The following is a 57,671-nucleotide window of genomic DNA, read 5'->3' as shown; positions in this document are numbered from 1 at the left end:
GTTGCATCTGTACGATCACAAAACGAAGAAGTTCAAGAAGACAATAATGTATATAATACTGCCGGAATCGAAGATTCTTTAGAAAGTATTAAAATTAGAGGAACAGCGCCTATTGCAGGAAAAAGCCCAATATATGTAGTTGATGGGCAAATTGTCAACGATATAAATAATTTAAATCCGAAAGATATACTTTCTATAGAGGTATTAAAAGATCAAAAAGCAACGGCTCTTTATGGCAGCAGAGCTGTAAATGGAGTCATAATTGTTACAACAAAAGCTGCCTTAGAGGCCTTAACACAAGTAAAAGCCAGAAAAAATCTTTCTGAAACCGCTTTCTTTTTACCAAATTTAAGAACAGACTCTAACGGAAACGTAAGTTTCAATTTCACTTCTCCTGAAGCTTTGACTGCTTGGAAACTTCGTTTATTGGCACACAATAAAGAGGCAGTTTCTGGCTATATGGAAAAAACTGTTGTGACTCAAAAAGAATTAATGGTTTTGCCGAATTTCCCGCGATTCTTTAGAGAAAAAGATACGATAGTTATTTCGGCAAAAATCTCAAATATTACAGATAAAGCCAAAACAGGAATTGCCATTTTACAATTTTTTGATGCAACAACAATGCAGCCAATCGACAGTAAAATGCTAAATGCAAAAAACATTAGAAACTTTACTGTTGATGCTTTTGGAAATACGACAGCAACCTGGACAATTTCTATTCCAGAAGGATTGCAAGGCGTACAATATAAAATTTTGGCCAAGTCAGATAATTTCTCGGATGGAGAAGAAAACATTCTTCCGGTTTTGACCAACAATATGCTGGTTACAGAAAGCATCCCGATTTGGGTTCGCGAAAATTCGACTAAAGAATATACGTTTGAGAACTTAAAAAACAACAATTCGTCAACTTTAAAAAATCATCAATTCACGTTAGAATATACTTCTAATCCTTCTTGGATAGCAATTCAGTCTTTGCCTTATTTAATGGAATATGAACACGAGTGTGCTGAGCAAACTTTTGCTCGTTTCTATGCAAATGCTCTAGCTTCAGAGATCATTTCGAGCAATCCAAAAATCGCAACTGTTTTTGAAGAGTGGAGAAAAAACGGAAAAATAAATTCTAAATTAGAAGAAAACGAAGAACTAAAATCGATTATTCTTGCAGAAACGCCTTGGCTAAATGATGCTCAAAACGAAGACGAAAAGAAAAAAAATCTAGCTCTTTTGTTCGATTTAGAAAAAATGAAAATTTCGCAAGAAGCAACTTTCGACAAACTAAAACAGAAACAAAAACCTTCAGGTGCATTTTCGTGGTTTGATGGAAGTGATGAAAACGAATATATTACAAGACATATTCTAGCCGGTTTAGGACATTTGTCAAAATTAAGTAAAAGTAATACCGATAAAATTGATCAAATTTCGAAAACCGGAATTCCGTTTTTAGATTCTAAATTTTTAGAAAACTATAAAAAAAGAACCAAAAACTTAAAAACAACTGATAAACTAATCTGGATTAATCCTTATTCTGACTTGCATTATCTTTATACAAGAAGTTTTTATTTAGATAAATATCCGTTATCAGATACTTTGAAAAAAGCTACTAAATTATATTTAGAAACCGCTAAAAAAGATTGGTTATCCTATTCGCTTTATGAAAAAGGATTAGCAGCTTTGACTTTAAACCGCTTTGGAGAAAGTGATTCAGCAAAAAAAATCATCGAAAGTCTGAAAGAAACATCTTCTAACAATGAAGACTGGGGAATGTATTGGATTGCTAATAAATCTGGTTGGTATTGGTATCAGGCGCCAATTGAAACTCAGGCTTTATTGATTGAGGCTTTCGCCGAAGTAAATCACGATAACAAATCAGTAGATGCAATGAAAGTTTGGTTACTAAAAAACAAACAAACCAAAAACTGGCCAACAACAAAATCAACAACCGAAGCTGTTTATGCTCTACTAATGCAAGGAAATGATTGGTTAAGTGTAAAAGACAATACGGTTATCAAAATTGGAAATGAAAAAATCCTAACCAAAAAATTATCCGAAAACGAAAAAGAAGCTGAAACTGGTTACATCAAACTAAACTGGAAAGCTGATGAAATTAAAAAAGATATGGCTTCGATTAGTATTCAAAACAAATCAAAAGTTCCTGCATTTGGTGGAGTCTATTGGCAATATTTTGAAGATCTGGATAAAATTAAAACCAACTCTGGTACATCTTTATCTGTTTCGAAAGAATTGTATTTAAAGAAAAACACTTTAAAAGGAAATGAACTAGAAAGAATTACAACCAAAAATCCTTTAAAAACCGGTGATTTAGTTACGGTTCGATTGATCATTACATCAAAAGAAGACATGGAATTTGTTCATTTAAAAGACATGAGAGCTTCTTGTTTTGAACCTGTAAACGTTCTTTCTGAATATCAATACAAAGACCGAGTAGGATATTATATGAGTACCAAAGATGCTGCAACTCATTTCTTTTTTGATCGAATTGATAAAGGAACTTACGTTTTAGAATATGATATTAGAGTAAACAACAGTGGGGAATTTTCTAACGGAATTACCTCTATTGAAAGTATGTATGCTCCCGAATTTACAAGTCATTCTAAAGGAATTCGAGTAAAAGTTGAATAATATATTTTGACAATTGTCCGTCTGAGCGGAGTCGAAGACTTTTTTTTTACAACAAAAAACCCCGACAGATTTAAAATCTGTCGGGGTTACTTTTATAATAAAAATCAGATTATTTGATAATCGTCATTTCGTCAATAATGTTTTTAGCTCCAGCGTATTTGTCAATAATCCAAAGTACATAACGAATATCTACGTTGATTGTTCTTTGCAATTTAGGATCAAAAATAACATCTCCAGCCATAGCTTCGATGTTACCATCAAAAGCAATTCCAATTAATTCTCCTTTTCCGTTAATAACCGGTGAACCTGAGTTTCCTCCAGTAATATCGTTATCTGTCAAGAAGTTTACTGGCATGTATCCTGCTTTATCAGCATATTGTCCAAAATCTTTTTTCTTATTCAATTCTAATAAACGCTTTGGCAAATCAAATTCCTGATCTCCTGCTTTATATTTTTTAACCATACTTTCCATAGTAGTATAGTTATTGATTTTAGCATCGTTACGAGGATCAGCTGGCAAAGCACGAACTTTTCCGTAAGTCAATCTCAAAGTAGAGTTTGCATCCGGATATTGAATCGTGTTTAATTTTGATTCTCTTAAACCTTCAACCAATTTACGGTAAGCACTAGCAAAACCATCATCAGCTTTCATTTGATCATCTGATTTAGCACGGTATTTTGTCATTAAATCACTAGAAATAATATACAATGGATCGTGTACAATTGCTAATGGTTTTGGATTAGCCATAAATGCCAATACTTTTTCTTTAGTTGTAAAGTAACTTACTTCTGTTGCTTTTGCAACGTTTGCAGTAAAATCACCATTATTCTCTGATTTCATTTTTGCTACTTGTGGAGCTAAACCATAATCAGCAGCTTTTGCAGCATATAAATTCAATTGTGCAGTTAACACATCTTTTTCAAGCGGCGCATAAAATTCACCATAGATATTTTCAATTAATGCATTAATCTTAGGCAGCATTTCTGCTTTTTTAGCATCATTCTCGTTATAATAAGCAATCAATGCATTACCTAAACTTGCTGGTCCACTTGCATAAATAGACGTACGTAAAAGTTGTGTTAAGTAGTTATCGTGAGTCGCTTTTAAGTTCGTTTCTCTGTAATAATCATTAATCGTTGGAATTACATTTTCGTACTTTTCTTTATTAGCCGGTTTAGTTGCCCACTCATAGAACTTATCTTCTTGTTCTGTTTTAGTAGCTACTGTTCCTGCTTTTGTTAAAGCATCGATCATACCTTGACGGTTTTTCCAGTAGTTTGCTGTTGAAGCATATTTAGATGCATATTGCAAACGAACTGTTGCGTCTTTATCCATATACTTTTTCATTTGGTCCATTCCGGTTTTAGCACCTTCAACCCAAGCAGGATAAGCATATTTTATGTTTTGCTCAATTCCACCAGCTGGCATCCAACGGTTTGTTCTTCCAGGATATCCTAAAATCATAGCAAAATCATTTTCCTTAACACCTTTAATACTTACAGGTAAGTAATGTTTTGGTTGCAAAGGCACATTGTCTTTAGAATAAGTTGCAGGATTTCCGTCTTTATCTGCGTACACTCTAAACATAGAGAAATCTCCAGTTTGACGTGGCCACTCCCAGTTATCAGTATCTCCACCAAATTTACCAACACTTTCAGGAGGAGTTCCAACTAAACGTACATCAGTATAATCCTGGTAAACGAAATAGTAATATTCATTACCTTGAAAGAAAGGACGAACAGAAACAGTATACTTTCCACCTTCGTTATTTTCTTTCTCGATCAAAGCAATTTCTTGTTGAATCACTTTGTTTCTTTCTGTTTCAGTCATTTTATCATTTACTTTTGATAAAATTCTTTTTGAAACGTCATCCATACGAACAAAGAAACGAACGTATAATGATTTTGGTTTCATCTCGGCACTTCTTTGTTTTGCCCAAAAACCATCTTTTAAATAATTTTGTTCAGCAGTAGAAAGCTCAGCAATCGCATCATATCCACAGTGGTGATTTGTTAAAACCAATCCTTCTTTAGAAACGATTTCAGCAGTACAACCTCCGTTAAATTGTACAATCGCATCTTTTAAACTATGATGATTAATGCTATAAATCTCTTCGGCTGTTAATTGCAAGCCCATTTTTTCCATATCTCTATGGTTCAATCTTTCGATAAACATCAAAAACCACATTCCTTCATCAGCTCTTACAGGAAAAGCCATTAGGCACATGGTCAAGAATAAAACTATTTTTTTCATGTTATTTTGTTTAAGTACCGCGAATATAACTCATTTTCGCAAAAAAAATAAGCGATATCCTCAAAAACAAAACAATTCAAGTATAATACGAATCAATTTTGCGAAATTAACAATTTCACAAACAAGAAAGATCTGATCATTTCTCAAAGGAAACCCCCTTAAATTATCATAAAATTCAGACATATTTAAAAGAAAATCAATCCTAATATGTTTTAAATGTAAAAATTTACCTTCATTAAAAATTTAACATCATAAATTATTTCTTACAAAGTATAGATTTGTAAGTTTGCCCCATTAATTTATTAAACAATAAAAATGAAAAAATTATTACTAGGAGTTGCTCTATTTGTTGCAACTATATCGCACGCACAAAAGGGTTCTGTATTATTAGGCGGAAATGTTGGTTATTCTTCAGAGAAAATTGGAGAAGCTACATCTAAAAACTTTGAATTCTCTCCAAAAGTAGGTTACCAATTTACAGACAATTGGACTGCTGGTGTTGAAGGTTCTATTATGAATATTAAAGTCGCCGAATTAGAGAAAACTGAAAGATACAGAATAGGCGGTTTTGTTCGTTACACTGTTCCACTTTCTGAAACATTCTCATTTTTCACAGACTTGGGAACTGGTTATCAAACAAACTCAGCAAATAATGCAAAAGGAATGTATGTAAACATGACTCCGGCTTTATTCATCAATATGAAAAGAGGTTTTGGTTTAAACTTCTCAATTGGCGGTGTTAATTACGACAATATTGATGGCACAAACGATTTAAGACAAGAGCGCTTTGGATTCGATTTTGGAAAAACATTTAAGATTGGAGTTTCTAAAAATTTCCAATTGTAAAACTGCAACATAGAGAATAATTTTGATTATTTTCTATCTGTGATTTGGAGGTTAGTGAAAAACCCAACAAGTTATGCTTGTTGGGTTCTTTTATTTTAATGTATAATTCGATTTACTCGTTTAACATTTTCCATAATTTATCTTTTAAATCAGTCAAACCTTGTTGGGCAACTGACGAGATAAACATATAAGGAATGTCTTTGAAAGCAACATCTAACTCCACTTTTAATTCTGCTTTAAGTTCGTCATCCAGCATATCACATTTTGAGATAACCAAAAGACGTTCTTTGTCTAGCATTTCAGGATTGTATTTTGTCAATTCGTTTACCAAAATATCATACTCACCTTTAATATCCGGTGTATCAACAGGAACCAAAAACAACAAAGTTGAGTTACGTTCAATATGACGTAAGAAATAATGACCTAAACCTTTTCCTTCAGCAGCTCCTTCAATAATACCTGGAATATCAGCAATTACGAAAGATTGAAAATCTCTGTAAGCAACAATTCCTAAGTTAGGCTTTAAAGTTGTAAACGGATAATCGGCAATTTTTGGTTTTGCAGAAGTTAAAACTGATAATAAAGTTGATTTTCCAGCATTTGGAAAACCTACTAAACCAACATCAGCCAAAACTTTAAGTTCTAAAATAACATCCATTTCTACACCTGGCAAACCTGGTTGTGCGTATCTTGGAGTTTGGTTTGTTGAACTTCTAAAGTGCCAGTTTCCTAAACCACCTTTTCCTCCTCTTGAAAGAATTTGTTTTTCACCATCTTCGGTAATTTCGAATAAAGTTTCGCCGGTTTCTTTATCTTTAACTACGGTTCCTAAAGGTACTTCAATAAATTTATCATCTCCATCAGCACCAGTACTACGATCTCCTCCTCCGTCTCCACCGTGACCAGCTTTGATATGACGAGCAAATTTTAAGTGAAACAATGTCCACAGACCTTTATTTCCAACTAAATATACGTGTCCACCGCGACCACCATCACCTCCGTCCGGGCCTCCTTTTTCAATAAATTTCTCTCTATGTAAATGTGTAGATCCTTTTCCTCCCTTTCCGGAAGAAACATATATCTTAACATAATCTACAAAATTTCCTTCTGTCATTTTTTTTTATTTATGTGTAGCTCCCTGTTTCAGATTTCAAGTTTCAGGTTCATTGCGTTATAACAACCTGAAACTTAAAACGTGAAACTTGAAACAAATTCTCTCTACTCTTTAAGTGCTTTCACCAACACTTTATCAATCTTTACGCCATCCATATCGATGACTTCTAATACAAATTTTTGCCAGATTAGTTTTTCTCCTTCTTTTGGAATATGAGAAAGCTCGGTCATAATCATTCCGCTTACAGTATTAACTTCGTAATCATTTGTCAATTCGTCTAACTCAAAATAAGTTAAGAAATCGTGCAATGAATAATGCCCGTCAACTAGCCAAGAACCATCTTCTCTTTCTATTAATTGAAACTCATCTTTATAAAAATCTGATGCATCTCCAACTAAAGCTTCAAGAATATCATTTAAAGTTATTATACCCTGAAAAACACCATATTCATCAGAAACTAAAGCATAATGAATTCCTGTCTTTTTAAAATTTTCTAAAGCTTTGTAAGCTGTAGTTTGCTCCATTAAATAAGGAGCATCTATCATTATTGCTCCTAAATCGAAATGATCACTTTCGATATTTGCAAATATATTTTTTAAGGTTACGATTCCTACTATATCATCGTAATTGTCTCTATAAACTGGGTAAACGGTATGTAAATCCATTAAAACAAGTTCCTTTATTTTTGCTTTATCAGCATTAAAAGGCAACATATCTACTGATTTACGGTGCGTCATTAACGAATTTACTTTTCTGTCACCAATATGAAAAACACGTTCTACAATATCTTGCTCTATTTCCTGAACTTCTCCTCCTTCAGTACCTTCTTTGATAATCGCTTTAATTTCTTCTTCGGTCACTTTACCATCAGCAGTTGGCTTGATTTGTAAAACATTCAATAAAAAATCTGTCGAAGATGTTAGAAGCCAAATAAATGGCGCCGTAATAATCGAAATAATTTTCATTGGCATTGCAACCATTTTCGCTATCGATTCAGGGTAATTTAATCCGATTCGTTTTGGAAGTAATTCTCCTAAAACCAACGAGAAAAAAGTTAAAACCACAACAACAATTCCAACTGCAACTGAATGTGCATACGGTTTTAAAGCCGCAAACCCGCTTACGAAAGCTTCAACATCCATTGTTATTTTATCACCACTATAAATACCGGTTAAAATTCCGATTAAGGTAATTCCGATTTGTACAGTTGATAAAAACTTATTTGGTGAATTGGCTAGATCTAGCGCAATTCTGGCACTTTTATTTCCTTTTTTTGCTGCAGTTTCAAGTCTGTTTTTTCTAGCCGAAATCAATGCAATTTCTGACATCGAGAAAACTCCGTTTAATAGTATTAGAAAAAATATTATTAGTATTTCCAATTTGTGGTTTATTCGTTATAAAATAGTCCTGTTAATGTAATTTGTAACCTAAATGTTGTTGTAGCCCAGATGGAAGAGAAAAGCCCGAAGCTAAAAAAACTAATTTTTCTTGCCAGAAAACAGTCGACTCCCGAAACCTCGGGATAAGCTCGTTTTATGGTTAGAAAAATAGTTTTTTTAGTGAGGACTTGTAACGTACAGCTGCAAAAAGCTTCTACAAATTATCTATAACTGACGTTAATCGCTCTGTAATTTCTTCGATAGTTCCGATACCGTTTACGGCATAAAACTTATTTTGTTCTTTATAATATCCAATTAGCGGAGCTGTTTTTTCATTGTATTCCTGATATCTTACACGAATTTTTTCTTCATCCTGATCATCAGCTCTTCCGCTTGTTTTCCCTCTTTCCAGTAAACGTGCTACTAAAATTTCGTCATCAGCTTCTAATGCAATTGTAGCGGTAACACTTTCTCCAATTGTTGGTAAAAATTTGTCTAAAGCTCTTGCCTGATCTAAAGTTCTAGGATAACCGTCGAATAAAAAACCTTCAGTATCCGGATGTTTTTTTACTTCATCAATTAACATTGCTGTTGTAACTTCGCAAGGAACCAATTCTCCATTGTCCATAAAAACTCTTGCTTTTTTACCTAAATCTGTATCATTTTTTAAATTAAAACGAAAAATATCTCCTGTTGAAAGATGAGTTAATTTGTATTTTTCTTTTAAAAATTCCGCCTGAGTTCCTTTTCCTGCTCCCGGCTTTCCAAATAAAACAATGTTAATCATAATATGAGTGAGTGTTGTTACTTCCAGATTTTTATACCAGAAGTTTTAAATGAATATATAGTTGTGTTTTGTTTAATATTATTCTGCCAATTTGTAAACTTCGGCAAGATTTCGTCCTAAACCATCATAATCCAGTCCGTAACCTACAATAAACTTATTTGGAATTCTGATTCCGATATAATCTATTTTTATGTCTTTCTTGTATGCTTCCGGTTTAAAAAACAAAGTTGCAATTTTAAAATGCTTCACATTTCGTTCTTTAAACATATGTTTTAATTCTTCGATCGTATTTCCGGTATCGATAATATCTTCAATAATTATAACCGTTCTTCCTGACAAATCCTGGTTAATACCAATGATTTCTTTTACAGTATTTGTTGTTTCGGTTCCTTCATATGAAGCCATTTTAATAAATGAAACCTCGCAGGGCTTTTTATACTTTTTCAAAAAATCGGCAACGACCATAAATGCACCATTCAAAACACCAATAAAAATTGGCGTATCATCTCCAAAATCATCTTCTACTTGTGCCACTAATTTGGTTAAAGCAAAATCAATTTCTTTTGCTGAAATAAACGGAACAAATTGTTTATCGTGAAGTTGTATCATTATTTTTATGTTTAAAATAATGCGCAAAGATACAGAATTACAACCAAATTGTAAGTATCAAAAAACTAGTGTCTGTACATTTTTTTAAGATTTTTAAATATCACTTAATTTTTACAAATGATTTCTAAAAAATACTTTATATTTCACTAATTTATTGTTTACTAAACTTTTAACCTCAAACTGCTATGAAAACAAGCAAATCAATATTTTCAATATCTTTATTATTCCTAATAACTGCCTGCAATGGTCAGGTAAAAAAAGAAGAAAAAGAGGCTCTGGCCAAACAACCCGGAAATGTCGTAAAAACGGCCATTGGAAATATAACTTTACCTCCGCCCTACGCAACTGAATCAAAAACAAACAACAGTAAAGTTATCGGTTGGCCGGAAGGAAAAACACCAAAAGCACCCGAAGGTTTTACAGTTACAAAATTTGCTGATGGTTTCGAAAATCCGCGTTGGACGTATATTGCGCCGAATAATGACATTTTTGTTGTAGAAAGTGGTACCAGAACCAGCAAAAACCAAATTGTAGTATTGCGCGATAAAGACAAAGACGGGAAATTTGAAACTCGCGAAGTATTCATAAAAGGCCTAAACAGACCTTTTGGAATGCTTGTTCTTAATGACTCTTTTTATATTGCCAACACAGATGGTTTATATAAATATCCATACAAAAACAATCCTCTAAAATTAGATACTCAAGGCACTAAAATACTTGAACTTCCTGCCGGCGGATACAACAATCACTGGACAAGAAATATTATTTCGAATCCTAACGGAACTAAAATCTACGTTTCGGTTGGTTCCGGAAGTAATGTTGGTGAAAACGGAATGGATAAAGAAGTGCGTCGCGCTGCTATTCTAGAAATTAATCCTGACGGAACGGGTGAAAAAATTTATGCTGACGGAATCAGAAACCCAGTTGGTATGGATTGGAATCCTGTAAACAACGAGCTCTGGACGGCCGTTAACGAACGTGACGATTTGGGCGACGACTTAGTTCCTGACTATATTACAAGTGTAAAAAAAGGTGGTTTTTATGGATGGCCTTATTCTTATTTTGGAAACATTCTTGATCCGCGATTGAAAGGTGAACGCAAAGATCTGGCAGCAAAAGCTATTGTTCCCGACGTTCCTGTTGGTGCTCACACTGCTTCTTTAGGATTTACTTTTTATACTAAAAATGCTTTTCCTGCAAAGTATAAAAATGGCGCTTTCGTAGGTCAGCATGGTTCATGGAACCGAGCAAAAATTTCTGGATACAAAGTTGTTTTTGTTCCGTTCACAAACGGAAAACCTTCTGGAAAACCTGAGGATTTTTTAACCGGTTTTGTTGCTAATGAAGAAAAAGCCGAAGTTTATGGCCGTCCGGTCGCGGTTACTGTTATGCAAGATGGATCGCTTTTGGTAAATGATGATAGCGGAAATACGATTTGGAAGGTTACTGCAAATAAATAAACTTTTAAAACTCTAAGCTAGAAATTCCAAATTTAACGGATATTATTTTAACACATAGAAATATAGTCCCTTTGCACTTAAAGTAGGCGTTTCACTTTTTTAAACACACATAGCTATGTGAATTAATATTAAGTAAAACACCTTTTTACACATTTTAAAACTATGTCTCTATGTGTTTAAATTATACGTTCCAAAATTCAAACCTACTTTAATGATCTTAAAAAAATATTGCTTTCTTCTTTTTGCACTTTTTGTTTTTCAAAATATTCTGGCACAGGAAAAAGAGAGCAAAACTATTGACACTGTAAAAACACAAAAACTAGAAGAAGTTCTTATTAGTCCGCTTCATGTTAATAGTCAATTACAAAATACGCCGGCGTCGATTGGAATTTTATCTAAAAAAGACCTGACGCAGAATAATGCGACAGACATAAGCACCGTTATCAATACGATTCCGGGAGTTTTCATGCAGTCTTCAAATCTTACTACGTCCCGAATTTCGATTCGTGGTATTGGCGCAAGAATGCCTTACGGAACCAATAAAATCAGAGCATTTTACGGCAGTATTCCGATGACTTCTGGAAACAGTGAAACTGTAATTGACGACATTGATCTTGAAAACCTAAATCAGATTGAAGTTATCAAAGGTCCTCTTTCGAGTATTTATGGTGCAGGTTTGGGCGGCGCGATTTTAATTTCACCTCAACTTTCAAAAACAAAAGGAGAAAGTGCCGGGATAAGCACTATTTATGGTTCTTTTGGTTTATTAAAAAACAGTTTGAATTATAGTTTAACCGAAAAAAAATCGAGTTTAAACATTAGCTATCATAATTTAAAAACGGATGGATGGAGAGAAAACAGCACTTATAATAGAAAAGGAATAACACTTGCGGGAGAATTATTCAAAAAGAAAAATAGTAAGCTTACCTATTTTTCGAATTATACTTATTTAAAAGCTTTTATTCCGAGTTCGATCAGTAAAGAAGTTTATGATTCTAATCCTCAATTGGGTGCACCAACCTGGGTTGCTTCAAAAGGATTTAAAGAGTACAAATCGACTTTGGCCGGATTAGCTTATGATTTTAAAATCGATGACAATCTAAACAATTCAACCTCAATATTTATTAACTATAAAGACAGTAACGAACCAAGACCTTTTGATATTTTGCGTCAATATACTTTTGGTAGCGGAGCGAGAACTCAGTTTTCAGGAAAATTTAAAATTAGAAATACCGAAAATCAATTCATTGCCGGAATTGAATATTTTACGGATAATTACAGCGGAAATACTTTTGAGAATTTATATAAAACCAATAATGGTCAGGGAAGTTTACAAGGAAATCAATTAACAGCAACAGATCAGAAAAGACATTTTTATAATATCTTTTCTCAAATCAGAACTTTACTTTCTGAAAAAATTGAACTTCAGGCTGGCTTAAATTACAACGAAACTCATTTTGAGTTAACTAACTTTCTTCCGCAAAAAACGGCAACAGAAAAATATAGTTATGACGGAATCCTTTCGCCACAATTGTCTTTTCTATTTAAACCAAACAAAGAACAAACGTTTTATTTTTCTGCAAGCCGGGGTTTTTCATTGCCTGCGACAGAAGAAACTCTAACAAGTACAGGCAATATAAATCCGGACATCAAACCTGAAAGCGGTTATAATTTTGAGATTGGAGGAAAATGCTATTTTTTCGGTAAAAATCTTTATACGGAATTTGCTGTTTATCGAATGGAAATAAGAGATTTATTGGTAGCTAAAAGAATTGGAGACGATCAATATGAAGGTGTAAATGCCGGCAAAACATTTCATGAAGGAGTCGAAGTTTCAGCGAAACACAATTGGTCTATTAATCGCTTTTTCTCGTTAAACTCTTTTATAGGTGCTTCTTTAGGGAAATATGAATTTAAAGATTTTGTCGATAACGGAAATGATTATTCCGGAAACAAACTGACTGGCGTTGCCGCAAATAAAATAAATGCACGAATAATTCTAAACACCAATTTGGGTCTTTACTTTTCTGCCGATTTTCAGTTTGTAGATAAAATTCCACTGAATGATGCTAATTCAGTTTACGCTGATTCTTATCAAATCGTCAACTTAAAAACAGGTTATCGTTTTGAAATTCTTCCAAACCTCAACACTAATTTTGCTTTTGGCGTCAATAATATTGTCAACGAAAAATACGCTTCATTAATTTTACCAAATGCCGTAGCCGTTGGAAATTCATCTCCCAGATATTATTACCCTGGACTTCCTGTAAATTATTATGGAAATATTGCATTAAATTTTTTATTTTAGAGACAATATTAAATTCCAAAAAATGTCTTCTGAATTACAAACAAAACTCGATTATCTAAAAGCCTACAGAGAAAATCGTCTTAAGGTCGCACAAGATGTTCTGGAAAATCCTTCTTTATTTAAAGAACTGGTTTCGATTTGTTTTTCGCCATCTGACAAAAACAATCATAAAGCCTGTTGGATTCTGGAATTTGTTTCTTACGAAGAATTGATTTGGCTACAACCTCATCTTGATTTCTTCTGCTCGAATTTAAAGGTTTTAAAAGATGAAAGTGCCATTCGTCCTATTGCAAAAATTGTTCAGCTTTTAGTAAAATCACATTATAAAAAAGACGATAATAGCATTTCTCTTTCCGAAAAAAATCTTCAGGATTGTATTGAAGCTTCTTTTGACTGGCTTATTAACGACGTAAAAGTGGCAACAAAAGCTTATTCGATAAGGACTTTATATGTTTTAGGAAATCACTACGATTGGATTCATCCCGAATTACGAATTATTTTAAACAAAGATTATGGAGATCATTCTGCAGCATATAAAGCGGTTGCGAGAGAAGTTTTGAAGAAAATAGAAAAGTAAGTTTGCCACAGATTAATTTTACCGCAAAGCACGCTAAGTTTTTTACCCTAATATTATGTTGAGAAAACACAAAGTTCGCAAATCTTTGTGACCCTTGCTGCTATTTATAGCCTCAACTAAAAACCTTTGCGAACTTTGCGTAAAACTTTGTGTACTTTGCGGTTAAATTTTTAGCCACAGATTAATCAACAGTAAAAAAATCGCGAAATTCGTGGCAAAAAAATAATCTTACTCCATATCATGGCAAAAAAAAGATTAAAAAGTATCTTTGCAAAAACACAACTACAATGAATTATTTTTCTTCTGATTTTAAATTAGGAATATTAGGTGGCGGACAATTGGGCAAAATGCTTTTGTTTGACACTAGAAAATTTGATATACAAACATATGTTTTAGATCCGAGTGACGAAGCTCCGAGTAAAATTGCCTGCAATAAATTCTTTCAGGGTGATTTGATGGATTATGAAACGGTTTATAATTTTGGAAAACAAGTTGATGTTTTAACTTTCGAAATTGAATTGGTCAATCTTGAAGCTTTGACACAATTAGAAAATGAAGGTTTAAAAATATATCCTTCTCCAAAAACCTTAAAGGGAATTCAGAATAAAGGAATTCAGAAACAATTTTACGCAGATAATAATATCCCAACGGCTCCTTTTGAAAGATTTGAAAATTTAGAAAAATTGAAATCTGTTGTCACATCGAGCGGAGTCGAGATGCCTTTCGTTTGGAAATGTACTGAATTTGGTTACGACGGAAATGGCGTAAAAGTAATTCGTCAGGTTTCTGATTTGGATAATCTTCCAAATGTAGAGTGTATAGCAGAAACAATGATTCCGTTTAAAAATGAATTGGCGGTTATTGTTTGCAGAAATCCATCGGGAGAAATTAAAACATATCCGGTTGTCGAAATGGAATTTCATCCGGAAGCCAACCAAGTAGAATATGTAATTTGTCCTGCAAGAATCGATGAAAAAGTGGCCGAAAAAGCCCGAGCAATTGCTTTGAATGTTTCAGAGAAATTTAACCACGTTGGACTTTTGGCAGTTGAAATGTTTCAAACCAACGACGATGAAATCTTGGTAAATGAAGTTGCTCCTCGCCCACACAATTCAGGACATTATTCTATCGAAGCAAGTTATACTTCACAATTCGAAAATCATTTACGTGCAATTTTAGACTTACCTTTAGGAAATACTGACAGCAAAGTTGCCGGAGTTATGGTAAATTTAGTTGGTGCAGAAGGTTTTTCCGGAAATGTTGTTTATGAAAATATCGAAACTATTTTAGGATGGAATGGCGTTACACCACACATTTACGGTAAAAAACAAACGCGTCCTTTCAGAAAAATGGGTCACGTTACGATTGTAAATGAAGATATGGCTGAAGCAAGAAGAATTGCAGAGGAAGTTAAGAATACGATTAGAGTGATTAGCAATTAGTCGCAGTTAACAGTCACAGTTCACAACTTAAATAAAATATAGTTTTCAGTCTCAACCAAACTTGAAACATGAAACCTGAAACGAAATAAACAAAAAACAAATGAGCAAAGTAGCTATTATAATGGGAAGTATCTCAGACATGCCAGTCATGCAAGATGCCATCGACATATTAAAACAATTCAATATTGAAACTGAAGTAGATATCGTTTCGGCACACAGAACGCCGGAAAAATTATTCGATTTCAGTAAAAATGCTCATACTCGCGGAATTTCGGTAATTATTGCCGGAGCTGGCGGAGCGGCACATTTACCTGGAATGGTTGCTTCAATGTCGCCACTTCCTGTAATTGGAGTTCCGGTAAAATCAAGCAATTCTATAGATGGCTGGGATTCGGTTTTATCGATTCTTCAAATGCCGGGCGGAGTTCCGGTTGCAACGGTTGCTTTAAACGGAGCAAAAAATGCTGGAATTCTAGCAGCGCAAATTATTGGAAGTCACGATAAAAAAGTTCTTGATACAATTATCTCTTATAAAGAAGAATTGAAAGCAGCGGTTAATAAAGCTGCTGAAGGATTGAAATAGTTTTTTAGTTTTCAGTCGCAGTTAACACTGAAAACTGCGACTGAAAACTGAAAACTAATATTACGCTTCATCTTCAATTTCTTCCAAGACAGATTCAAATTCGTATTCCTTTATGTCTTCCTTATTTATCCAATTTTCTGACGTAACCAGATTGTAATTTACATCATCTTCTGTTTTCAATTCCCAAACAATACCTTCAGCTTCAGGAAACGGAATATTTTGAGACATTTGATTTTCAAATAATCTTTTGATAAGATTTCTATCTGACAAACCTTTGTTCAATAATTTCAGTACATTTTCGGCTGTCAACTTTTGTACTTCACCATCAGTTGGAGTCATAGAAAAATGAACAATAGAAGCTTTTGCATTTGGGAATTTCCCGTTATAAGCTTTAAAAAGCAATTGATTGATATGAAATAAAGTACCCTGCATATCTATTTCCGGATATTCTTCGCAAACTTTATCAATTAACATATTATGCGATATCTGCTCAATTTGTCCCTCGTTTAATCGATCATCAAATTTATATTTCAAAACTATCTCAGCGGCTTCATTAGGCTCGAAATCCGAAATAGCCATTTCTAATAATTCCGGCAAACTCGCTTTATCCGCTGTTGCTCCTTCAGGATAATTAAATTTTTCTAACAACTGAATAAAATCTTCATCAGACCAATATCCTTCTACTTCATTAACCGTATCGATTCTCTTTATTACTATTTGATAGTTCATTCTTCTCTATTTTACAATTTATGATTAGCATTATAATTCTAATCGCATTTTTTCAATTTACGCTTTTAAAACCTCCTGCAGAAATAAATAACATATCTATAACACAATTTAAGAGGATTTTATGCCGAGAATCGGTTTTGTTAAGACGATTAGATTTTTATAAATTGCTATCTTTGGAATTCAAAAATATTGACTTCAATTAATAAAAAATATTATATCATAATGAACGTTTTACTTTCAAAATTTATAACTAAACATAACACAGCTCCTTTTTCACAAATTAAAATCGAAGATTATCTTCCGGCTTTTCAGGAAGGAATTGCTTTGGCTAAAGCCGAAATCGATGCGATCGTAAATAATCCGGAAGCACCAACTTTTGAAAACACTGTTGTTGCAATGGATTTTTCTGGAGATATTTTAGATCGTTTATCTAGTATTTTTTTCAATCTAAATTCGGCAGAAACGAGCGACGAAATGCAAAAAATCGCGCAGGAAGTTTCGCCTTTACTATCTGAATTTGGAAATGACATTACGCTAAACGCAGCTTTATTTGCTAAAATAAAAAGCGTTTACGAGCAGAAAGACACCTTAAATCTGAATCCGGAGCAAACTACTCTTTTAGATAAAAAATATAAAAGTTTTTCCAGAAATGGAGCAAATTTACCAGAAGATAAAAAAGATCAATTAAGAGAAATCGACAAAGAATTATCTAAATTAAGTCTTCAATTTGGCGAAAATGTTTTGGCAGAAACCAATGCTTTCGAATTGCATTTAACCGATAAAAAGGATTTAGCCGGATTACCGGAAGGAACTATTGAAGCGGCAAGATTATTAGCAAAAAGTCAGGAAAAAGAAGGCTGGATTTTCACTTTAGATCATCCTAGTTATGTTCCGTTTTTGACTTATGCAGACAATCGTGAATTGCGTAAAAAGATGGCAATTGCTTTTGGCGCAAGGTCATTTCAGAATAACGAATTCGACAATCAGGAAAATGTTCTGAAAATTGCCAAATTACGTTTTGAAAGAGCTAATTTATTAGGTTATAAAACGCATGCACATTTTGTTTTAGAAGAAAGAATGGCCGAAAGTCCTGAAAAAGTTTTTTCGTTTTTGAATGATTTATTAGCTAAAGCAAAACCTGCAGCTCAAAAAGAATTTGCAGAATTAACTGCTTTTGCAAAAGAATTAGACGGAATTGAAGAACTTGAGAAATGGGACGGCGCTTATTATTCTGAAAAATTAAAACAGCAGCTTTTTAATTTAGATGATGAAAAACTAAAACCATATTTTCAGTTAGAAAAAGTACTAAACGGCGCTTTTACAGTTGCCAAAAAACTATACGGATTAACTTTTACTGAAGTTTTTGACATTGATAAATACCACGAAGAAGTTACTACTTATGAAGTAACAGATGCTGAAAATAATTTAGTTTCGATTTTCTATGCTGATTTCTTTCCAAGAAAAGGAAAAAGAAACGGTGCCTGGATGACTTCATTCAAATCGCAATCTATAAAAGACGGCGTTAACGAAAGACCGCATATTTCGAACGTTTGTAATTTTACAAAACCTACAGAAACAAAACCATCATTATTGACTTTTAATGAAGTAACTACTTTATTCCATGAATTTGGTCACGGTTTACATGGAATGTTGGCCAATACGGTTTACCCGAGTTTATCCGGAACTTCTGTATTTTGGGATTTTGTAGAATTACCAAGTCAGATTATGGAAAACTGGTGTTACGAGCCGGAAGCTTTGGCTTTGTTTGCGAATCATTATGAAAACGGAGAAATCATTCCGATTGAGTACGTTCAGAAAATTAAAGAAAGTGCAAGTTTTCAAGAAGGTTTAGCAACTTTACGTCAATTGAGTTTTGGTTTATTAGATATGGCTTGGCACGGACAAGATCCGACAAACATTACTGATCTTAAAACTTTCGAAACGGAACAATTTGCAAACACGCAATTGTATCCTGATGTAAAAGAAAATGCCATGAGTACTGCTTTTTCTCATATTTTTCAAGGTGGATATTCTTCCGGATATTATAGCTACAAATGGGCTGAAGTTCTGGATGCTGACGCTTTTGAATATTTCCAGGAAAAAGGAATTTTCGATCATGAAGTGGCAACAAAATTCAAAGACAATGTACTTTCAAAAGGAGGAACAGAACATCCTATGATTTTATATAAACGTTTTAGAGGTCAGGAACCAAAACCAGAAGCTTTGTTAAAAAGAGCGGGATTAGTCTAGACTTTCTTAGATATTTTAGACTTATTAGAATATTAGAAACCGAGGTAGAAATACTTCGGTTTTTTATTTGGTTTTACTTTAGTTATCTTCGTGTTATTAAATCTTAATCTTACAAATATAAGCCGTGAAAAAATATCTTAAAATCGCCCTTTATCTCGCAATCATTGGATTAATTGCAATTGTTTCTGTAAATTACTACGTGAAATCTTCGACCAAAAAAAACATTTATTATTCGATTAAAAAATTCCCTAAAAATGATGTTGGAATTATTTTTGGTGCGGGAATTAATGGAGATCAACCAAGCAAATATTTAAAAGATCGTTTAGACGCTGGAATTCTACTATGGAAAGCAAAACGCATCAATAAAATTTTACTTTCAGGAGATAATGGCCGTGATGAATATGATGAATTGACTGTGATGAAAAACTATTGTTTTAATCACGGAGTTGACACCACAAAAATATTCATTGACTATGCAGGTTTTGATACCTATTCGACCATGTATCGTGCGAAACATATCTTCAACATCAAAAAAGCAACTTTAATATCTCAGGAATATCATTTGAACCGTGCAATTTACATTGGACAAAAACTTGGAATTAAATCTGTGGGATACTCTGCAAATTCAGGAGAATATTTAGGTTATAAATATGTAACTTTTAGAGAATACGGTTCTATTTTCAAATCCTTTTTGGATGTTTTAAGAAATAGAGAACCTCGTTTTTTAGGAAACCCAATTGATATTAATGGCGTTTCAAATTATTCTAAAGAAGACAAACGATAAAAAAATCGGGTTAATTATATCGCTCCGCTGGAACAATTAAAAAAGGGCTGACTCACTTTTGAGACAGCCCTTTTTCAATCTTAAAAATAAAATTTTTATTCTTTACTCTATACTCTATTTTCTATATTCTTTTTACTCTTTCTCTAAAACCTTATTTGCTAATTTTCCAACGGTCAATCCTTGTACCACAATTGAAAACAGTACTACAATATAAGTTACTTCCAGTAAAAGGCTTTTATATTCTCCTTCAGGCATAGAAAGCACCAATGCAATAGAAACTCCTCCTCTAATTCCTCCCCAAACCATCACCATTAAAGAACCTTTATTGTAAGCAGATTTAATTCCGAAAAATTTAAATATATCAAAGAATTTCCATGGCAAAACTATAGAAGCAATTCTAGAAAATAACACTATAAAAATAGCTGCAAAACCTATTGCCAGTTGCTTGTTTAAATCTGGAAGCAACAACAATTCAAAACCAATAAATAAGAATAAAATAGCATTTAATATCTCATCAATAAGTTCCCAGAATTTCCCTAAATAATCTTTGGTTTCTTCGCTCATTGCGACTTCTTTACCATAATTACCAATAATCAATCCGGCTACAACCATTGCCAACGGGCTTGAAACGTGTAAGCTTTGGGCAATCAAGAATCCACCCATCACAATAGAAAGCGTTATTAAAACAGAAACTTTATAGTCATCAATTTTCTTCATAACTCTTGATGCTGTATATCCTAAAACAGCTCCTAATAAAAGTCCGCCAATTCCCTCTTTTGCAAACAACCAGGCGATAGAACCAAAAGTCATATCGAATGACGGATCTGTTGCCATTTTTAAAACAACAGCAAACATAACTACGGCAACTCCATCGTTAAACAAAGATTCACCAACAATTTTGGTTTCTATTCTTTTGGGAACTTTTGCTTGTTTTAAAACACCCAACACCACAATTGGATCGGTTGGAGAAATTAATGTTCCAAAAACCAAACAAAATATGTAAGGAATTTTTATTCCAAAAACAGGTGCTATGTAAAAGAGAAGCATTGAAACGATTAATGCAGATAATACAACACTGACTGTCGAATAAATTATAATAGGAACTTTTTGCTCTTTAAGATCAGACATATTAACATGGAGTGCGCCAGCGAACAAAAGAAAGTTCAGCATTGCCCCCATCAAGATTTCATTGAAGTCAAATTCTTTTATTAATTCAAAAAAATGTTTTGTAGTTGCAGGAAAATATGAATCTCCCAAAAGACGAATTCCTAAAGAAACCAACATTGCAATAATCATTATTCCAATAGTTCCGGGAAGTTTTAAAAATCTTAAATTTAAATAGGCGAAGAAAGAAGCCAATACAATTAGTATTGAAAATGTGTAGTATAATTCCATAAAAGTGATTTTTACAAAAATATCTTTTACATTATTTAATCAAAAATTTCGAGTCTCAAATTAACATAACTTTAATAAGCATTAAAATAACTTTCATTTTTTTTTGAAAGTTTAAAAACTTTTACTTACATTTGATCTATGGAATTCAGAGAAGCAAAAAACAAGTTCGTACAAACCTGGGGAGCATTAGGTTCTCAATGGGGAATTAATAAAACCATGGCACAAATCCATGCTTTATTAATGGTTTCGAACGAACCTGTTTCAATGGAAGACATCATGGATGAATTGCAGATTTCCCGCGGAAATACCAGCATGAATCTAAAAGCTTTAATGGATTGGGGAATTGTATATAAAGAATACAAAGCCGGAGAAAGAAGAGAGTTTTTTACTGCCGAGAAAGATTTAGACGAACTGGCTGTGAAAATTGCACGAGAAAGAAGCAAACGAGAAATTAAACCAGCTCTTAAAATACTAAAAGAAGTTTCGACAATTGACGCCAGTAATTCGGCAGAAGAAAAACACTTTGTTGATCAAACTTCAAAATTGTACGACTTCGTTTTAAAAGCGGATAACATGTTAGACAAAATGACTGAATTCAACGAAAACTGGTTGGGGCGTTTGGTATTAAAAATCATGAAGTAAAAAAATTTAATCAAAACTTTCATTTTTTTCTGAAAGTTTAAAACAAACAATAAATATGAAAATTATTAAATACATAAACACGTTCGCAATCGGCCTTCCTTTTCTAATATTACTTACATGGCCATTTTTTGAAGAAGGAGCATTAATATTTGCATTATTATCTACAATGCTAACTGGGCTTCTTCAATTCTTATTAGCAATAAAAATGCTAGCTGATAACCCAAATGATAAAGAGCTACAATATTATACGCTTGGAGTGATTTCATTCTTTCTTCTTTGGCTAGTTAATCACTTAATAGGCTATAACATTTTTATTAATTATATATTATGTCCAGCTCCATTGCTTTTGGCAATATATCTTTCAATGATAATCTATAAAAAAGTAGACAAATAAACTTTTAACCGTAAAATCGAAAAACTTAGCACTTTTTGATCATGAAAAATATTAATTATCTCAATTACTTTTTTGTTGGTGTACCAGCAATATTTTTTCTCCTGACTTTCTTAAAAATTACAGATCTTATTGCATTCGGTTTATTGTTCAGCATACTTACAGGATTGTTTCAGGTAACCATTGGAGGATGTATGTTAATAGATGAGCCTCACAATAAAATGCTGCAATTCTATATCTATGGAGTGATATTCTTCTTCTTTATGGTTTGCATCAATCCTTATTTACCCCAACATGATTTCAAAATTTATTTCTTTTATGCGCTGCCGGTAATCCTTGCATTACATCTTACTTTAATAATTTATAAAAAAGCGAACAAATGAACTTCTTAAAAGCAGAATGGAAAAACTTAGCCCTTTTCAATTATGAAGTTGATACTAAACTTTTAGAGAAATATATTCCCGCCGGAACAGAAATAGATTTATGGAACAACAAATGTTATGTGAGTTTAGTAGGTTTCATGTTTAAAAACACCAAAGTTTTAGGATTTAAAATTCCTTTTCATGTAGATTTTGAAGAAGTAAATTTAAGATTTTACGTAAAACGTTTTGAAAATGGAAAATGGAAACGCGGTGTCGTTTTCATTAAAGAAATTGTTCCTAAAAAAGCCATCACTTTTATTGCAAATACTTTATATCAGGAACATTATGAAACTCAGAAAATGAGACATGAAATCATTGAAAACAAAAACACGAATACTTTTATTTATCAATGGAAAAATGACAAAAACTGGAATACAATTCAAATAGAAACCAATCAGAATCCAACAGAAATTGAAGTAGATTCTGAAGCTGAATTCATCACAGAACATTATTTCGGATACACAAAAATTGATAACGAAACTACTTTTGAATACGAAGTTCAGCATCCAAGATGGGAACAATTTGAAGTTTTAAATCATAGCATTGACATTGATTTTGGGAAAACCTACGGCCACGATTTTGAATTTTTACAAGATCTAAATCCAACTTCAGTTTTCTTGGCTAAAGGTTCTGCAATTAAAGTAAAAAACAAACGAAGACTCCAACCAGTATTACTTCTGAAAGAAAATCACAATTAGCATTTCAATCATTTATTAATCTTTAAAATCATTACTATGAAAACGCTCGAAAACCAAACCTTGCTTTATGATGAAGATTGTCCGCTTTGCAGTTTATACACAACTGGATTTGTAAAAAGCGGAATGCTAGATGAAAATGGAAGAAAATCATATTGCCAATTGTCTACAGAAGAACAAAGTTTCGTGGACTTAAATCGTGCTCCAAATGAAATTGCTTTAGTCGACAACAAAACTAAAACGGTTATTTACGGAATTGATAGTTTGATAAAAGTTGTTGGATTTTCTTTTCCTTTAATTGAAAAAATAGCAAAACTGAAACCCATTCATTTCATCTTGAAAAAAATGTATTCTTTTGTTTCATACAACAGAAAAGTAATTATTCCGGGGCATGTAAAAGAAGGAAATAAACTAGAATGTACTCCAGATTTCAATTATAAATATAGATTTCTTTTTATCGGATTTGCATTGACACTGACAAGTTTGGTTTTATTTGGTTATTCTAATTTGATTCCGAATTTACCTAAATCAAATACTACGAGAGAAGTCATTTTAGCATTTGGGCAAATTGTTTTTCAAAGTTTATTTCTTTTAAATTTCGATAAAAAAACCCTAATCAATTATGCAGGAAATTTGATGACTGTTTCTTTAATGGGTTCTTTGATTTTAGTTCCAATCTTGATTCTAAATCAATTTATCAATCTTCCGGAAATTTTAGTTTTAGGATGGTTCAGTATAACCGTTTTGATCATGTTTACAGAGCATCAACGAAGAATTAAAATTTTACAACTTCCATTTTATCTATCTTACACCTGGATTCTTTATCGAATTCTTGCTTTACTTTTAATTTTAAATCTATAAAAATGACCAAACTCATAATAGCAGCCGGCACAGGTTTTTTAGGACAGGTCTTGGTCAATCATTTCAAAAATAAATTTGAAGAAATTGTAATTCTGACCCGAGGAAAATCTCAAAAAATTGACGGAATCAAATACGTTAACTGGAATGCCCGAACTTTTTCTGGTTGGGAAAACGAATTAGAAAATGCAACCGTTTTAATTAATCTTGCAGGAAAATCTGTTGATTGCCGTTACACTCAAAAAAATAAAAAAGAAATATTATTATCTCGAATTGAAAGTACCAAGATTCTAAACAAAGCGGTTTTAAACTGCAAAAACCCACCGAAACATTGGCTGAATTCATCAACCTCAACAATCTACCGTTTTTCATTAGACAAACAAATGGATGAAGTTGATGGCGAAATCGGAAATGATTTTTCTATTAATGTTGCTCTGTCTTGGGAAAAAGCTTTTTTTAAAACCGAAACGCCAAAAACTTTAAAAACGGCTTTGCGAACTTCAATAGTTTTAGGCAAAAATGGCGGCGCTTTTATTCCGTTAAAAACTTTGGCTAAAATTGGTTTCGGCGGAAAACAAGGAAAAGGAAATCAGTTTATAAGCTGGATTCATGAAGAAGATTTTGCCAATGCAATTGATTTTATAATTCAGAAACAAATCAGCGGGATTATAAATATAGTTTCTCCTGAACCAATTCATAATACTGATTTTATGCAGAAACTAAGAAAAGTCGTTGGTTGTCCTTTCGGGATTCCAATGAGCAAGTTTTTTCTTGAAATTGGATTTTTCTTCATTCGAACAGAAACCGAATTGGTTTTAAAAAGTAGAAATGTGATTCCGAAAAGGCTTTTAGAGAATGGATTTGAATTTAAGTTTGGAGATATTGATAATGCTTTTGAAAATTTAATTTAAACGTTGTTTGTCATTACGACGAACGAGAAATCACACGAGAAACTCCGCAATCAAAATCGCCAATCTTTGTCAAATCTTGTGTGTGATTTCTCCTCTGTCGAAATGACAAGATTGCGTAAAATAGAACACAAATTAATGACAACAATTACTTTAACGACCAAGATCAAAGCTCCAAAACAAATCGTTTTTGATGCTTCAAGAAATATCGACATTCATCAGCAATCTGCTAGTCCAAGCAATGAAAAGGCAATTGCAGGAATAACTTCAGGCCTAATAAATTTTAATGAAACGGTAACTTGGCGCGGTAAACATTTTGGATTTTATCTCACACATAAAAGCCGAATGACGGCAATGGATTTGTACGATTATTTTGTGGATGAAATGGAAGAAGGAAATTTTAAATCTTTTAAACACGAGCATTTTTTTGAAGAACAAGATGGCGTTACGATCATGAAAGATCAATTACAATATGAAACTCCTTTTGGATTTTTTGGTAGATTATTCAATGTTTTATTTTTGAAAAAACATCTGATTCAATTCCTTTTAGAACGAAATAAAGTTCTGAAAGAAGTCTCAGAAAGACAGATTTAAAATAAATTTCTTACTTTTAAAAAAAGTTATTTAATTAAAACGATACTTATGACTATAAAAACTAAAATTTTATCCCTTGCTTTTTTTGCAATTTCTTTTGTTGGATTCTCTCAAAGCAATTGCGCAACATTAAAAGGCTGCGAAAGAAAATTGTGTGAATTAAACACCAAATTAGTAGCGGCTAAAAAAGCCGGAAATCAAAGTCAGATTAAAGGAGTTGAAGATGCAATTTCGAAAACGAAAAGAAATTGCACAACTAAAACAGTAAACAACGATCTTGACAAAAAGGTAAAAGAGAAACAGAAAAAAGTCAATGAAAGAACTGCCGATTTGAATGAAGCAATAAAAGATAAAGAGAGTAAAGAAAAAATCGATAAAAAAAGAAAGAAACTAGCGGAAGCAAAAGCTGATTTGAATAAAGCCTTAGCGGAACAAAAAACGAAATAAGAGTTAATATTATTATCTTATAAAAAAAACCGATGTTGATTCATCGGTTTTTTTATATCTAAATTTCTTTCAAAGAAATGTAATCATCAACCACCAGAAAATCGGAACACTTTCAACCCAAAATGAAGTGTAATATTTAGACCGATTAGGGTTTGCAAATAAAATAAACAGCATCAACATGACCACCATAATGAGATTGATAATGAGATCATGAAAACTAAATGTCAATATTCCGACAATCCAAAACGGGACCAAAAGTGAAAATCCTAAAATCTTAGTGCGCTTCACGCCTATTGTTTGTGGAACGGTTTTTAAATGCGGATCATCATTTGCCAGATCAATAATTTCAAAAACCAGAATCAGCACAAAAACCAATACAAAACGCTGAATACATTTTATAAAAAAATCTGGTATAAACGGAATTTCGGCATTTATATATGGTAAAACTAAAGTCGCTCCTACCCAGCAAATTGCTACAATATAAATTTTTACTCCGGCCCAGTTTCGTGCATTTTTTCTATTAGGGAAAAATGGCAAAGTATAAAGTGCGGTTATAGCAAAAATTACAACCGAAACGATTTGCGTAATTCGTTTTAAATGAAAAAAATAATAGCCCACTAAAATCAGTGAAATAAAACTCAAAACGGCAATTATTTTTAGTTGAGTTCCTACCGGATTTCGTTTAACTCTAACCAAAGCATCATATTTAACAAAATTATACCCCACAATTGTTCCAAAAAAAACGAACAAAGCCATGGGTGCATCATACTGAATATGAAACACATGAAACGTAACACATACTAACGCATAACAAGACAATGCCACGTGAATACTGCTATTCAGATAAAAATCAAATATTTGTTTTAATAGTTTCATTTATTAAATCTAATCAATTATTAACAAATCAACTCTTTAGTTATAAATTTCATAAAAATTGAAGTTAAAAATACCTATTAAATTATTAATAATACTTAATTTTGCGCCACAAAAAAACAACACATTTACTATAAAATGTAATAATCATTGTGAAACAGTCGGTTAAATCGGCAATCTCCTTTGGAAATTACATTGACTTAAAAAATTAGATAGCTACAAATGAGAACAGATGCTTTTGCTTTAAGACACATTGGCCCAAGAGAAACAGATCTTCAACACATGTTACAAACCATTGGAGTTGAATCGATCGAACAACTTGTTTACGAAACCCTTCCGGATGACATTCGTTTAAAAGCACCTTTGAATTTAGATCCTGCAATGACGGAATACGAATTCGCAAATCATATTCAGGAATTAGGAAAGAAAAATAAAGTATTCAAATCGTATATTGGTTTGGGTTATCATCCAACTATCGTTCCTGCTCCAATTCAAAGAAATATCTTTGAAAACCCAGGATGGTATACTGCTTACACACCGTATCAGGCAGAAATTGCACAAGGTCGTCTTGAAGCTATTTTAAATTTCCAGACTACTGTAATTGAGTTATCAGGAATGGAAATTGCAAACGCTTCTTTGTTAGATGAAGGAACTGCTGCTGCTGAAGCTATGGCATTATTATTTGATGTTCGTACGCGTGACCAAAAGAAAAACAATGTAAACAAGTTCTTCGTTTCTGAAGAAATTTTACCACAAACTTTATCAATATTGCAAACTCGTTCAACTCCGGTTGGAATTGAATTAGTTGTTGGAAACCACGAAACTTTTGATTTTTCAAATGAATTCTTTGGAGCCATTTTACAATATCCGGGAAAATATGGTCAGGTAAACGATTATAGCGCTTTTGTTGCTAAAGCAAAAGAAAACGAAATCAAAGTTGCCTTTGCTGCCGATATTTTATCATTAGCAACCTTAACTTCTCCAGGAGAAATGGGAGCTGCAGTAGTTGTTGGAACTACACAGCGTTTTGGTGTACCAATGGGTTATGGTGGTCCTCATGCTGCTTATTTTGCAACTAAAGACGAATACAAACGATCTATGCCAGGTCGTATTATTGGCGTTTCTGTTGATGTAAATGGAAATCGTGCTCTACGTATGGCTTTAGGAACTCGTGAGCAACACATTAAACGTGAAAAAGCAACTTCAAATATTTGTACTGCTCAGGTTTTATTAGCGGTTATGGCTGGAATGTATGCCGTATACCACGGACCAAAAGGACTACAATACATTGCAAACAAAGTTCACGCATCGGCAGTTACTACTGCTGAAGCTTTAAATAAACTAGGAGTTTTACAAACTAATACTGCTTACTTTGATACTATTTTGGTTAAAGCTGACGCTCAAAAAGTAAAAGCAATTGCTGAGAAAAACGAAGTAAACTTCTACTATGTTGATGCTGACACAATTTCGATTTCATTTAATGAAACGACTTCAATTAATGACATCAACCAAATTATTGCCATTTTTGCTGAAGCTTTAGGTAAAGAAACTATTACTGTTTCTGAATTAACTGCAGCAAGTCAATTACCTGCTTCATTAGAAAGAACATCTTCTTTCTTAACGCATGATGTTTTCAACAACCATCATTCAGAAAGCCAGATAATGCGTTACATCAAAAAATTAGAGCGTAAAGATTTATCGTTGAATCACTCAATGATTTCATTAGGTTCTTGTACGATGAAGTTAAACGCAGCTTCAGAAATGTTGCCTTTATCAATGCCAAACTGGAACAGCATTCACCCTTTTGCACCAGTAGAACAAGCAGAAGGTTATATCACGATGCTTAAAAAATTAGAAGAGCAATTAAATGTAATTACAGGATTTGCCGGAACAACATTACAGCCTAATTCAGGAGCTCAAGGAGAATATGCAGGTTTAATGGCTATTCGTGCTTACCATTTGTCAAGAAACGAAGGTCACCGTAATGTATGTTTAATTCCTTCATCAGCTCACGGAACCAATCCTGCTTCTGCAGCTATGGCCGGAATGAAAATCATTGTTACTAAAACTACTCCAGAAGGAAATATTGACGTAGAAGATTTAAGAGAAAAAGCGATTGAACACAAAGATGATTTGTCTTGTTTAATGGTAACTTATCCTTCTACTCACGGAGTTTTCGAATCTTCGATTATTGAAATCACTAAATTAATCCACGACAATGGTGGATTAGTATATATGGATGGTGCAAACATGAACGCGCAAGTTGGATTAACAAATCCTGCTACAATTGGCGCTGACGTTTGTCACTTAAACTTACACAAAACATTCGCTATTCCTCATGGTGGTGGTGGACCTGGAGTTGGGCCAATTTGTGTGAACGAAAAATTAGTTCCATTTTTACCAACAAACCCAATCTTAAAAGTTGGTGGCGAACAAGCTATTACAGCAATTTCATCTGCTCCTTACGGATCTGCTTTAGTATGTTTAATTTCTTACGGTTACATCACAATGATGGGAGCTGACGGATTAAAAAGTGCTACTGAACATGCAATCTTAAACGCTAACTATATGAAATCTCGTTTCGAAGGTCACTACCCTATTCTTTATACTGGAGAATGTGGAAGAGCTGCTCACGAAATGATTTTAGATTGTCGTTCGTTTAAAGAAAACGGAATTGAAGTTGGTGATATTGCAAAACGTTTGATGGATTATGGTTTCCACGCTCCTACGGTTTCTTTCCCGGTAGCAGGAACTTTAATGATCGAACCTACAGAATCTGAAGATTTAGCTGAGTTAGATCGTTTCTGTGATGCTCTTATCTCAATCAGAAAAGAAATTGAAGCTGCAACAGCCGATGATAAAAACAATGTATTGAAAAATGCACCGCATACATTGGCGATGTTAACTACTGACAACTGGGATTTTCCTTACTCTAGAGAAAAAGCGGCTTATCCATTAGAATACATTGCTGAAAATAAATTCTGGCCATCTGTTCGTCGTGTTGATGATGCATACGGTGACAGAAATTTAGTTTGCAGCTGTGCTCCTATCGAAGCTTACATGGAAAACTAAGAAATAAGTTTTCTTTATTATATCGAACCCGACAAGTTTTCAAAACCTGTCGGGTTTGTTTTTTATTTCAGGTTTCAGGCTTCAATATAACGTAAAACCAAAAAACTTGAAACCTGAAACTTGAAACTTTTTTTTAATTTAAAATCGAGGCATTTTTTACCACATCCCCAAAATAAATCAAAAAAAAATTCTGCAGGTATTTATTTCAAACGTTTGAAATCTCGGTCAAACTTAATTTTCATTAAAAAATAAACAATATATCTCATAAATAATTATTATTTCATAATTATATGCGTGCATAGTATTTTTTATGATAGTTATCATAATTTTATTTATAATTTAGCCATAAATTTATCGGATAATCAAGGAATAATGAAAATAAAAATAATAGGTATTGGAAGTTACATTCCTAATAAAGAAGTAAGCAACACTGACTTTGGAGATCATGTTTTTTTAAATGAGGACGGAACTCCTTTTGGTTACCCTAACGAAGTTGTAATTAAAAAATTCAAAGGTATTACCGGAATCGAAAATCGCCGTTATGCCGAAGACCAACATACATCATCAGATTTAGCTTTTTTCGCAGCTGAAAGAGCATTAAAAAATGCTAATATTGATCGTGAAACTTTAGACTATATTATTTTCGCCCACAATTTTGGCGATGTAAAAGCCGGAACAAATCAATCTGATATTTTACCAAGTTTAGCAACACGAGTTAAAAATAAATTGGACATCAAAAACCCAAAATGCGTAGCTTACGATATACTTTTTGGATGCCCGGGATGGATTGAAGGTGTACTGCAGGCAAATGCATTCATCAAATCCGGAATGGCAAAACGTGTTTTAGTAATTGGCGCAGAAACTTTATCGAGAGTTGTAGACGATCATGATCGTGATTCTATGATTTATTCTGATGGAGCCGGAGCATCAATTCTAGAAGCTTCTGACGATGAAGCAGGTTTACTATCTTACGAAAGTGCTACTTTTGCAAATGATGAAGCCAATTATTTATACTTCGGAAAATCATACAATCCAGACTTAGATCCAGATATTAAATACATCAAAATGTATGGCCGTAAAATTTACGAATTTGCATTGAGTCAAGTTCCGCTTGCGATGAAAAGCTGTTTAGACAAAAGCGGAATTGCAATCGAAGAAGTAAAGAAAATTTTGATTCATCAGGCCAACGAAAAAATGGATGAAGCAATTATTGCACGTTTCTACAAACTTTACGATAAAACACCTCCTGAAAATGTAATGCCAATGTGTATTCATGATCTAGGAAACTCAAGCGTTGCAACTGTGCCTACGCTTTATGATTTATTGATTCAGGGAAAACTGGAAAATCACGAAATTAACAAAGGCGATGTTGTAATTTTTGCCTCAGTTGGTGCAGGAATGAACGTTAATGCTTTTGTATATAGATATTAAATATAGTTTTCAGTCGCAGTCACAGTTCTCAGCTCTGAATAATGAGACTGCAAACTAAGACTAAATAGTAAAAACTAAAAAAAAGTCCGCATTTTAAAATGCGGACTTTTTAGTATATTTGCGACCTAATTATAAAATTAAGAACGAGAGATTGTTTCGTTCCGCGCAACGACTATGTACGAAAAAACGTTTCCGAATAAAAGATTCAAACTTACCTTAGAGTTTTTACAAAAACACGTTAATACATCTGAAACCATTTTTGATTTTGGTGTGCCAAATCCATTCTCTAAAATAATGGAAGAAAATGGCTATACCGTAAAAAACACAAAAGGTGAAGATTTAGACAACGATCAAACGGCGCTACAAACAGAAGAATATACTGTTTTTACCGCATTTGAAATTTTCGAACACTTGCTTAACCCTTACACTATTTTACAAAACGTAAAATGTGATAAACTATTAATTTCTATCCCTTTACGTTTGTGGTTTTCTCCTGCATACAGAAGTAAAACAGATATGTGGGACAGACATTATCATGAATTTGAAGACTGGCAATTAGACTGGCTTTTAGAAAAAACAGGCTGGAAAATAACTGATCGCCAAAAATTCACTCATCCTGTAAAAAAGTTTGGTTTTAGACCCCTTTTAAGATATTTCACACCAAGATACTATATTGTTGTTGCAGAGAAAATTCATAATTAATAATTTACAATTCACAATTATTGTATGAAATATTATATCGTCATTCCCGCACACAACGAACAAGATTTAATTGGCTTAACTTTAGAATCTTTGGTTTCGCAAACTGTATTGCCTTCGAAAATTGTTGTTGTAAATGATAACTCTACAGATAAAACAGAAGAAATTGTCTTGGGTTTTGCCAAAGAAAATCCATTTATTTCAGTTGTGAACAAAACATCTGATGCCATTCATATGCCGGGAAGCAAAGTAATTCAGGCCTTCCAAAAAGGTTTTGAAACTTTAGATTCTAATTATGATATTATTGTGAAGATAGATGGTGACTTAATTTTTCCTCCCAACTATTTTGAAACTATAATTAACCACTTTCAATCTGATCCAAAAATCGGAATGGTTGGCGGATTTTGTTATATCGAAAAAAATGGCGAGTGGATCTTAGAAAACCTAACCGATAAAGATCATATTCGTGGCGCGCTGAAAGCGTATCGCGCAGCAACTTTCAAACAAATTGGAGGCTTAAAACCTGCAATGGGCTGGGATACTGTAGACGAATTACTTTGTAAGTATTACGATTGGAAAATAGTCACAGATGCTACTTTACATGTAAAACATCTAAAACCAACTGGCGCAAATTACAACAAAACAGCCCGTTACAAACAAGGAGAAGCTTTTTACACTTTAGGATATGGTTTCTGGATTACAGCAATTGCATCTGCTAAGTTGGCAATGATGAAGAAAAAACCACTCCTCTTTTTTGACTACATTAAAGGATTCTGGAAAGCTAAAAAAGCTAAAACTCCTTTATTAGTTACCCCTGAACAAGCTAAATTTATAAGAAATTATCGTTTCGAAAAAATGAAACAAAAGTTAATTTGATTCGGAAAAACACCGAAAATCCTTAACTCATACCCCAAAACTCATAACTTCTTTTTACCTTAGCCAATATTTGTAAAACTATGATGCTAATTCGTTATTTATCTCAAATTGGGAGATATTTTTTAATGCTGAAAGAAATTTTCAATAAACAGACCAAATGGCCTGTTATGAAAAAATTGATTTTCAAAGAAATCGATGATTTAATAATCGACTCTCTTGGCATCGTTTGCTTTATCTCTTTTTTCATCGGAGGAGTTGTTGCCATTCAGACTGCACTAAATTTAACTAATCCTTTAATTCCAAAATATTTAATTGGTTTTGCTACACGTCAATCTGTAATTTTGGAGTTTGCTCCTACTTTTATTTCGGTAATTATGGCCGGAAAAATGGGTTCTTATATCACGTCGAGTATTGGAACTATGCGTGTTACTGAGCAAATTGATGCTTTAGAAGTTATGGGAGTTAATTCATTAAATTATCTTGTTTTTCCAAAAATTGTAGCGCTATTAATGTATCCTTTCGTAATTGGAATTAGTATGTTTTTGGGTATTTTTGGAGGATGGCTTGCTTGTGCATATGGAGGATTTTCGACTAGTGAAGACTTTATTCAGGGTGCTCAAATGGAATTTATTCCTTTTCATATCACTTATGCCTTTATTAAAACTTTAATTTTCGCAATGTTGTTAGCGACAATTCCATCTTTTCACGGATACTACATGAAAGGTGGTGCACTTGAAGTTGGTAAAGCAAGTACGGTATCATTTGTATGGACATCTGTTTGTATTATTCTTTTTAATTATATATTAACTCAATTATTATTAGGATAATGATCGAAGTAAAAAACATAGAAAAATCATTTGGTGACAGTAAAGTTTTAAAAGGTGTTTCGACAGTTTTTGAAACTGGAAAAACGAACTTAATTATTGGACAAAGTGGATCCGGAAAAACCGTTTTATTAAAAACTTTACTAGGAATTCATACTCCTGATTCTGGTGCAATTGAGTTTGACGGACGTATTTATTCAGAATTAGATCCAGATGAAAAAAGAGAACTAAGAACTGAAATTGGAATGGTTTTTCAAGGAAGTGCTTTATTTGATTCTATGACTGTTGAAGAAAATGTGGCTTTTCCATTAAAAATGTTCACCAACGACAACAAGTCTAAAATTCAGGAGCGTGTTGATTTTGTTCTAGAAAGAGTTAATCTTGTTGATGCTCATAAAAAACTGCCTTCAGAGATTTCAGGAGGAATGCAAAAACGTGTTGCAATTGCACGTGCGATTGTAAACAACCCTAAGTATTTATTTTGCGACGAACCAAACTCTGGTTTAGATCCAAATACATCTACTTTGATTGATAATTTGATTAAAGAAATTACTGAAGAATATAATATAACAACTGTAATTAATACGCATGATATGAACTCGGTGATGGAAATTGGCGAAAATATCGTATTCTTAAAAAAAGGATTAAAAGCGTGGCAGGGAACTAAAGAAGAAATCTTTAGAACTGACAATAAAGATATTGTGAAATTTGTTTACTCTTCAAACCTATTTAAAAAAGTGAGAGAAGCGTATTTGAAAGGTTAATTTCTTTATAAATTGAAAATTCCAATTCCACAGAAAAACTCAATAAAAAAATCCCAAATTCCAATTTTTAAGATTGGAATTTGGGATTTTTTTTATTTTGGAATTTAAACTTAATTTGAATTTATCAACTCTACCTCTGCATTTGGATTAAAAAGATAAGTTCTTCCTGAACTAATTTCAATGCATTCAAAACGTTTGGTTCTAACAGCTAATTTCTTAAATATTTTCCCGTTTTTAATTCTAAAGACACTTCCGTACGGAATCTCAAAAACATAGTTTTTATCATTGTCTGTATCGTATTGTTTTAAGGCTAAAGACAAAGTTGTATCTGTATCGCTACTTGCAGATGGATTTTTAAAATGTCTCGCTAATAACGGCAATAATTGGCCAGGAAAGATCTCGGGACGTATAAACGGAATCATCATACGTTGAAATGTATGTTTCCATTCATTTCCATGTGGTTTTATATTTCTGCCAAATTTTTCGAATGCTACTAAATGCGAAATTTCGTGAATTAGCGTAATCAAAAAACGAAATTTATTTAAACTCGCATTAACCGTTATTTCATGTTTCCCACTAGGTCCACGTCTGTAATCTCCATGTCGCGTTTGGCGCTCATTTACGATTTTAAGATGAACCTGATTGGCAACAATCAATTCAAAAACAGGCTTTACTGCATGTTCCGGTATATATTTAGCTAAAGTCTCGCTCAATTTTCTTTTACGTTAAAAATTATTTGTTAGAAGTAAAAAGTTTTATATCAGATTCATAATTATCTAAGGATTCGTTGAAGAAACCTCTAAAACTTTTCCATTAAAATATTTATTTCCGTTAAGCGTAAAATCATAAATGTAAGTTGCCATTCCTTCGGCAGAAATTGGCGCCTGATATCCAGGAAAAGCTTCATTTAACATTTCAGTTTGAACAGAACCTAAAGCCAGAACGTTAAAGGAGATTCCTTGTTCTTTATATTCTTCTGCCAATAATTCGCTTAAAGTAATTACAGCACCTTTACTTGAACTATAAGCTGCCAAACCTGCAAATTTAAGACTTCCGCGAACGCCACCAATCGAACTGATGGTTACAACATGACTTCCTTTTTGAAGATATGGCAAACAAATTCTGGTAAGATTTGCTACGGCGAAAACATTTACTTTATAAATACTTTCAAAATCAGCCTGAGTTGTTTCCGCAAAAGGCTTCAATAATAAAGCTCCTGCATTATGTACAACTGCATCTACTTTTTTCCAAGTTGAAGATAAAAAGTTATCCACTTCTTGCAAAGTATCTTCATTTGCTAAATCAACTGAAAGACAAGTTATATTTTGATGCTCTAAAAGCGTTTGAGGTATTTTTCTTGAAATAGCCAAAACTTGACGACCCGCATTTGCAAACTGCAAAGCTAATTCGTAACCAATTCCTCTACTGGTTCCGGTAACAATAATATTTTCCATAAGGCAAAAATAAGCAAATACAATAAAAATAAGGATTATTTATTCATTGTAATTTCTTCTGTTTGTGTGGTGGTGATTTTTGTGACAGCCGGTAAAAACTCTTGTATAAAAGATGTTATATGAGGAATATCCATCACTTTAAATTCATCTGAAACATGGTGATAAAAATCAAAATTCTCAAAATCAAACGTACTTATTGACTGACAAGGCTTTTTGAAAACATCATAGAATGAATAATTATCAGATCTGTAAAACAATTCATACTCGGCTTCTTTTGGTAAAAATCCTATTGTTTTTTTTCCGGTATACTCATTTATTTTTTCAGCCATATTCGATTTATCAAAACCTGTAATGTAGGCCAAATAATCGCGCTTCATTGGCACACCAATCATTTCGATATTCAATTGTGCATATAAATTGAAATCTTGTTTTTTTAGTTTTTGAACCAAACTTTTAGATCCCAACAATCCTTTTTCTTCTCCGGCAAAAAACACAAAAAGAATACTGCGTTTGTTTGATTTTGTTTTAGCAAAATATTTCGCCATTTGCGCAACAGCAGTTACACCAGAAGCATCATCATTTGCTCCGTTATTTATTACGTCTGCTTGTTGTTTTTTCTCTAAACCAATATGATCGTAATGAGCGCTTAGAACCACAAACTCTTTTTTTAGTTCAGGATCTGTTCCTTCTAAAACTCCAACAATATTAAAAGCTGGAGATTTAAAATTAGTCAGTGTATCTCGATAAGTAGTAAAATAAGGCTTCACATTATTCTTCTTAAAAAAATCTTCCAGAAATACTGCAGCTTTCTCAATTCCTTTTGTTCCAGTTTCCCTACCTTCTAATTCATCGGAAGAAAGATATTTTAAGAAGTCCGAAACTTCTGTTTCATTTACTTTATACGTAATTTCTAGTGGTTTCGAATTTGATTTAGAGCCTTTTTCGCTTATCGCAGATGGATTTGATTTACAAGCTAAAAAAACAAGCGGTAGAAGAAAGTAAAGTTTTTTCATAAAAATAATATAGGGTTAAGTCAATTTAAAAAGCCAAGTGATTGGTTTAAAAGTGTAAACTTCTGAAAAGTAAAAAAAATAATCGTAAAAAAACCCTTTCGAAGCTAAAAAAGCCGAAAGGGTCCTATTATCTATTTTCAAGAGATTTTATCCTGCGATAACTGATCTTGAAATTACAATTTTTTGAATTTCAGAAGTTCCTTCGTAAATCTGAGTAATTTTTGCATCACGCATAAAACGCTCAACATGGTATTCTTTTACGTAACCATTTCCACCGTGAATCTGAACAGCTTCAACTGCAGTATCCATTGCTACTTGCGAAGCAAATAATTTTGCCATCGCACCACTTACATCATAGTTTCTATGCTGGTCTTTATCCCAAGCTGCTTTCATACATAAATGACGTGCTGCTTCGATATTTACAGCCATATCTGCCAATTTGAAGGCGATCGCCTGATGATTACAAATTTCTGTTCCAAAAGCTTTACGCTCTCTTGAATATTTCAATGCCAACTCGTAAGCTCCAGAAGCGATTCCTAAGGCTTGAGATGCAATACCAATACGACCTCCGGCAAGAGTTTTCATAGCAAACTTGAATCCAAAACCGTCTTCTCCAATTCTATTTTCTTTTGGAACTTTTACATCACTAAACATTAATGAGTGCGTATCAGAACCACGAATTCCCATTTTTTGTTCTTTTGGCCCAATAGAAAAACCTGGCATATCTTTAGTCATGATCAAAGCATTAATTCCTTTATGCTTTAATTCCGGATGAGTTTGTGCAATTACTAAATAAACTGAAGCTGTATTTCCGTTTGTAATCCAGTTTTTAGTTCCATTTACCAAATAATGGTCTCCCATATCAATTGCTGTAGTTTTTTGCGAAGTTGCATCACTACCCGCTTCCGGCTCACTTAAACAAAAAGCTCCGTGAATTTCTCCTGAAGCTAAACCCGGCAAATATTTTTGTTTTTGTTCTTCAGTTCCAAACTCTTGTAAACCCCAGCAAACTAATGAGTTATTTACAGACATCACTACAGAAGCTGACGCATCAACTTTAGAAATTTCTTCCATTGCAATTACATATGAAATTGCATCTAATCCACTTCCTCCGTATTTAGGATCAACCATCATTCCCATGAATCCTAATTGCCCCATTTTTTTAACTTGCTCTGTCGGAAAAATTTGTTTTTCGTCGCGCTCAATAACACCTGGCAACAATTCATTTTGAGCAAAATCTCTTGCTGCTTGTTGAATCATCAAATGTTCTTCGGTAAGATTGAAATCCATAGTATTTTATTGTTTTGTTATTCCTAAACCAAATTTGAAGAAATTTAATTTAGTTGGTGGTTATTTTTGTTTTTTGAATTGCTTTTATTCTAAATGAAAAGGCTTTCAAAGATAATTTTTAAATGTGAAATTAACAATGCACGCATATAAAATTAATAGATTAACAGTGTTTACGATAACGTTTTCGTAATAATATCGAAATTTAGCACGATAGACATCAACTTTGCAATGTTTTCTTTAAAATTTAAGAATAAAACTGCCGATAAAAACAACTAAATTCTAAAGATAAAAAAGATTTCTTTCTTTAAAAAGATTAAACAATCCTTAAAACACGCAAAAGTACGTAAAACATATCTTACTAAATTGATTATTAAACTAATACGTTACACAAAAATAAAAATCAACATAAAAAAACATCATTAACAAGGTTATTAAATTGATAAATTAGCATTATTTTTGCTCAAAAAATATAATATCGACAACACATGAAAAAGATTTTACTTTTACTTACTTTCCTTTTAAGCTTACAATTTTCGACAATTTCAGCCCAAACTCAATTAGAGGTTAATGGCGTTACAGTTCCGAGAAAAATTGAATTTCAAGGCAAATCTTTACAACTTAACGGTGCTGGTGGAAGATCAAAAATGTGGTTAGAAGTTTATGTTCAGGCATTGTATTTATCTCAATTAAGTCAGGATCCTCAATTTATTATTGACAGTGATACTGAAATGGCCATTAGAATCGAAATTACATCATCTATGGTTTCTTCAAACAAATTGACTAAGGCAATGAATACTGGTTTTGAAAAATCAGCAGGAAGCAACCTTCAACAATTGAGACCTAGAATTGAGGAATTCAAGACTTTTTTAAGCGATGCTATTACTGAAAAAGATGTTTTTATTCTAGCATACAATCCGCTTGATCAAACCATCAATGTTTACAAAAACGAAACTTTAAAAGGAAAAGTTTCAGGATTTGATTTCAAAAAAGCATTATTCGGAATCTGGCTTTCAGATAAACCAGTTGACGAAACATTAAAAAAACATTTATTAGGGATATAATTCTTAATTCTTTAAATATTTAAAAAGCCGAAAACGGAATAGTTTTCGGCTTTTCTTTTTTGTTTAATAAATTTGATATGAAATACATTATTCGCATTATTCTATTTCATACTTTTACGCAAACTAAACATATCTCAACAAAATGAAAGATTTATTACAGCAATTTGAAAATAAAGCACCTGAAATTGTTTTTAACTGGAAAGATTCTGAAACAGAAGCTGAAGGATGGACCGTTATTAATTCACTACGTGGAGGAGCTGCAGGTGGAGGAACAAGAATGAGAAAAGGCTTAGATATGAACGAAGTTTTATCATTGGCTAAAACAATGGAAGTAAAATTTTCAGTTTCTGGACCTGCAATTGGAGGCGCTAAATCCGGAATAAATTTTGACCCGAATGACCCTCGTAAAAAAGGAGTTTTGCAACGTTGGTATAAAGCTGTTTCGCCTTTATTAAAAAGTTACTACGGAACCGGTGGAGATTTAAATGTTGACGAGATTCACGAAGTTATTCCTATGACAGAAGAATGTGGTGTTTGGCATCCGCAGGAAGGTGTTTTTAACGGACACTTTAAACCAACTGAAGCAGATAAAATTAATAGAATTGGACAACTACGCCAAGGTGTTATTAAGGTAATAGAAAACCCTAAATTCTCTCCTGACGTAACTAGAAAATATACTGTTGCCGATATGATTACAGGTTATGGCGTTGCCGAAGCTGTTCGTCATTTTTACGCTACTTATGGCGGTGATATTAAAGGCAAAAAAGCAATCGTTCAAGGTTTTGGAAATGTTGGATCTGCAGCTGCTTTTTACTTGGCTGAAATGGGTGCAAAAGTAATTGGAATTATTGACCGTGACGGAGGATTAATTAAAGAAGAAGGTTTTTCTTTTGAAGAAATCAGAACATTGTTCTTAAACAAAGACGGAAACAAATTAGTTGCCGACAATATGATTCCATTCGAAGAAATCAATTCTAAAATATGGACCATTGGTGCTGAAATTTTTACTCCTTGTGCAGCTTCAAGATTGGTTGCTCAATCTCAAATTGACAGCTTAATCGCAAACGGATTAGAAGTTATTTCTTGTGGTGCAAATGTTCCTTTTGCTGACAAGGAAATTTTCTTTGGCTCAATTATGGAAGAAGTAGATCATAAAGTAAGTTTGATTCCAGATTTTATTTCGAACTGTGGAATGGCTAGAGTTTTTGCTTATTTCATGGAGAAAAAAGTTCAAATGACAGATGAAGCGATCTTTAATGATACATCTGAAATTATAAAAAATGCGATTGTTAAGGCTCACGCCTTAAATCCATCAAAAACAAATATCAGCGCAACTGCATTTGAAATTGCATTGAAACAATTAGTGTAATCTTTTTATACTTCTATTTCTAAGCGGGCTAAATTTTAGCTCGCTTTTTTATTTAACCGCAAAGTTCGCAAAGCCGTTTGTTCTAATCTCGCAAAGTCGCAAGGCAAAAAAAAAAAAAAACTTTGCGACTTTGCAAGAAATAATTTAGCATGCCTTGCGTAAAACTTAGCGCACTATGCGGTTAAATTCTCTGTTTGATTGTAAACAATTTTTACTACTTTTAAGCGTTTTTATTAAATACTATTACAAAACTCAGAATCAAAATGACTTTTATAGATTCTTCAGATAAAAAGAAATCACTACTAATATCTACAGCTATATATGCAATCTTGCTGTTGCTTTTATTTTTCATTCGTTTTTGGCCTCCATATAATCCAGAAAACAATGTCGCTCTTGCAGCTGGCGGTGGCGGTGGTGGCGTAACTGTGAATTTTGGAGACAGTGATTTAGGCTCTGGAGCAAATTATAAGAGTGAAGTTTTAGAAGTAAAAAATAACATCAAACAAGCTCCTGCAAAATCAACTCCAGACGAAGCAATCATAACACAAGAAAACTCAACAACTGCAGCAGAAGATGTCATAATCCCTGTAAAGGAAAAACCTAAAAAAACTACACCAATCGTAAAACCGGAAACGAAACCGGTTCCTGAGAAACCAAAAGTTTCGAACTCTACAAACGATGCTTTATCGAGCATTTTAAAAGGATCCAACAAAGGTGGAGATGGAGATGATAAGGTGGCAGGAAATAAAGGAAAATCTAACGGAAGTTTAGGTTCCAATGGATATTACGGCAGCGGAGGTTCTGGTGGCGGAACTGGAGGAGGAAACGGTACAGGAAATGGTATTGGTACAGGAAGCGGTTACGGAGCAGGAAGCGGCGGCGGTTCTGGTGGTGGATCTGGTTATTCTTTAGGAACCAGAAAAGCATTATCGAAACCCGCACCAAAATACACCTGCAACGAAGAAGGAAAAGTAGTTGTTGAAATTACGGTAGATCAAAATGGAAAAACAATTAGTGCTACTCCAGGAATTAAAGGAACAACAAATACGGCACGATGTTTATTAGATCAAGCCAAAATTGCTGCCATGAATACAAAATGGGATGCTGACAGCGACGCACCAGCAAAACAAACTGGGAAAATTATTTATAATTTTAGTTTGAATTAAAAAACGAATTTCACTTTAAACGAATAGAAAAAGGCATTCTGAAATCATCAGAAAGCCTTTTTTATTTTCACCTAGTTTGTCATTTCGACCGAAGGGAGAAATCACACTAGAAACTCCGCAATCAAAACTGAATCTTTGTCGATCATCTGGTGTGATTTCTCCCTTCGGTCGAAATGACATACTTTTTGATTACTTTTCCTAAATCTACCCTCTTTATTCTTTCCTCTTTATTCTCTTTTTTTCCGCGTGAGGGATAGAAGCTAGCTACCGAAGTAGCGCGGATAGCCCGACCGCAATAAAAAAATGGGCGAATCAACGTTATGCTGATTAGCCCATTTTTTTATTGTGGTCACGCCCTAATGAGAATTTTACTTCGGGCTCGTAGCAATCACAAACTTCAAGTTGTTCTTCACTCCTATTTGCAATACGTCAACTAAATCCTGTACTTGTAAATTAAACGGAATTCGAACTACAACGGTTTGCTCTTTGTCTGCTCCTATTTTAGACATTAAACTAGTTTCTAAGTTTTCGAAATCAACTGGTTCTTTGTCGATGTAAAATTTTTTATCTTCGGTAACTGATAAGCTTATTAGTTGTTTGTTTGTTTTTTCGTTTGCTTTCGCTTTTGGCAATGTCATTTTAATAACATTAGGATTCGCAAGTGTTGAAATAATAAGGAAAAACAACAGCAAGAAAAACATAATATCACTTAATGATGAAGTCGCCACTTCGGCATGAAATCTTCTTTTTCTCTTAATAGACATACCTTATGATCTTTGAATTATGTTGACAAATTCTAATATTTGCTTTTGAATTTTTAAAGCAAAATCATCTATTTTTCCGTTCAATAAGTGGTAAGCACTGTAAGCAATAATACCTACAATAAGTCCAGATCCTGAACTGATCATTTTTTCGTACAAACCTCCTGAAATATTTCCGATACTAATATTTTCTGTAACTGAGATACTATAAAAGATCTTAATTACTCCGGAAATTGTTCCAATAAAACCTAAGGTCGGCGCAATACCGGCAATAAGTCCTAAATGACCTAAACGTCTTTCCATTTCACCAATTTCAATATCGGCAGCACGGTCCATATTTGATTCGATTTCAGCAATTGGTCTTCCGATAACTAAAACACCTTCTTTCAAAATATTTCCGGCAGCAGTATCACTTCTTTCAACAATTGTTCTGGCCAATTCAATATTGCCGGCATTTAACTTATCTCCAACATCCTGCATTAATCTGGCATCAATTTTAGATGCTTTACTGATATACAGATAACGCTCTATGATAACATAAAAAGTGTAAAATAATAGGATGGCGATTGGAATCAGGAAAAAACCTCCTTTTAAGATAAATCCTAGAACAGAGATTTCAGTATTTGGTGCAATTTTTTCGATAACTACGTTAGATGCGGCGTTTGCAATGGTATCTGTTTGTAATTGAATGAAAGTAAACATATATTAATTCTGGTTTTTAATAATTAATTCTAAAAAATATTTGAAATTTGCAATAAAGATAATTTTCGCTCTAATATAAAACTAAAAAAAACGAAAATTATTTCAAACGACAACTATTTTATCCAAAATACATGAACTATCAAGAAACTACAAATTGGATGTTTAATCAACTTCCGATGTATCAACTTCAAGGCGCTTCGGCATATAAAGAAGATTTGACCAATATTAAATTATTGGCTGCACATCTTGATCATCCGGAAAAGCAGTTAAAATGTATTCATGTTGCGGGTACAAACGGAAAAGGTTCGACTTCGCATATGCTGGCTTCGGTTTTGCAGGAAGCAGGATATAATGTTGGGTTGTACACTTCGCCCCATTTAAAAGACTTTAGAGAAAGAATAAAAATTAACGGCGAAGAAATTTCGGAAGATTTTGTTTGTGAATTTATCGCAAAACACAAAGGTTTTTTTGAAGCCAATGACATGAGTTTCTTCGAAATGTCTGTAGGTTTAGCTTTCGATTATTTTGCCTCAGAAAAAGTAGACATCGCTATTATTGAAGTTGGTCTTGGCGGAAGATTAGACGCAACAAATATAATCACACCTTTAGTTTCTGTAATTACGAACATCGACCTGGATCATACACAGTTTTTAGGAAATACTCCAGCGGCAATCGCGGGAGAAAAAGCCGGCATTATAAAACCAAATGTTCCGGTTGTTATTGGAGAATATACAACCGAAACGCAACCTGTATTTTTGGCGAAAGCCGAACTAAACAAGGCTGCAATATTTTTTGCTTCAGAATTAATATCAGAAGTTTTTCCGTCGGACTTAATTGGGGATTATCAATTTCATAATAAAAAAACTGTTCAACAAACTATCGCTATTTTAAACAGCCAAAACGAATATAAGGTGTCAGATGAAAATCTAAAAACCGGTTTATTGAAAGTGGTAAAAAATACGGGGTTACAAGGAAGATGGCAACAACTTGGAGAAAACCCAAAAATTATATGTGACACAGCCCACAACAAACATGGATTGGCGGTTGTGATGAATCAGATTCAGAATGAAAACTTTGCGAATCTACATATTGTTTTGGGAGTGGTAAATGATAAAGATCTTGATTCTATTTTACCGTTGTTCCCTAAAAAAGCACAATATTATTTTTGCAGTCCCAATTCGTCCAGAGGATTAAGTACTGAAATACTGCAAGATGCAGCTAAAAAACACAACTTAATTGGAGAAAAATATGATTCTGTAGAAAAAGCTTTTTTGGCAGCAAAGAAAAACGCTACAAAAAACGACTTTATTTATGTAGGCGGAAGTACGTTTGTCGTGGCCGAACTGCCGTTAAATAAGGACAATTAAACTTCAGGTCTAAATCAGGACAAATCACAACCAAAACATCAATTCGTTGAAAATCAATGACTTAAATTTATATAGTTTATAATAATCTAAACAAATTTAAATCATGAAAAAAAGTAACACCCTCGCACTGGGATTCATCGCATTGATGATCTCGGTGGGTGCAAAAATTTGTGCCCAGGAAAAAGAGAAACCTGTATTTATTACAGTAACAACTTTACATCGGAATTTAGCCTCTGATGGGAAAGATTGGAAGAATAGTGAACAAGAGTACTTTGACAAAATTACCAGTAAAAATGACTTGATTATTGGATCAGAAATTCTGACTCATTATTACACCGATGACAATACCGAAATTGTTCTGGTTAACGTTTATAAAACCTGGGAAGATATTGAAAAAGCCGGAGCGCTTAGCGATGAATTAATCAAGAAAAATTGGCCGGATGAAAAAGCAAGAACTGCCTTTTTTGAAAAATATGAAAAATTCTACGCTCCTGCTCACTCAGATGAAATTTATCAAAGTGTAACTTCTGTTGGAAAGAAAGAATATAAAGATCAGACAAAAAAACCAATGATCGTTTATATTCGAAAATCTCAAATAAACCCCGAAGGCAAAGGAAAAAATTTAAAAGAGTTCAATGATAAAATAACATTCAATGACCCTTTTATCAAAGCTTATTATCCGTATCGTCATTCTTGGGGCTCAAATAGTACAGACTTTCTGGAAGCTTTTTTCTATGATTCTCTAGCTGATTTAGAAAAATCAAATGATAAAATAACGGAACTCATAAAATCAACGTGGCCAAAAGAAAAAGACCAAGACGCTTTTTTTGATGAATTACAAAAATCATTTACGGGAAAACATAGTGATTACATCTACAGAAACATTCCGTCTCTCTCGAAATGAAAAATAAATCAAAAAAACAAAGTCATAACAAATTATACCCCAACAACATAGAAAAAACATTAAAAAAACTTTAAATTTTTAGTGCATTTTCTTTGCAGAACTCGAAAACTAGCGTATATTTGCACTCGCAATCACGAAATGATAGCAACCTAGTAAAATAGGGCGATTAGCTCAGCTGGTTCAGAGCACCTCGTTTACACCGAGGGGGTCGGGGGTTCGAACCCCTCATCGCCCACATAAATTCCAAAAACTCCAAAGTCATTTGATTTTGGAGTTTTTTATTTTATATCTATTTCATGAATTTTATCGTTTACATCTTATTTAGTGAAAGCAAAAATAAATTCTATATTGGATTTACTTCCAATTTAGAAGAAAGACTTATTCGTCACAATCAAAAAAGCAAAGGGTTTACAGGAAATGTAAATGACTGGAAAATCGTTTATACTGAAAACTATGAAACAAAAGAAATCGCACATAAAAGAGAATTACAAATTAAATCCTGGAAAAGCAGAATTAAAATCCAAGAATTAATTAAAAATAAGGATTAGCTCAGCCAGTTCAGAGCATTCCGATTTTCAATCGGAAGTGGTCGGGGGTTCGAACCCCTCATCGCCCACCAAAATTCCAAAAACTCCAAAGTCATTTGATTTTGGAGTTTTTTATTTTATATCTATTTCATGAATTTTATCGTTTACATCTTATTTAGTGAAAGCAAAAATAAATTCTATATTGGATTCACTTCCAATTTAGAAGAAAGACTTATTCGTCATAATCAAAAAAGCAAAGGGTTTACAGGAAATGTAAATGACTGGAAAATCGTTTATACTGAAAACTATGAAACAAAAGAAATCGCGCATAAAAGAGAATTACAAATTAAATCCTGGAAAAGCAGAATAAAAATCCAAGAATTAATTAAAAATAAGGATTAGCTCAGCAAGTTCAGAGCATTCCGATTTTCAATCGGAAGTGGTCGGGGGTTCGAACCCCTCATCGCCCACCAAGAAACTCCTTAAGAAATTAAGGAGTTTTTTTATGCTTATGATTTACAAATCTTAGAGTAGGAATGCGAAGTCAATGAGATTCTCGTAAAGCACTTTATAAGAAGTCTTATTAGAGGTAAGTTTTTTTTTTACAATTTATTAAAAAGCACTTCAACAGTAGACTCTTTTTGATTTAATACGATCAGCTGACTTTTATCTTCTAAAAATACTTTGATTGCAAATTCTTTATCTGCTTTAATTTTCAGATCCTTTAACTCTACAAACTTACTTTTTACCAGTTTAAGTTTTTCTGCATTGTTTTTTGAAATGATAATTACCTTGGTTAAAGGTGTTTGTTTCATTTTTTCAATACTATTAACTGTTATTTGATCTTCATATTCTGTTCTGGAACGATAACGAAACATTTTGTGTATTACATTAAAATCATTTTCATTTTCACTCAGTACATATCTATAAGTCATAATATTATCAAGCTCATTTATCCAATTAGGAAAATTTTCTTCATAAATCCTGATATAAGCATCAATAAAATTTTTATCAATAGATTTCTTTTGGTCAATATATGCTACGACTAACGGATAAATTTTCTTTGCCATAAGGTTGATATATTTTTTATTATACCAATCTCCAGTGTCAATTTTTCCATCTAATTGTTCGTAAACATAGCCATTCCCTAATGCAGTTGCCAAAACCTCATTCATAAGCTGATAAGCATAATTACTGCATTTTGATTTGCTTTCTTTAAAATATGTATCTATTTCTGTTTTTACTGCAAGCGATTGTTCGTCATAAATTATATGATAAGTTTCGTGCAACATCACACTAAACAAATCTTTGTATGAATTTAAATCGGTTTGTACGGCACTGATGAAATTATTACAAAATGCCTGCGCAGTAAATCCCTTAGAATTTGGCAATGGATAAAAAGCTATTTCAAACGGAATGGAGTTATCCCAACTTGAATTATAAAACAATAGTCCCGTTTCAAAATAGTTTTCTATATGATGTTCATTAGAATATTTTTTAATGCCATCAAGCTGTTTTTCAAATTTCTCTTTGTTCGGATTATAAATTAGTTCATTATAAATTGGTGTAAATTCTGAAATACTTTCTGCCAGATCAATTAATGTTTTATTGGGAATAAAGCCTATAGAACGAGCTTTGAAATCGTTTAGATTATCAGTTTCGATCATATTCTTTTTTAGAAGATCTTGCGCTTGCATCGTCTTTTTTGAGCCGTACGGAAACTCCTCAAATCGATAGCTATAATCAAATGCTAATTTGTCAAATTTTGAAATTATGGCAGTATATTTTTCAATGTTATATTTTGATTTTTGAAATTCAGTTTTGAAAACATTTTCAGGGTAATTTTCAGAAAGATTTTGCAAAAAAACAAAAACGGCCAACTGCTCAGAATATTTAATATTAAAAGTTGCCTTTTGACCAAATGTCATCGTTGTCAAAAATAAAATGGGTAGTAAAATTATATTCTTCATATCATTTGTTAAGGTTCGTAGCGCCAAGTAGTATTTCAATTATTTGCTCTTTTAGTTATAAATTCTATGCAAAAAAAATCAAGTTTCTGTGTCAAATTCCAGCTTCGACTTCTGTTTTATTATTTAAAAAACTCTTCAAAACTTCCTCTTTTTGCTTTTTGATAATTTTCAATATATACATCTAAAAAACCACTTTGCTTTAAAAATTGCATTGGATCTTTTATATTTAGTATTTCTTCGATTGCTTTTTGTTTATCTTTCTGTTTATTGAAATACGATTCTATTATTTTATAACCCATCCAATATCCTAAATCATTTGGTCTGTCATCTTTCTTGGAGGTTTCATATAACCAGTCTTTATAATCAGGATTTTTTAATCTTGCTACAAATTCCTGACATAATTTATCCAGGTTTTGATCTCCATAATTATATTCAAACTTACTTATTTGTTCTCCTGAAATAAGCTCACCAATGAAATCAGCGCCTCCTTCCATCAAACACCATTTCAGTAACATATCTTTGCCTTCAATTTTTTGTTGATAGTGAATAAGTTCGTGTGCGATTAAACCTGAAACGCCATCCAGATTTTTAAGCTTTTCTGTTCCAATAATAATTCCGTCGGGAGAAGAAGTTCCGCCTGAATTAAATCTTCCATAGACAAAATAAATTGGAGGAAACTTTGCTTTTGGATACCAATATTTCAATGCACTATAAATGGCTCTTACTCTCTTTTCCTTAGACGAAATACCATCTAAAACATTTCTTGAAAGTTCATAATCTGCTTTTCTTTTCTTCACAACAGCAAAAAGAGAATCGGCATTGATTATTCTGTTTTCGGTAAATCCTTTAACACCCGGAGAACCTTTTTGCATATATTCAATAAACGGATTTTGTTTTGCTTTGTCCATTTTGTCAAATGCTTCCCAAAAATTTTTTGAATCTTTTGTTTCAAAAACGGCATCTAAAGGATTATCAGAAAAATTACTTTGCGCAAAAATAAAATTAGAAAAAGTAATAAAAAATGTTATGACAATAAGATTCTCTTTCATCTCTGATAATTTTTAAAGATTTTTAGTTGTTTTGCTGAATAATTTGATTTTTCTCCAAACGAATATAAGAAATATTTTCACCATAATTTATTAACCTTTTTAAGATGAATAAAAATGATTCTTCGTTATCCTCTTGTTGAAATTTTCTTTAAATCGTTTAGAAAATGATCTGTAAACAAGTTTATAAGACTCACCCAGAAACGGCTTAAAGGATTAAGGAGTTCTTTATATAATTGTATTTCACAATTTCAAACCTGTTTTTTACCAAATGGGAAATTTCTGAGAAATTTTAAATATCTTTGAATTATGAGCACACTATTAAAACCAAATCACATAGGGCGAAAAATTAGCCGTATTCGTGAACTTCGAGACATGAAACAAGAAGCTTTGGCGCAAGCTTTAGGAATAAGTCAACAAACTGTTTCTACTATTGAAAACAGCGAAACAATAGATGATGAAAAACTTATAGAAATAGCTAAAGTACTCGGGGTTACAGTTGAAGCAATTAAAAACTTCTCTGAAGAAGCTGTTTTAAATATTATTAATAATACATTTAATAGTCATGACAACTCAACAATAAATGCAATTAATGTTCAACCTACCTTCAATCCGCTTGACAAAATTGTTGAACTATACGAACGTTTAGTTCAGGCAGAAAAAGATAAAGTCGAATATCTGGAAAAAATAGTAAAAGGAAAATAACCTTTTAAAAAAGTAAAAACTCCTTAATTTCTTAAGGAGTTTTTTTATGTCTTATTTAAAAAAAACTAATCGATCCAACTCTTTGTTATAGATGAGAATGAAAAATTCATCTATACAAAAGCATAGATTAACGGATAAATTTTACTTCGCAACTCTTTTTAAATCCAGATCTTGAAAGTCAAAACTAAAATCGATATTTGGCGAAATCCCTTTCATTTGAATTGACTGTGCTTTGCCCATTTCGTCAAGCGAAAACATAGCAAAAGCATCACAATTCATTGCCTGATATTCCCATTTTATAGCAAATGTATTCGCATTATAAAATGCCATTGGCCCGTTTAGTTTTGGTGAACGATAAGATTTAAACCATAATTGTTTGTCCTTTTCAAACACTTCAATTTTCCCAAACCATTTATCTTCATATACCCCTACAAAATCTTCATTTTTTACTTTTACATTTTTTACAGATTTTACTTTTTCCCAGACTTTTTTAGTCACATCATCACCTGTATCTTTCCCCTGCTTCATCCAATCAGCTATTTTATCGGTCCAGCCAAAATCATCCAAACCTAAGTAACTGTCCGAAATAGTATTTGTAACTGCTGAGAAAAGTCCGCCACCACCATTTTCAGTATTGGTCAAAATTACAATACCCAGATTTAGATCTGGATACATTGTCACAACAGATAACATACCAGGTAAACCACCAGTATGCGAAACTTTTAAATTTCCTTTCACATCTGATAATCCCCAACCTAGACCATAACCATCAAAATGCGAACTATATCTAGGATTTCTATCAACTTCTTCGACTGTATGAATACGCCACATTTCATCATGGTTTTCTAAAGAAAATAATGTTGAATTTAAATCGGCTCCATATTTACCTTTATTCAGACCAACCATCATCCATTTAGACATATCAGCAACGTTAGAGTAAATTCCGCCCGCAGCACTATTTATCTGAACCCCCATTCCTTCGATTGTTTTTATAGTTCCTGATTCAGAAGAATGAGATGTTGCCATATTTGTTTTATCCTTTATAAAACTACTTCCTGCAAAAGTATTGTTCATTTGCAATGGCTCAATAATTCGCTTTTGTACAAATGCCTCATAACTCATCCCGCTAACTCTCGCAATTACTTCTCCCGCTACGATGTAAAGCAAATTATCATAATCAAATTTGGTTCTAAAGGCCGAAACCGGCTTAAAATGCTGAAAACTGGTCACAACATCCTTAATCGTAAAATTTGAACCATCAGGAAAAAACATCAAATCACCAACGCCTAATCCTAATCCGCTGCGATGCGTTAGTAAATCTTGTATGTTAAAATTCTCAGTTACATAATCATTATACATTTTGAATTCAGGAATGAAATCTTTGACTTTATCTGTCCAATTCAATTTACCCTCGTCCTCCAAAATCGAAAGTGCTGCTGCAGTAAATGCTTTACTATTCGATGCAATTTGAAAATTAGTATATTCGTTTACAGCTTTTTTTGTTTCGACAGAGGTAACTCCATATCCTTTTTGGTGAATTATTTTTCCATCTTTAACAACCGCAATTGATGCTCCCGCTACTTTAAATTTTTTCAAGGCATCTTCCATTAAAGAATCAATTTTTGAAGACGTCACTTGAGCAAATGTTGGAATAATTGTAAAACAAATAAAGAGCAGTGATGCTAAAAATGGTAATGTTTTTTTCATGTTAATTACTTTGTGTCAATGTTAGTTTATCTAATTTAACTGTATATAAAATAATAACTACACTCCTTAATTATAAGGAATTCTCATCAAAATTTAAAATTCAATCTCAGCTAATATAAGAAATATCTTTATTCTAAATAGTCAATCAATTCAAGTTAATTTAGGACTTATCAACACTGTTTTTTCACTTATATCAAAAAAAATATCCTTCTAATAATTACTTTTCATTGAACTAAAATGGTTCTTCTAAAAAATAATTATCATATAAATCGATAATCAGCATCATTTTTTCGCTCTGTTATTTAAGGAAATCAAGGATAAACCAGCAACAAAAAATAAAAAAATCATGGCAACAACATTGATAAAAACTTTTTCATAGCCAATATTCATGGCATTTAAAAAAGGATAAGGATACCAATTTACGATTGCACCACGAATTAAAGAATAAATGAGATAACATATAGGGAAGAAAGTCCAGTAAATGCCATTCTTCCAATTTAATTTCTCTTTTGGAGAAAAGATCAACCAATACAAAATGTACAAAATCGGGTTTAATACGTGAAGCATGTTATCAACTACAAACTGCCATCCGGTTACGACCCACAATCCTCTAAGAACAATATTGTAAACAACTCCAACAATTAATATATAAAGCGCTATTGCTGTTTGAACTGAATTACTTAAAAAAAACAAACCTATTCTTGTTTTTGACATAAAAGTGGAGAACGTTAAACATAAAGCGATTAGCAAATTAGATAAAACTGTAAAATAACTAAAAAAATTAAGTACACTCCCCTCTGTAAGATAGAGCTGAAATACAATAGCGACCCATGCAAAAAACAGCACAATTGAAGCAGAAAAAACTTTAGCCTTTAATTCTACATTTAAACTACTCATAATCTATCATTTAAAGGATTTTATTAATCTGATTTCAAGTTTGAAATTTCCCCACAATTAGGTACTGAAAATCAAATATAAAACAATTCAAAAAACAAAATTACATTAATGATTAAAAAATAAGGTCGTGAACATGTGTTTATATACGTATAAATACTTAATATTGCATATGTATAAATACTTATATTATTGATTTAATTAAAAACAAAAGTTTCTAATAAACAACATCAATGGCACAAAACAAAAAATACAATATTGAAGTTCGTCTTTGGATTGAAGAAACTGAAGGTCCATTTTTAGGAATTGGAAAAATTTGGCTTCTCGAAAACATCAGAAAAACAGGATCTATAACCAATGCCGCAAAGGAAATGAAAATGGCTTACCGTCAAGCTTGGCAATTAGTAGAAGAAATGAATCAACGCTCTGAAAAAACATTAGTAGAAAAACTTCTTGGAGGAAAAGGCGGAGGCGGCGCAAAACTAACTGAAGCGGGAGAAAAGGCTATCGAAGTTTTTTATGAAATCGAAAAACGGATAAAAGATTTTGCACAAAAAGAAACTCAGAACCTAAAGTTTTAAAAAATTAAATAACCAAAACCAATCTTTTTAACCATCAGTATTCATTTTAAAACATACTGAAAATAATTTTAAATTATGAAACTACGAATTATTACATTTTTACTATTTCCCTTTGCCGTCTTTTGTCAGCAAAACAATTCAAACCAAACAGATTCATTGAAGACATCCAACATTTTCATTCTAGGAGAAGTCATTATAACAAATCACAAAGACAAAGACACTCTTAACAGAATCACTTCAAAAACAATGGAATCTTATAATAAAATGGAAGTTTCCGCGGCTTTAAACTTGCTTCCTGGAATTACTCTAACTTCTTCCGGGCCACGAAATGAATCAATGGTAGCAGTTCGCGGTTTTGACTTAAGGCAAGTTCCCGTATATATGGACGGAATTCCTGTTTATGTTCCATATGATGGTTATGTCGATCTGGCTCGCTTTACCACATTTGATCTTGCTGCAATTGATGTTTCAAAAGGTTTCTCTTCTGTTTTATACGGCCCAAATTCACTTGGCGGAGCAATTAACCTTGTTTCAAGAAAACCTTCTAAAAAACTAGAATATGATGGCTCTTTAGGAATGATAAATACGAACGGATATAAAGGAAATCTAAATATCGGAAGCAATTTAGGGAAATTATATATTCAGGCTGGCTATTCTTATTTTGATCGAAATTCTTTTCGAATGTCATCAAATTATCATCCGTCAAAAAATGAAGATGGCGGACAACGAGACAATTCTTACCGTACTGATCAAAAAATTAGTTTTAAAATTGGATGGACTCCAACCAAAAAAAGTGAATACGCAATTGGATACATTAATCAACAAGGAGAAAAAGGAAATCCCGTTTATACCGGAAACGATATACAGAATCCTCTTTATTCTAAACCACGATATTGGCAATGGCCCAATTGGGATAAAGAAAGTTATTACTTTATTTCTAACTCAAATTTAGACGCCAAGAACAGCTTTAAAACCAGATTGTACTTTGATCGTTTCAAAAACACATTAGATAGCTATGATGATGATAAGTACACTACACAAACAAAAGCCTACGCATTTGAAAGCATTTACAATGATTACACATATGGCGGGAATTTAGAATACAATACACAACTTATTCCGAAAAACGATTTTAAAATTGCATTTCACTTTAAAGAAGATGTGCATCGCGAAAATAATGTTGGCGAACCAGTTCGACACTTTATTGACAATACTATTTTGGTGGGCGTAGAAGATGTTTACAGCATAAATCAAAAATTAACTTTAATTCCAAGTGTCAGCTATAACATTCGCAAAAACAAAGAAGCCGAAGATTATAATAGTACGACAAAAGTAATCTCAAATTATCCTGCTGCAGCTGCAAGCGATGCTTTTAATGTACAAGTTGGCCTATTTTATCAATTGAATAAGTATCAGAAATTAGGTGCCACAGTCTCACAAAAAACAAGATTCGCAACGATAAAAGACCGTTATTCTTATAGAATGGGAACAGCAATTCCTAATCCGGATTTAAAACCAGAAAAAGCAATAAATTACGAAATAAACTATACCGTAACAGCTTTGAACAAATTAACTTTTCAAACGGCTCTATTTTACAGCTCTCTAACTAATGCAATTTTAAATGTAAGCAATATCACTCCCGGAAAATCTCAAATGCAAAATTTTGGTGAAGCGGAGTACATCGGCCTCGAAGCACAATTAAACTACACTGTACTTAATAATCTATCTTTAAATCTTAACTACACTTATATAGAGCGAAACAACTTAACAAATCCAACAATTCATTTCACAGATGTTCCAAATACCAAAGCGGTGGCGAATGTCGAATATCAACCCATTAAAGTAATAAGACTAATAGCCAATGCAGAATTCAATTCTTCAAGATTTAGTACAAGTTACGGAACAAGAGTTCCTGATTACACTTTGTTAAATTTCTATAGTTCAGCTAAAATCGCAAAAAAAATAACCCTGGATGCAGGTATAAATAATATATTCGATAAAAATTATAGTCTCGTAGAAGGTTATCCGGAAGAAGGACGTAATTTCTTTATTACTTTACGCTTTTCTAGCTCAAACTAATTAAAATATTATACCAAAATAGTTATGAAATTACAAACTTATATCGTCATTCTATTTATTTCGATGACATCGATCATGTGCAACTCTTCAAAAAAAGAAGAACATGATACCACAAAAAAAAGCTCAAAAATAGAAAAAGAAACTTGCGCATCTCCAGCAACTGCAACAGATAGTCTTAAACTTGTAAATCACCAAATTGAAATAAAGGGAGAAGTAGAAACTACTTTGCACTTAACAATCGATTCTTTACGAAAAATGAAAGTTGCTACTATTACCAATTTTAAAGTAGTTTGCCAAAGTGGTGAAGTAAAAAAAGATGACAAAATTTGCAAAGGAGTGCTATTAAAAGATATACTCCAAAAAGCAAAGATTAAACAAAACGGACATAAAGATCGAAATTTCTACATTGTAGCCAGAGCATCGGACAATTACAAAGCAACCTTTTCATGGGCCGAAATCTTCAACAATCCTACAGGAGAAAATACCTATGTACTATTTGAAGAGAATGGAAAACCAGTCAAAAATGGCGAAATGATTCTAATTTGCAAAAACGATATCAAAACAGGACCACGCCATGTATATTGGTTAAAAAGTATAGAAGTATACAAAGTCAAATAATTCTAAAAAATATAGTTGATACATAGACTTCATGAGAAATTGTGAAGTCTTATTCTTTTACAACTCGCCACTACACAATCGAATCAATAATTTCATTAAAAAATAGAACCTTTTATAATTCCGCGGGACGATTGTTCAATAAAATTTAAAATCAAATCACGTTCTTCTGTTTGCATAAATTGATCTCTAATCATTCGTAGAGCAAAAGAAATATTATGACGTTCCTGAAAAATTATCCGATAAATTTCTTTCAATTCTTCAATTTTATAAAGTTCAAAACCTCGTCTTTTCAAACCAACGATATTCAATCCTGCATAAGCTAAAGGATCCCTTGCAGCCAGCACATATGGCGGAACATCTTTAACAACGCGACTCATTCCTGTAATCATACTATGCTCGCCAATAACTGAAAATTGATGTATTGCAGTTAACCCACTAATATTAGCCCAATTCCCAACAATAACCTCACCAGCCATTCCAACATTAAATCCAATAACACAATTATCAGCGATAAAACAATCGTGGCCAATATGAGCATTTGCCATAATCAAATTATTATCGCCAATTCTAGTTTTCCCTTTTGATTTAGTTCCTTTATTTATTGTTACAAATTCTCTAACAACAGTACCTGTTCCAATTTCTAAAAAAGTTTCTTCACCATTATATTTTAAATCTTGAGGAATCCCACCTAAAACAGCACCAGAATGTATCTGACAGTTGTCACCAATCTTACTTCCGCTTAAAATACTGACATTGTTCCCAATCCAGGTATTATTACCGACTATAACATCATTTTCGATAGTAGTAAAATTCCCTACGGAAACATTCTTACCAATAATAGCAGTTTTTCCAATAACAGTATTCTTCAATATATTTCATTTAATTATTGATGCAAATATTGAGAAAAAATAAATCAGTTTTTTTGATGTAATATCAAGTAATCGCAGCCCTTATTCTACTCAGGGTCTCTTGACTAACACCAATGAGAGATGCTATATGTTTTAATTTAGCCCTAAGAATAATTTGCGGAAACGATTTTAGTAAAAATGAATACTTTTCTTGTGCGTTCATAATCCTAAATAAATAGTGAAACTCATTAATCTTAGAAAGATATAGTCGAAGTTGATTAAGATGAAATTTAGAAAATAAAGGGTATTGCAGTAAAACCTGTTCATCTGAATAAGATAATGAATAAACTACAGTTTCTTCACAAGTTTGAAGATTCTCAAAAGAAGGCTTTTGTTCAAAAAAACTACTCAACGAAGTAACAAATTGATTATCGGTATAAATCCATTTAGTAACCTCTATTTCATTTTCTAAACAGAATCTACGAACAGTCCCAGATTGAATAAAATACACCTTTGAGCATACTTTACCTTCCTGAGCTATAAATTCTCCTTTCTTAAACTTTTCTTTAACAAAATATCTTCTTATCGCTTCTTCAGTTTCAAAATCGAGTTCTTGAAAACTCTTTATTGTATCAATCAATTCTGTCATACTTCAGGTTATTATCAAAACAAATTTAGTGAAAGATACTCCATTTACTGACGGGTTTTGTTCTACAAATGATATTTACAAAGAAGATCAAAGAAGTATATAAAAGCGCTTATGACAGATCCCGATAATAGAAAAAGATCGATTCTAAACTTAAACCAGAACTCTTTTAAAATAAAAACATATATAACGCAAAAAACCCTATCCGAATTGGATAGGGTTTTTAAAAGAAAGGCGACGACATACTCTCCCACATAACTGCAGTACCATCTGCGCAGGCGGGCTTAACTACTCTGTTCGGGATGGGAAG

General features: G+C 32.7%; 54 protein-coding genes, 1 tRNA gene and 1 rRNA gene (1 of these 56 running past the window's edge). 35 read left to right on the top strand and 21 right to left on the bottom strand.

Translation table 11 applies throughout. The features are described 5' to 3' along the window. Positions 1–2,640 carry the 3' portion of an alpha-2-macroglobulin family protein gene (locus ACHRVZ_RS13630; protein ID WP_395423132.1) on the top strand. Its footprint begins 3,834 nt before the window's first position, so 2,640 of the gene's 6,474 nt are visible here — the last part of the coding sequence; the start codon falls outside the window, past its left edge; the stop codon is at positions 2,638–2,640. 109 nt (positions 2,641–2,749) lie between these two features. Here the strand turns inward: ACHRVZ_RS13630 and ACHRVZ_RS13625 are convergent, their stop codons facing one another. Further along, a complete protein-coding gene (locus tag ACHRVZ_RS13625) occupies positions 2,750–4,894 on the bottom strand; it encodes a S46 family peptidase (RefSeq protein ID WP_395423131.1) in 2,145 nt (714 codons plus the stop codon). A gap of 315 nt (positions 4,895–5,209) precedes the next feature. Between ACHRVZ_RS13625 and ACHRVZ_RS13620 the strand changes: the two genes are divergently transcribed. Next, entirely contained in the window at positions 5,210–5,740 is a 531-nt protein-coding gene (locus ACHRVZ_RS13620; protein ID WP_395423130.1) for a porin family protein, read from the top strand. 112 nt (positions 5,741–5,852) lie between these two features. Here ACHRVZ_RS13620 and obgE read toward each other — a convergent pair whose 3' ends face one another. The 4 genes from obgE to hpt all read right to left on the bottom strand — a co-directional run bounded on the left by obgE (position 5,853) and on the right by hpt (position 9,629). After that, positions 5,853–6,854 (bottom strand): GTPase ObgE, encoded by a 1,002-nt coding sequence (gene obgE / locus ACHRVZ_RS13615; protein ID WP_072960539.1) that lies wholly within the window; start codon positions 6,852–6,854, stop codon positions 5,853–5,855. Positions 6,855–6,958: 104 nt separating this feature from the next. Beyond that, a complete protein-coding gene (locus ACHRVZ_RS13610; RefSeq protein ID WP_395423129.1) occupies positions 6,959–8,233 on the bottom strand; it encodes a hemolysin family protein in 1,275 nt (424 codons plus the stop codon). A gap of 214 nt (positions 8,234–8,447) precedes the next feature. After that, positions 8,448–9,020 (bottom strand): adenylate kinase, encoded by a 573-nt coding sequence (locus tag ACHRVZ_RS13605; RefSeq protein ID WP_395423128.1) that lies wholly within the window; start codon positions 9,018–9,020, stop codon positions 8,448–8,450. 78 nt (positions 9,021–9,098) lie between these two features. Beyond that, positions 9,099–9,629 (bottom strand): hypoxanthine phosphoribosyltransferase, encoded by a 531-nt coding sequence (gene hpt, locus ACHRVZ_RS13600; protein WP_395423126.1) that lies wholly within the window; start codon positions 9,627–9,629, stop codon positions 9,099–9,101. Between the two features lie 185 nt (positions 9,630–9,814). Between hpt and ACHRVZ_RS13595 the strand changes: the two genes are divergently transcribed. The 5 genes from ACHRVZ_RS13595 to purE all read left to right on the top strand — a co-directional run bounded on the left by ACHRVZ_RS13595 (position 9,815) and on the right by purE (position 15,999). Further along, complete coding sequence (locus ACHRVZ_RS13595; protein WP_395423125.1) at positions 9,815–11,089, top strand: PQQ-dependent sugar dehydrogenase; 1,275 nt, start codon at positions 9,815–9,817, stop codon at positions 11,087–11,089. Positions 11,090–11,261: 172 nt separating this feature from the next. Beyond that, positions 11,262–13,397 (top strand): TonB-dependent receptor, encoded by a 2,136-nt coding sequence (locus ACHRVZ_RS13590; RefSeq protein WP_395423124.1) that lies wholly within the window; start codon positions 11,262–11,264, stop codon positions 13,395–13,397. Positions 13,398–13,419: 22 nt separating this feature from the next. Further along, positions 13,420–13,974 carry a hypothetical protein gene (locus ACHRVZ_RS13585; RefSeq protein WP_395423123.1) on the top strand — a complete coding sequence of 185 codons (555 nt, stop codon included), beginning with the start codon at positions 13,420–13,422 and terminating at the stop codon, positions 13,972–13,974. A gap of 287 nt (positions 13,975–14,261) precedes the next feature. Further along, a complete protein-coding gene (locus ACHRVZ_RS13580) occupies positions 14,262–15,416 on the top strand; it encodes a 5-(carboxyamino)imidazole ribonucleotide synthase (RefSeq protein ID WP_395423122.1) in 1,155 nt (384 codons plus the stop codon). A 100-nt stretch (positions 15,417–15,516) separates the two neighbouring features. Next, the gene (gene purE, locus ACHRVZ_RS13575; protein ID WP_132036326.1) at positions 15,517–15,999 is read left to right on the top strand and encodes a 5-(carboxyamino)imidazole ribonucleotide mutase; all 483 of its coding nucleotides are present in this window, start codon (positions 15,517–15,519) and stop codon (positions 15,997–15,999) included. Between the two features lie 60 nt (positions 16,000–16,059). Here purE and ACHRVZ_RS13570 read toward each other — a convergent pair whose 3' ends face one another. Next, positions 16,060–16,728: a hypothetical protein gene (locus ACHRVZ_RS13570; RefSeq protein ID WP_395423121.1), complete on the bottom strand. Its 669-nt coding sequence runs from the start codon at positions 16,726–16,728 to the stop codon at positions 16,060–16,062. 222 nt (positions 16,729–16,950) lie between these two features. Between ACHRVZ_RS13570 and ACHRVZ_RS13565 the strand changes: the two genes are divergently transcribed. Next, a complete protein-coding gene (locus tag ACHRVZ_RS13565; RefSeq protein WP_395423120.1) occupies positions 16,951–18,978 on the top strand; it encodes a M3 family metallopeptidase in 2,028 nt (675 codons plus the stop codon). Positions 18,979–19,102: 124 nt separating this feature from the next. After that, positions 19,103–19,762: a vancomycin high temperature exclusion protein gene (locus ACHRVZ_RS13560; RefSeq protein ID WP_395423119.1), complete on the top strand. Its 660-nt coding sequence runs from the start codon at positions 19,103–19,105 to the stop codon at positions 19,760–19,762. Positions 19,763–19,894: 132 nt separating this feature from the next. Here ACHRVZ_RS13560 and ACHRVZ_RS13555 read toward each other — a convergent pair whose 3' ends face one another. Further along, the gene (locus ACHRVZ_RS13555; RefSeq protein ID WP_395423117.1) at positions 19,895–21,157 is read right to left on the bottom strand and encodes a cation:proton antiporter; all 1,263 of its coding nucleotides are present in this window, start codon (positions 21,155–21,157) and stop codon (positions 19,895–19,897) included. 138 nt (positions 21,158–21,295) lie between these two features. Here ACHRVZ_RS13555 and ACHRVZ_RS13550 point away from each other — a divergent pair, with 138 nt between their 5' ends. From ACHRVZ_RS13550 to ACHRVZ_RS13515, 8 genes are all read left to right on the top strand, one after another. Next, the gene (locus tag ACHRVZ_RS13550; protein WP_395423115.1) at positions 21,296–21,799 is read left to right on the top strand and encodes a GbsR/MarR family transcriptional regulator; all 504 of its coding nucleotides are present in this window, start codon (positions 21,296–21,298) and stop codon (positions 21,797–21,799) included. A gap of 55 nt (positions 21,800–21,854) precedes the next feature. Continuing rightward, positions 21,855–22,193 (top strand): hypothetical protein, encoded by a 339-nt coding sequence (locus ACHRVZ_RS13545; protein WP_395423113.1) that lies wholly within the window; start codon positions 21,855–21,857, stop codon positions 22,191–22,193. A gap of 41 nt (positions 22,194–22,234) precedes the next feature. Continuing rightward, entirely contained in the window at positions 22,235–22,573 is a 339-nt protein-coding gene (locus tag ACHRVZ_RS13540; RefSeq protein ID WP_395423112.1) for a hypothetical protein, read from the top strand. Continuing rightward, entirely contained in the window at positions 22,570–23,310 is a 741-nt protein-coding gene (locus ACHRVZ_RS13535) for a YqjF family protein (RefSeq protein WP_395423111.1), read from the top strand. Before ACHRVZ_RS13540 ends, ACHRVZ_RS13535 begins: the two co-directional genes overlap by 4 nt. Positions 23,311–23,346: 36 nt before the next feature. Beyond that, positions 23,347–24,168 (top strand): hypothetical protein, encoded by an 822-nt coding sequence (locus tag ACHRVZ_RS13530; RefSeq protein ID WP_395423110.1) that lies wholly within the window; start codon positions 23,347–23,349, stop codon positions 24,166–24,168. Positions 24,169–24,170: 2 nt separating this feature from the next. Then, positions 24,171–25,076, top strand: a complete 906-nt coding sequence (locus ACHRVZ_RS13525) for a TIGR01777 family oxidoreductase (protein ID WP_395423109.1) — start codon at positions 24,171–24,173, stop codon at positions 25,074–25,076. A gap of 135 nt (positions 25,077–25,211) precedes the next feature. Then, the gene (locus tag ACHRVZ_RS13520; protein ID WP_395423108.1) at positions 25,212–25,667 is read left to right on the top strand and encodes an SRPBCC family protein; all 456 of its coding nucleotides are present in this window, start codon (positions 25,212–25,214) and stop codon (positions 25,665–25,667) included. Between the two features lie 48 nt (positions 25,668–25,715). Continuing rightward, the gene (locus tag ACHRVZ_RS13515) at positions 25,716–26,114 is read left to right on the top strand and encodes a DUF1090 family protein (RefSeq protein WP_395423107.1); all 399 of its coding nucleotides are present in this window, start codon (positions 25,716–25,718) and stop codon (positions 26,112–26,114) included. A gap of 69 nt (positions 26,115–26,183) precedes the next feature. On the opposite strand, the gene ACHRVZ_RS13510 is transcribed toward ACHRVZ_RS13515, so the two are convergent. After that, the gene (locus tag ACHRVZ_RS13510; protein WP_395423105.1) at positions 26,184–26,990 is read right to left on the bottom strand and encodes a hypothetical protein; all 807 of its coding nucleotides are present in this window, start codon (positions 26,988–26,990) and stop codon (positions 26,184–26,186) included. A 219-nt stretch (positions 26,991–27,209) separates the two neighbouring features. Between ACHRVZ_RS13510 and gcvP the strand changes: the two genes are divergently transcribed. The 6 genes from gcvP to ACHRVZ_RS13480 all read left to right on the top strand — a co-directional run bounded on the left by gcvP (position 27,210) and on the right by ACHRVZ_RS13480 (position 34,653). Further along, positions 27,210–30,059, top strand: coding sequence for an aminomethyl-transferring glycine dehydrogenase (gene gcvP, locus ACHRVZ_RS13505; protein WP_395423103.1), 2,850 nt, complete (start codon positions 27,210–27,212; stop codon positions 30,057–30,059). A 372-nt stretch (positions 30,060–30,431) separates the two neighbouring features. Further along, on the top strand, positions 30,432–31,490 hold the full coding sequence (locus ACHRVZ_RS13500; protein WP_395423102.1) for a 3-oxoacyl-ACP synthase III family protein: 1,059 nt from the start codon (positions 30,432–30,434) through the stop codon (positions 31,488–31,490). A 174-nt stretch (positions 31,491–31,664) separates the two neighbouring features. Continuing rightward, complete coding sequence (locus tag ACHRVZ_RS13495) at positions 31,665–32,192, top strand: methyltransferase (RefSeq protein ID WP_395423101.1); 528 nt, start codon at positions 31,665–31,667, stop codon at positions 32,190–32,192. Between the two features lie 24 nt (positions 32,193–32,216). Beyond that, positions 32,217–33,065: a glycosyltransferase family 2 protein gene (locus ACHRVZ_RS13490; RefSeq protein WP_395423100.1), complete on the top strand. Its 849-nt coding sequence runs from the start codon at positions 32,217–32,219 to the stop codon at positions 33,063–33,065. Positions 33,066–33,145: 80 nt separating this feature from the next. Beyond that, on the top strand, positions 33,146–33,892 hold the full coding sequence (locus tag ACHRVZ_RS13485; protein WP_041516219.1) for an ABC transporter permease: 747 nt from the start codon (positions 33,146–33,148) through the stop codon (positions 33,890–33,892). Then, a complete protein-coding gene (locus tag ACHRVZ_RS13480) occupies positions 33,892–34,653 on the top strand; it encodes an ABC transporter ATP-binding protein (RefSeq protein WP_395423099.1) in 762 nt (253 codons plus the stop codon). The genes ACHRVZ_RS13485 and ACHRVZ_RS13480 overlap by 1 nt, the downstream gene beginning before the upstream one ends. Before the next feature lie 110 nt (positions 34,654–34,763). Here ACHRVZ_RS13480 and ACHRVZ_RS13475 read toward each other — a convergent pair whose 3' ends face one another. The 4 genes from ACHRVZ_RS13475 to ACHRVZ_RS13460 all read right to left on the bottom strand — a co-directional run bounded on the left by ACHRVZ_RS13475 (position 34,764) and on the right by ACHRVZ_RS13460 (position 38,410). Continuing rightward, a complete protein-coding gene (locus tag ACHRVZ_RS13475; protein ID WP_395423098.1) occupies positions 34,764–35,366 on the bottom strand; it encodes a SprT-like domain-containing protein in 603 nt (200 codons plus the stop codon). Positions 35,367–35,429: 63 nt separating this feature from the next. Further along, positions 35,430–36,107 carry an SDR family NAD(P)-dependent oxidoreductase gene (locus ACHRVZ_RS13470; protein WP_395423097.1) on the bottom strand — a complete coding sequence of 226 codons (678 nt, stop codon included), beginning with the start codon at positions 36,105–36,107 and terminating at the stop codon, positions 35,430–35,432. 35 nt (positions 36,108–36,142) lie between these two features. Beyond that, a complete protein-coding gene (locus ACHRVZ_RS13465) occupies positions 36,143–37,120 on the bottom strand; it encodes a M20/M25/M40 family metallo-hydrolase (RefSeq protein ID WP_395423095.1) in 978 nt (325 codons plus the stop codon). A gap of 147 nt (positions 37,121–37,267) precedes the next feature. Next, entirely contained in the window at positions 37,268–38,410 is a 1,143-nt protein-coding gene (locus ACHRVZ_RS13460; RefSeq protein ID WP_395423094.1) for an acyl-CoA dehydrogenase, read from the bottom strand. 485 nt (positions 38,411–38,895) lie between these two features. On the opposite strand from ACHRVZ_RS13460, the gene ACHRVZ_RS13455 reads away from it, so the two are divergent. From ACHRVZ_RS13455 to ACHRVZ_RS13445, 3 genes are all read left to right on the top strand, one after another. Then, positions 38,896–39,471, top strand: a complete 576-nt coding sequence (locus ACHRVZ_RS13455; protein WP_395423093.1) for a chalcone isomerase family protein — start codon at positions 38,896–38,898, stop codon at positions 39,469–39,471. Positions 39,472–39,613: 142 nt separating this feature from the next. Continuing rightward, positions 39,614–40,840, top strand: a complete 1,227-nt coding sequence (locus tag ACHRVZ_RS13450) for a Glu/Leu/Phe/Val dehydrogenase dimerization domain-containing protein (protein ID WP_395423092.1) — start codon at positions 39,614–39,616, stop codon at positions 40,838–40,840. A gap of 263 nt (positions 40,841–41,103) precedes the next feature. Then, positions 41,104–42,006 (top strand): energy transducer TonB, encoded by a 903-nt coding sequence (locus ACHRVZ_RS13445; RefSeq protein WP_395423091.1) that lies wholly within the window; start codon positions 41,104–41,106, stop codon positions 42,004–42,006. Positions 42,007–42,374: 368 nt separating this feature from the next. Here ACHRVZ_RS13445 and ACHRVZ_RS13440 read toward each other — a convergent pair whose 3' ends face one another. Both ACHRVZ_RS13440 and ACHRVZ_RS13435 read right to left on the bottom strand, forming a co-directional pair. Continuing rightward, entirely contained in the window at positions 42,375–42,770 is a 396-nt protein-coding gene (locus ACHRVZ_RS13440) for a biopolymer transporter ExbD (RefSeq protein ID WP_041516210.1), read from the bottom strand. A 3-nt stretch (positions 42,771–42,773) separates the two neighbouring features. Continuing rightward, entirely contained in the window at positions 42,774–43,469 is a 696-nt protein-coding gene (locus ACHRVZ_RS13435) for a MotA/TolQ/ExbB proton channel family protein (RefSeq protein WP_395423090.1), read from the bottom strand. A gap of 131 nt (positions 43,470–43,600) precedes the next feature. On the opposite strand from ACHRVZ_RS13435, the gene ACHRVZ_RS13430 reads away from it, so the two are divergent. The 5 genes from ACHRVZ_RS13430 to ACHRVZ_RS13410 all read left to right on the top strand — a co-directional run bounded on the left by ACHRVZ_RS13430 (position 43,601) and on the right by ACHRVZ_RS13410 (position 46,669). Continuing rightward, positions 43,601–44,836: a bifunctional folylpolyglutamate synthase/dihydrofolate synthase gene (locus ACHRVZ_RS13430; protein ID WP_395423089.1), complete on the top strand. Its 1,236-nt coding sequence runs from the start codon at positions 43,601–43,603 to the stop codon at positions 44,834–44,836. A 103-nt stretch (positions 44,837–44,939) separates the two neighbouring features. Continuing rightward, a complete protein-coding gene (locus ACHRVZ_RS13425) occupies positions 44,940–45,740 on the top strand; it encodes a hypothetical protein (protein WP_395423088.1) in 801 nt (266 codons plus the stop codon). A gap of 160 nt (positions 45,741–45,900) precedes the next feature. Further along, positions 45,901–45,975 (top strand) — tRNA-Val (locus ACHRVZ_RS13420). A 61-nt stretch (positions 45,976–46,036) separates the two neighbouring features. Next, the gene (locus tag ACHRVZ_RS13415) at positions 46,037–46,288 is read left to right on the top strand and encodes a GIY-YIG nuclease family protein (protein WP_395423087.1); all 252 of its coding nucleotides are present in this window, start codon (positions 46,037–46,039) and stop codon (positions 46,286–46,288) included. A gap of 129 nt (positions 46,289–46,417) precedes the next feature. Further along, on the top strand, positions 46,418–46,669 hold the full coding sequence (locus ACHRVZ_RS13410; RefSeq protein WP_395423087.1) for a GIY-YIG nuclease family protein: 252 nt from the start codon (positions 46,418–46,420) through the stop codon (positions 46,667–46,669). A 200-nt stretch (positions 46,670–46,869) separates the two neighbouring features. Here the strand turns inward: ACHRVZ_RS13410 and ACHRVZ_RS13405 are convergent, their stop codons facing one another. Beyond that, complete coding sequence (locus ACHRVZ_RS13405) at positions 46,870–48,237, bottom strand: hypothetical protein (RefSeq protein WP_395423086.1); 1,368 nt, start codon at positions 48,235–48,237, stop codon at positions 46,870–46,872. Between the two features lie 119 nt (positions 48,238–48,356). Further along, entirely contained in the window at positions 48,357–49,286 is a 930-nt protein-coding gene (locus ACHRVZ_RS13400; RefSeq protein ID WP_395423085.1) for a DUF2268 domain-containing putative Zn-dependent protease, read from the bottom strand. A gap of 306 nt (positions 49,287–49,592) precedes the next feature. Here ACHRVZ_RS13400 and ACHRVZ_RS13395 point away from each other — a divergent pair, with 306 nt between their 5' ends. Continuing rightward, positions 49,593–49,988 carry a helix-turn-helix domain-containing protein gene (locus ACHRVZ_RS13395; RefSeq protein WP_395423084.1) on the top strand — a complete coding sequence of 132 codons (396 nt, stop codon included), beginning with the start codon at positions 49,593–49,595 and terminating at the stop codon, positions 49,986–49,988. 141 nt (positions 49,989–50,129) lie between these two features. Here ACHRVZ_RS13395 and ACHRVZ_RS13390 read toward each other — a convergent pair whose 3' ends face one another. Next, positions 50,130–51,695 (bottom strand): serine hydrolase, encoded by a 1,566-nt coding sequence (locus ACHRVZ_RS13390; RefSeq protein ID WP_395423083.1) that lies wholly within the window; start codon positions 51,693–51,695, stop codon positions 50,130–50,132. A gap of 282 nt (positions 51,696–51,977) precedes the next feature. Further along, the gene (locus tag ACHRVZ_RS13385) at positions 51,978–52,592 is read right to left on the bottom strand and encodes a Pr6Pr family membrane protein (RefSeq protein ID WP_395423082.1); all 615 of its coding nucleotides are present in this window, start codon (positions 52,590–52,592) and stop codon (positions 51,978–51,980) included. A gap of 230 nt (positions 52,593–52,822) precedes the next feature. Here ACHRVZ_RS13385 and ACHRVZ_RS13380 point away from each other — a divergent pair, with 230 nt between their 5' ends. From ACHRVZ_RS13380 to ACHRVZ_RS13370, 3 genes are all read left to right on the top strand, one after another. Next, positions 52,823–53,170 (top strand): winged helix-turn-helix domain-containing protein, encoded by a 348-nt coding sequence (locus ACHRVZ_RS13380; protein ID WP_395423081.1) that lies wholly within the window; start codon positions 52,823–52,825, stop codon positions 53,168–53,170. A 75-nt stretch (positions 53,171–53,245) separates the two neighbouring features. After that, entirely contained in the window at positions 53,246–55,249 is a 2,004-nt protein-coding gene (locus tag ACHRVZ_RS13375; protein WP_395423080.1) for a TonB-dependent receptor plug domain-containing protein, read from the top strand. A gap of 24 nt (positions 55,250–55,273) precedes the next feature. Then, entirely contained in the window at positions 55,274–55,867 is a 594-nt protein-coding gene (locus tag ACHRVZ_RS13370; protein ID WP_395423079.1) for a molybdopterin-dependent oxidoreductase, read from the top strand. 95 nt (positions 55,868–55,962) lie between these two features. On the opposite strand, the gene lpxA is transcribed toward ACHRVZ_RS13370, so the two are convergent. The 3 genes from lpxA to rrf all read right to left on the bottom strand — a co-directional run. Then, a complete protein-coding gene (gene lpxA / locus ACHRVZ_RS13365; protein ID WP_395423078.1) occupies positions 55,963–56,736 on the bottom strand; it encodes an acyl-ACP--UDP-N-acetylglucosamine O-acyltransferase in 774 nt (257 codons plus the stop codon). Positions 56,737–56,800: 64 nt separating this feature from the next. Further along, a complete protein-coding gene (locus ACHRVZ_RS13360) occupies positions 56,801–57,364 on the bottom strand; it encodes a Crp/Fnr family transcriptional regulator (protein WP_395423077.1) in 564 nt (187 codons plus the stop codon). Between the two features lie 226 nt (positions 57,365–57,590). Beyond that, positions 57,591–57,671: ribosomal RNA gene (rrf, locus tag ACHRVZ_RS13355) — 5S ribosomal RNA — on the bottom strand; the annotation flags it as partial.

The organism is Flavobacterium sp. FlaQc-57, from assembly GCF_044007395.1.
GTDB lineage: Bacteria > Bacteroidota > Bacteroidia > Flavobacteriales > Flavobacteriaceae > Flavobacterium.
Note: the sequence above shows the minus strand (reverse complement) of the source record. Positions and strands in the feature narration are given on the sequence as shown.

Excerpts from the sequence above, each read along its gene's own strand:
- ACHRVZ_RS13520 (WP_395423108.1), top strand. The coding sequence starts at position 25,212 with ATGACAACAATTACTTTAACGACCAAGATCAAAGCTCCAAAACAAATC.
- ACHRVZ_RS13430 (WP_395423089.1), top strand. The coding sequence starts at position 43,601 with ATGAACTATCAAGAAACTACAAATTGGATGTTTAATCAACTTCCGATG.
- ACHRVZ_RS13625 (WP_395423131.1), bottom strand. The coding sequence starts at position 4,894 with ATGAAAAAAATAGTTTTATTCTTGACCATGTGCCTAATGGCTTTTCCT.
- ACHRVZ_RS13445 (WP_395423091.1), top strand. The coding sequence starts at position 41,104 with ATGACTTTTATAGATTCTTCAGATAAAAAGAAATCACTACTAATATCT.
- ACHRVZ_RS13555 (WP_395423117.1), bottom strand. The coding sequence starts at position 21,157 with ATGGAATTATACTACACATTTTCAATACTAATTGTATTGGCTTCTTTC.
- ACHRVZ_RS13620 (WP_395423130.1), top strand. The coding sequence starts at position 5,210 with ATGAAAAAATTATTACTAGGAGTTGCTCTATTTGTTGCAACTATATCG.
- ACHRVZ_RS13515 (WP_395423107.1), top strand. The coding sequence starts at position 25,716 with ATGACTATAAAAACTAAAATTTTATCCCTTGCTTTTTTTGCAATTTCT.
- ACHRVZ_RS13510 (WP_395423105.1), bottom strand. The coding sequence starts at position 26,990 with ATGAAACTATTAAAACAAATATTTGATTTTTATCTGAATAGCAGTATT.
- ACHRVZ_RS13375 (WP_395423080.1), top strand. The coding sequence starts at position 53,246 with ATGAAACTACGAATTATTACATTTTTACTATTTCCCTTTGCCGTCTTT.
- ACHRVZ_RS13425 (WP_395423088.1), top strand. The coding sequence starts at position 44,940 with ATGAAAAAAAGTAACACCCTCGCACTGGGATTCATCGCATTGATGATC.
- ACHRVZ_RS13360 (WP_395423077.1), bottom strand. The coding sequence starts at position 57,364 with ATGACAGAATTGATTGATACAATAAAGAGTTTTCAAGAACTCGATTTT.
- ACHRVZ_RS13585 (WP_395423123.1), top strand. The coding sequence starts at position 13,420 with ATGTCTTCTGAATTACAAACAAAACTCGATTATCTAAAAGCCTACAGA.
- ACHRVZ_RS13405 (WP_395423086.1), bottom strand. The coding sequence starts at position 48,237 with ATGAAGAATATAATTTTACTACCCATTTTATTTTTGACAACGATGACA.
- ACHRVZ_RS13595 (WP_395423125.1), top strand. The coding sequence starts at position 9,815 with ATGAAAACAAGCAAATCAATATTTTCAATATCTTTATTATTCCTAATA.
- ACHRVZ_RS13580 (WP_395423122.1), top strand. The coding sequence starts at position 14,262 with ATGAATTATTTTTCTTCTGATTTTAAATTAGGAATATTAGGTGGCGGA.
- ACHRVZ_RS13525 (WP_395423109.1), top strand. The coding sequence starts at position 24,171 with ATGACCAAACTCATAATAGCAGCCGGCACAGGTTTTTTAGGACAGGTC.
- ACHRVZ_RS13485 (WP_041516219.1), top strand. The coding sequence starts at position 33,146 with ATGATGCTAATTCGTTATTTATCTCAAATTGGGAGATATTTTTTAATG.
- ACHRVZ_RS13470 (WP_395423097.1), bottom strand. The coding sequence starts at position 36,107 with ATGGAAAATATTATTGTTACCGGAACCAGTAGAGGAATTGGTTACGAA.
- obgE (WP_072960539.1), bottom strand. The coding sequence starts at position 6,854 with ATGACAGAAGGAAATTTTGTAGATTATGTTAAGATATATGTTTCTTCC.
- ACHRVZ_RS13480 (WP_395423099.1), top strand. The coding sequence starts at position 33,892 with ATGATCGAAGTAAAAAACATAGAAAAATCATTTGGTGACAGTAAAGTT.
- ACHRVZ_RS13545 (WP_395423113.1), top strand. The coding sequence starts at position 21,855 with ATGAAAATTATTAAATACATAAACACGTTCGCAATCGGCCTTCCTTTT.
- ACHRVZ_RS13440 (WP_041516210.1), bottom strand. The coding sequence starts at position 42,770 with ATGTCTATTAAGAGAAAAAGAAGATTTCATGCCGAAGTGGCGACTTCA.
- ACHRVZ_RS13455 (WP_395423093.1), top strand. The coding sequence starts at position 38,896 with ATGAAAAAGATTTTACTTTTACTTACTTTCCTTTTAAGCTTACAATTT.
- ACHRVZ_RS13605 (WP_395423128.1), bottom strand. The coding sequence starts at position 9,020 with ATGATTAACATTGTTTTATTTGGAAAGCCGGGAGCAGGAAAAGGAACT.
- ACHRVZ_RS13550 (WP_395423115.1), top strand. The coding sequence starts at position 21,296 with ATGGAATTCAGAGAAGCAAAAAACAAGTTCGTACAAACCTGGGGAGCA.
- ACHRVZ_RS13380 (WP_395423081.1), top strand. The coding sequence starts at position 52,823 with ATGGCACAAAACAAAAAATACAATATTGAAGTTCGTCTTTGGATTGAA.
- ACHRVZ_RS13500 (WP_395423102.1), top strand. The coding sequence starts at position 30,432 with ATGAAAATAAAAATAATAGGTATTGGAAGTTACATTCCTAATAAAGAA.
- ACHRVZ_RS13435 (WP_395423090.1), bottom strand. The coding sequence starts at position 43,469 with ATGTTTACTTTCATTCAATTACAAACAGATACCATTGCAAACGCCGCA.
- ACHRVZ_RS13495 (WP_395423101.1), top strand. The coding sequence starts at position 31,665 with ATGTACGAAAAAACGTTTCCGAATAAAAGATTCAAACTTACCTTAGAG.
- ACHRVZ_RS13385 (WP_395423082.1), bottom strand. The coding sequence starts at position 52,592 with ATGAGTAGTTTAAATGTAGAATTAAAGGCTAAAGTTTTTTCTGCTTCA.
- ACHRVZ_RS13415 (WP_395423087.1), top strand. The coding sequence starts at position 46,037 with ATGAATTTTATCGTTTACATCTTATTTAGTGAAAGCAAAAATAAATTC.
- ACHRVZ_RS13540 (WP_395423112.1), top strand. The coding sequence starts at position 22,235 with ATGAAAAATATTAATTATCTCAATTACTTTTTTGTTGGTGTACCAGCA.
- ACHRVZ_RS13465 (WP_395423095.1), bottom strand. The coding sequence starts at position 37,120 with ATGAAAAAACTTTACTTTCTTCTACCGCTTGTTTTTTTAGCTTGTAAA.
- ACHRVZ_RS13410 (WP_395423087.1), top strand. The coding sequence starts at position 46,418 with ATGAATTTTATCGTTTACATCTTATTTAGTGAAAGCAAAAATAAATTC.
- ACHRVZ_RS13535 (WP_395423111.1), top strand. The coding sequence starts at position 22,570 with ATGAACTTCTTAAAAGCAGAATGGAAAAACTTAGCCCTTTTCAATTAT.
- ACHRVZ_RS13530 (WP_395423110.1), top strand. The coding sequence starts at position 23,347 with ATGAAAACGCTCGAAAACCAAACCTTGCTTTATGATGAAGATTGTCCG.
- ACHRVZ_RS13400 (WP_395423085.1), bottom strand. The coding sequence starts at position 49,286 with ATGAAAGAGAATCTTATTGTCATAACATTTTTTATTACTTTTTCTAAT.
- ACHRVZ_RS13565 (WP_395423120.1), top strand. The coding sequence starts at position 16,951 with ATGAACGTTTTACTTTCAAAATTTATAACTAAACATAACACAGCTCCT.
- ACHRVZ_RS13370 (WP_395423079.1), top strand. The coding sequence starts at position 55,274 with ATGAAATTACAAACTTATATCGTCATTCTATTTATTTCGATGACATCG.
- ACHRVZ_RS13460 (WP_395423094.1), bottom strand. The coding sequence starts at position 38,410 with ATGGATTTCAATCTTACCGAAGAACATTTGATGATTCAACAAGCAGCA.
- hpt (WP_395423126.1), bottom strand. The coding sequence starts at position 9,629 with ATGATACAACTTCACGATAAACAATTTGTTCCGTTTATTTCAGCAAAA.
- ACHRVZ_RS13570 (WP_395423121.1), bottom strand. The coding sequence starts at position 16,728 with ATGAACTATCAAATAGTAATAAAGAGAATCGATACGGTTAATGAAGTA.
- ACHRVZ_RS13490 (WP_395423100.1), top strand. The coding sequence starts at position 32,217 with ATGAAATATTATATCGTCATTCCCGCACACAACGAACAAGATTTAATT.
- ACHRVZ_RS13390 (WP_395423083.1), bottom strand. The coding sequence starts at position 51,695 with ATGAAAAAAACATTACCATTTTTAGCATCACTGCTCTTTATTTGTTTT.
- purE (WP_132036326.1), top strand. The coding sequence starts at position 15,517 with ATGAGCAAAGTAGCTATTATAATGGGAAGTATCTCAGACATGCCAGTC.
- gcvP (WP_395423103.1), top strand. The coding sequence starts at position 27,210 with ATGAGAACAGATGCTTTTGCTTTAAGACACATTGGCCCAAGAGAAACA.
- ACHRVZ_RS13395 (WP_395423084.1), top strand. The coding sequence starts at position 49,593 with ATGAGCACACTATTAAAACCAAATCACATAGGGCGAAAAATTAGCCGT.
- ACHRVZ_RS13450 (WP_395423092.1), top strand. The coding sequence starts at position 39,614 with ATGAAAGATTTATTACAGCAATTTGAAAATAAAGCACCTGAAATTGTT.